The following is a 57,671-nucleotide window of genomic DNA, read 5'->3' on the forward strand; positions in this document are numbered from 1 at the left end:
TAGCGTGCGCTTTGTTCCTTATTAATAACCGTCCTCGAAAGTGTCTAGGATGGAAAACCGCACACGAAGCTTTTCAGGTTGAAGTGTCGCACTTGGCTTGACAATCTGTCTGATAATAAGATCCTATTAAATACTAAAGAAATTAATAACTTTAATGATGGTAGTGTTACAGAAAATTCAGATGTAACAACAATCGAAGTAATTAATGAGAATGAGGCAGAAATAAATGGTGAAAAGTACGATCTAAATGAGGTGATTTACAGTGATTCAAGCTATGAGAACACACCAATGAATCAAAGATTTTCATATACAGTTCTCGGGAGCGGAGGACGCTACTCTTACATTACTTGGGAGGATCGTTATACTCATATACTTCTCCCTACTCCATATACTACAACTATGACAACTGCTTCTGGAATTAAAAATAGGCTATCAATCGACGGCGCAATGTTTTTAGATACTGGTGGAGCAAAAGATGATGCAGTCACCAAGTCAGTACTTACAGATGGTCCGAATAAATTAGCAGTAATAAATTTCAAGCATTATGCTGGCGATGTTGTCGCAGCTAGAAATACCATTAATATAAATGCTCCCTTACTTATGGCCGCATTAGGGTTAACAGTTTTGACAGCAGCTAGTGTCGTTGGTGCTATTGGAGGAGCAATAGGTGTTGCTGGATTCGCTACTGCTATTTGGTCTGCGGGTAGCGATGCAAATAGTTCGATGGGTAGCGCTTATGCAATTCTACAAAGCATCTAATGAATAGAAAACGGTAATTTCAAGCACATAAGTAAAACTGATTAGCTAATCATTTTTACTTATGTGCAATTTTCATGTTAAACTACACATATTGGAATCAGGTAAATCAAGTGTTATGAAATGGAAAAATACTTAAATAAGTTGGAGGTGAATGGATATTACTTCGGAAATATTAATGATTATTTTGGTTAGTATATGGCCTTTGTTTATTTTATATACACTTATATATAAGAAATATAAAACAAAAAAAGAGAAGGTAGGAATAATAATAAGTGGTTTATTGTGGATAATATTCCTGATCGCTAATTTTATTATATAAGAGTTTTACAAGAGCCTCTGATTTCGTAACTAATCAGCCGACTAGATCCTCCTTTCCACCTTAATTCAATACGTACTGTAGTTTCTTAGTTATTTTACCTGCCAGTCAGTATTTTGCTTAACTCATTTGCAGCCTTATAGTCCACTCCATATGTATGGCTGTACCTATCCAAAGTGATGCCCACACTTGAATGGCTCAATCGCTCACTAACTAGCTTAGGGTGTACGTTCTGCTGGAGCAGAAGGCTCGCGTGCGTATGGCGAAGATCGTGGTATCGGATTCTAGGTAGTCTAGATTTTTGAAGCATATCACGCCAGCGGGATTCAAAATAGTACGGATTTACTGGACAGCCAAACTTGGTTTGTGTAATCAGCAGCGTCCATCTGGTGAGGTGTTGCATCACTCCGATCGAGGCAGTCAGTATACTTCTCATGACTACCAAGCCCGTCTAAAAATAAACAAAATGAAGGCTAGTATGAGTCGCAAAGGCAACTGCTATGACAATGCTTGCATCGAGGCGTTCCATAGCGTTCTTAAAAAGGAACTCATTTATTTGGAGCGGTTCAAGACACTCGAACAAGCATGCAGACGCATCATTGAATACATTCTCTGCTTCTACAATGCCAAACGTATTCATTCGACCATCGGGTATCTCACACCTAATGAATGCGAACGCAGGTACCGAATGGCTGCTTAACTCTCTCGGTTTCTTGTGTCTACTCTATTGACAGAGGTACATCCTGCTTGTTACGTTTTTGGTATTCGCTTTTTTAATAGGCTTAATGAGGGGTTATACGATACTGGGTATAACTTGGTCATAGTTAAATACAATTAGGTATTGTATTGTTGCATCACACGAATGATAATCAACAGTGCAGGAAGCCGGGTTTAAGAATGTGAAGCTTTATGCGGGGAGCTAGAGTGATTGGAGTAGCGACCCGCGGAACTCTGTCGCCACAGGCGACTATAGTATGCGGATTTTGAATACATCGCTATGTGGGCCGAGTGCCTGGGGCGATGTATTTTTATGCTTGAAATCAACAAAGAGACCGCGTGCAGTCTAGACGGCACGCGGTCCTTCTCATGTAAGCATGTTGATCGGACTTGCTTGCTCTAATAATAAGAGATGGAAAACCGCGCCGGACGCGGTTTGAAGGGCTGCAGCGGCCCAAATTTGCTAATTCGTTTAAAGCATCATTCCGATATCATGCTGGCCGACGATAAGCTTCACCGGCTCGAGGTAAACTCGCGTGAGCGGCGGTCGCGCGATGAGATCGATTTCGATATCCGTGATTTTATAACGAGCGATTTTACCATCCCTTTTATCGTAAACGACATTGAATTCCTTCAATCCTACTTGTTGAATCAGAACGGAGGACCCGATCGACAAGGCAGCCGTTTCGAACTTCCCATGATCGAACAACACTTCCGAAATAATTTCATCGTTCATATCCACAATCGTGACCTGTTGGCAAAACTGGTATTGCATGCGCAGACATCTCCTTTAGGTGGTATTGATGCAGAATGAGTGGATTGGATGCCCCATGCCGCTCTTCTTACTTTATCGGATAAATCGGGCTGTCAGTATAGCGTGATTTTTACCAATTCTTTTTATTCTCCTAAGCGTGTTAGTATACTTTCAAAGTAATATGCCACTTGGACCACCAAGGGATAGGATATAAACCGATTGAAGTTGGTTGTGAACAGTGTTACTCTAACAACGGTAAACTAAAGATCTATAGCTTGCCATACACCTAGTAATAGTCACTATTTTAGTTATAGAGAAAGGAAATACTATGATAAAAGTTGATAACTTATCCTTCTCATTTCCGCAAAAAGAACTATATAAAAACATATCATTTACGCTTGAGGAGGCACAACATTGCGCTTTTATAGGAACAAGCGGGAATGGTAAAAGTACATTAATAGATATTTTAATGGATCCAGAAAGATACTTGTTCGAAGGCAAGTTAGTAATAGACCCGACTTGCAAGATTGGACACGTAAGTCAATTTCCACAAATCGACACAACGAAAGAAACAACCGTTTATGAATATATAGGGGAAGAATTTATTAAGATACAAAATGAAATAACAGCTATTTGTACGGAGATGGAAACATCATCGGATATTGATTCCTTATTAGAAAAATATCAATTAGCTTTAGACGCATTGGATTTAATTGGCGGGGAGGATTTTGAAAGCAACCTTAATAAAAAACTTAATCTAGCCAACCTTATGAAGCTTAAAAATCTTAGCGTATCTGACCTGAGCGGTGGGGAATTCAAGCTCATTCAAGTGATGAAGGAAATGCTTAGTAGTCCAGACTTAATGATTATGGACGAACCAGATGTATTTCTAGACTTTGAAAACCTAAATGCGCTTAAGAATCTTATTAATTCTCACAAGGGAATGCTGCTAGTTGTTACGCACAACCGATATCTTTTGAATCATTGCTTCAACAAAGTTATACACCTTGAAAATACAGAAATCCAAGAGTTTGATGGGCGATATATGGATTATACCTTCTCATTACTTCAGACTAAAGTTGAGTTGCAAGAGCTCAAAGTTGCTGAGGATGAAGAAATAGAGAGAAACGAGCAAATCATTGATAATCTTAGAGCTATCGCAACTTATAATTCAGAAGCTTCTAGAGGCAAAGCATTAAAAGCTAGAGTCAAGTTTCAAGAAAGATTGGAAGCACGTAGAATTAAAGCGCCATTTGTTGATATTAAGCAACCGAATATTAGCTTTGGTATCGATAATGAAATTGAAGACGCCATTGTTGTAAATGTAAAAAATTATTGTGTTGCCTTTGATGAATTGCTTTTAGACAATGTTAACTTCGAGATAAAATCTACGGATAAAGTAGCCATTATTGGTTCGAACGGTACCGGGAAAACGACTTTACTCCGAGATATCTTTAAAAATAATCATGAATCAATTGAAATAAATGCTGATGTTAAAGAGGCTTATTTATCTCAAAATCAAGGCGAAGTGCTAAAGGTATCTAATACAATACTAGAAGAATTCATCGACGCTGGATTTAAGAGTTATGATGAAGTTAGAACGTATATTGCAAACTATGGTTTTGAAGGAGAAATCGTTAATCAAAAGATAAAATCTCTATCTGGTGGAGAAAAAAATATGCTTCAATTGGCTAAAGCTGCTGCCAGTAAAGCAAACGTATTGCTTCTTGATGAACCGACAAGCCACTTAGACATCTATTCCCAAATAGCACTGGAGAAAGCTATTGAAGGCTACAAAGGTGCGATTCTGATGATTTCTCATGATTTTTATTCTGTTGTAAATGGTATGGATTATGTTTTAATCATTGAGAATAAGACGATTAGGAAAATGACGATTAAAAAATTTAGACAGATGATTTATGCTAGTCATTTCGATAGGGACTATCTTGTAACGGAACAAAATAAAAGATTAGTTGAAATGAAAATAGAGTTGGCTTTAAAAGATACTGATTTTGAACTTGCAAAAGTATTGGTTGATGAGTTGGAAGAGCTGATTAAGTCGCTTTAAATTATAACCTTCTGATTACATTGAAGACCCTACAAGAATTAGAAGAACATATTAGGCATCTAGGACGATCACTATCAAGAACAAGAGCAGGTTATCGAAAAGATAGCCCGTTCTTTTTTTTGCGCGAAAAATGAGAAAAAGAATTTGACAAGTAGGTGGGAATGTAAAAAGGAAATTAAACTCGAAAGAAAAAGTTGCACTGTGGAACGGTTATGCAACTCCTGATATTAATGAGCGGCAACAGCATGATCAATAAGCTGAATAGGGACAATCAATAGCTGCCGATCCTAATGGCAATGTTCACTCTCTTTTTGAGATCAACCCAATTACGGAGCAATTCTAGCAAATGATAATATGCAATAAAGTTTCATAAATTTCAATGTAACTTGATAATGCTATCGGTTTACGGAAATAACGGGGAAAAAGATAAGAATATGGTACAATTTATTAAGATTAATTATAGCTTGTATATTTGAGAGGGGAAATTAACTTGCTGAAAAAGAAATGGTTAAGTACTGTAGGAATCGCATTATTAGCTTTAATGATGATCTCTGTGCAATATGTGCAGGCAGCTGGAATATCGTTGATCGTGAATGGAAGTTCAATAGAACAGAAGGTTCCTCCTGTCGTAAAGGATGGGAAGGTTCTTATTTCCGTTAAAAATGCTGCGGATATGTTTGAATCTAAGTATCGCTGGGACAATCAAACCAAGACATTGACGCTGTCTGATGACAAGTTTACCGTGTTATTCGTTCTTGAACGCGCATCGGCAATCGTTACTATCGGTACGGAGACTACGGAGGTAGCATTAGAGCAGTCGGCACAAATAGTGAATGGCAGCTTGATGGTTCCAGCTCGTTTCCTAGTGGAGTTATACGGAGGCAAGGTGGTGTGGGATCAGACGCTTCAAACATTACATATTACAATGGATGAAGCAATGGAGCCTGCTCTGCCTGGAGCTAAAGGCGACCAAGGCGATAAAGGTGACAAAGGCGAAACGGGGTCAACGGGAGCAACTGGGGCAGCAGGCGCCAAGGGTGATAAGGGAGACAAAGGCGATCCGGGAGCAACGGGTGCAACAGGAGCGGCAGGTGCCAAAGGTGATAAGGGAGATAAAGGCGATCCAGGTGCAGCAGGTCCAGTAGGCCCAGCGGGTCCGATAGGCGAGACGGGTTCTGCTGGTGCAACTGGACCAGCAGGGACTTCTTATACATCTGAAGGGTTTTCGGCTGCTGGTGCAACCACTGCAAATAGTAGTATGCAATTTATAAGTTGGAGTGTGGCTTCCCCACATTATTCGAGTCCTACGTTTAATGCTGCTACTGGGATATTTACGGCGCCGGAGACCGGCAAGTATGCCATAAATGCAACTGTTAACTATAATACAACTGCTTCACTCAGCGTAAGCCTAGGCAGCGGTGTCAACCCAATTTTCACCGTAAAGAAAAATGCCAACTCTGATTTAATAAAAGGTAACTTGCCTATTTTAAATGTTAATATGCCTTTAGTCTTAACTATGAGAGCCCTACTTGAGAGCGCAACGGTGACACTATCTGGTGATGTTCAGTTGCAAGCAGGCGATCAAGTTGGATTATATTATGAAGCTAACGGTCTTACCATTAATTTCAATATGGATGCGGTATGGTCGATTCATCGGTTGTCCTAAGACGAGGCTGTATGAGGAGAGGGCATACCTCTCAAAATAGAAATGCATATTACTAGAAATAAATCTGGGCCGTTCTCTTTGTGATATGCTCCCATCATAGTAGACAGAAGAAAAACAAAACCCCTACTTCTATCGTTATGGGAATTTTTTTAATTAAAAGAAATAAATAGATAAATACAGTGCCTCTTACCAGGTATATGCATGGATTCGTAAATATTAAGCAAGTGGCGCAGAGGCTGTACAGGACCTCCGGGGCCGAAAGAAGCCGCTAGAGGAGCTCAATGAACAGGACCGCTTAAAGCTTCAGATCAAGGAATTTGAAGCGCGCAATGAGTATCTGAATATGGAGAATGCACTCACAAAAAAGTTGGCAGAGATCCGGAGAAGAAATGAATCCCATAGCTGGAGTGTTTGGAGCTCGGATAGCGGGAATCTGGTGGCTCCGGGGGAACAATAAGAACTGAGAAGCATAAAATAGTATGTAAAAGTATAATACATCACCATGTGGACTTCGTGCCTTAGGCGATATATTCTTTATGTTTTGAGTTAACATGGAATCAACATGTAACCGTTGAAAATATTTTCATAGAGGCCGAAACTGAGCGTATGCTCTTATGTTCTCTGCTATAGTTCACTGTACAGATTCTGGTCAGTACTGATGGTACAAATTGGACTACAGTAGTGAACGTAACTAATAATACGAGCGGCATTACCGTAGACAAAATTACTGTAGTACCAGCTCGATATATTAAGTTGGTCGTTACGACGCCTACCCAAACCCAAAACGCTGCGGCAAGAATTTATGATTTTGAGGTATACGAAGCCATATCTTCAACATAGTGAAGGCAGCATGGATGCCCGAGGAAGAATCTTTAGCTGGAGCGATTGGAGTGCGGACTCATCTAACCCAATCGCTACCGGAGACGAGCAAACTCCGAAAAGCGTAAAATAGTATTTAAGATTTGAATACATCGTAATGTGGGCTGAATGCTCACGGCGATGTGTGTTTTTTTCTTAAAGTCAACAAAAAGTCAACGCTCGCTCTCTAAACACGCTTTCATGAATCTTTGGACCGGTCGCTTGTTTGTATGCTCTCTTATACATCGTACAGACTCTCGCATGTCGCTGCTCTCCCCCTTGTACGACAAGGCTTCGTGCTTGTGCGACAGCGTTTGACTTGAATGCCGATCATCTAATGCACGTGGATGCGATCTTCGCACAAGGCAGGGGCTGCTTTGATACAAGTTGTAAACTTGGCAAACCTCTGATCGAAAGGTTTCCTCAGTCATGATGTTGGGATGGAGCCAGTATCGGCTCAACTGCTGTTTTAAGTCCCTTTCTTTTTTGAAAGCGCCCTTCCATCATAATGGTGTTGCTTTCCTCGAAGGCATTGAGCAAGTGATGGAGGCTTTGCTTCCAGATTAGCCGAAAGGCTTGACCTTCATTAGGATTTATTAGGTTTGGCTCGTTAAGCACGAGGAGCTTGATGCGGTAATAACAAACCCGAAAAAAGCGCTATGTCGTTCTTCACAGACGACTTAGCGCTTTTTTCGCTTAAGTTTAGGACTACGGGTACGGGGAAGTTGCAAGCCGGAAGTGTTTGCTTAAGGTAAGCGGCGTTGTTCAAATGGCTTGCTTCCGATCCAAAAAGATTATGTGCTAATAGCAGACGGTGGTTGCTTGCCCAGCCCCGTTGGCTCCGCTTGGAGTAACGATTGGACAGAGGCTTGGGGCGGCTTAGCGGTCAGCAGATCAACCAAATAACGTATAGGCGAAGCCAAATGCTTGTTTTTGTGAAGGATGATTTGCGTGTAGAAGGAGGACAGTGCGTCCTCGCGTATCGTGAATCCTGCCAACTGCTCCTTTCGAAGCATGTCTGCCGCTGCGATTTTTGGAATCATGGCAATGCCCATCCCATATTGCACGCATTGCTTGATTCCCTCCAGGCTGCCCATCTCAGAGACGACCTTGTAGGATACCCCATTGTTGTCCATCGACCTCTCCAAGGCGCTGCGGTAGCAGCATCCCTTTTCCGTCAAAATGAAAGAGCTGTTCTCAAGCTCATGAATGCCTATGTTATTTCTGCCATGCAGCGGGTGATCCTTGGAGCAGATGAAGATAAGCTCCTCATTGCGCACGGTGATAGACTTAAGCTCCGGGTCTATTACAGGCATATCAAGTAAAATGCCGATATCCAACTCATTGTTCTTGATCTTGCGAATAACTTCATGATCGGATGTAGGGAAGAAGACGACGTTCGCTTGGGGATAGCGGCTGCGAAACGCCTGGAAATAAGGGGGCAAAAAGAAGGCGGCAAGAGTTTCGGTCGTACCGATTGCCAGACTAATATTAGCCCCGGAACTAAAGTGTTCCTGCGCTTGGTTATAGCCTTCCACGATCTGATCGGCGTAGACAAGCATTTGCATGCCGCTTGCTGTCAGTTTCAGCTTTCTGCTGCTGCGTTCAAATAGCTTTATGCCAAAATGATGCTCAAGCCGCTGTACCTGTACACTGACAGTCGGTTGCGCGTAACCGAGCCGCGCGGCAGCTTTCGTCAGATTCTGGCAGCGCGCGACCTCGCGAAAAGTAATGAAATATTGAATGTCCATAAGCTCCGCCTCAATCATTAAAATTGGCAATGAATAATATTGCAAACCATAGAGATTACATATGAATCTATTTACGTTATAGTATGACATGAACGCTCGGGAAGAGCAATCCATAGCGAACTATAGCGAACTAGAGAGGGATTTCATTATGCGTGATTCAGTTGCAACTACAGCTCTTTTTCGTGAAAAGGCCGCCGTCCCGCTTCTTGCGCTGGCCGTGCTGCTGGCTATTATGAACACCACTATGTTTAATGTGGCGCTGCCGGAAATTTCGCAAGCCTTTAACATGGGGGGATCATCCTTATCCTGGATTGTCAGCGGGTATTCCATCATGTACGCAATTGCTTCCATTACATATAGCAGGCTGGCCGATTTCCGCTCGCTGCGAGCGCTGCTTGTTGCTTGCCTGTTATGCTTCGGCATTGGCTCGATAATTGGTTATGGCAGCACGAATGCCGGTTTATTACTGGCAGGCAGGCTAATTCAGGCTATCGGCGCCGGAGGCGTCAAAGGACTTGCGCTTGTGCTAATCGGCCGGCATGTCCCGGCAGCCCGGCGAGGGCAGGCAGTAGCGTTAATTGTCTCCGCGACTTCGCTGGCTTTCGGTCTTGGTCCGCTCGCTGGCGGCATCCTGGCCCAGATCGGCGGATGGCGGAGTCTCTTTATCGTGACGGCAGTTGTGCTTCTACTCATCGTGCCCTTATACCGAAGTCTCCCAAGCGAAGCGGGTCGTCCCGGACAATTCGATTGGGGCGGCGCATGGCTTGTTGCCTGCTGCAGTTCAATGTTAATGCTGGCTATCTCGCATGGCTCGCTTGCTGCAACGTTGGCATTCATATTGGCTGTGGCATGGTTAGGCCGCCATATCAAGGGCAGTGCCCATCCCTTCATCGATCCTTCGCTTCTGGCAGACCGTCCCTTAATGCTATTGAATGGCATTGGCATGGCTGCCCATATGAATAATTTCACTCTGCTTTTTCTGCTGCCGCAAATGCTGGCGGATATCCATGGTCTGTCGCCGCTCCAGACCGGGCTAATGATATTTCCAGGAGCGTTACTCTCGGTCATTCTTGCCCGTTCTATAAGCTTGGCGCTCATACGCTATGGCGAGCGCAGGGTGATGATGCTTGCTCCATGGGGGATCATCTTGGGGGATGCCCTGCTGGCCCTGCTCAGTACCCGCTATGCATGGGTAGCGGGCGCGGCTTATTTGTTGACCATCGTCTGCTGTACGGCATTGAATGCTGGCGTAGCATCCGAGCTGCCCAAGCTCGTCTCCACGGCTCGCCTGGGCGGGGCGGTTGGCCTGCAGCAACTTTTCCAGTTCATAGGAGGAGCGGGGAGTGCCGCTGTGTGCGGCAGCTTGATGGCAGCAATGTTTGCCGGTTCGGCAGGGGCTGCTTTCGTATGGCTGTTCTGGGGACTGGCTATGCTCGGCGTACTGATCGCAATAGGCGGTATGGTTTATCGCAATCATTAAAATATTTAATGATAGATATTACATAACATAGACTATTATAATGAAAAAAATCTGATATACTATAAATATTCGCAGCGGATAACTTGGTATTAATTTTGGACGTACTCCTCGAAGGAGAGGTTCGCACCTTAACCTTACTCACACAAACCATCATCTTTTAAGGGGAGAACTATGTTGAAAAAACCAGTCTTTGCCGCTATTTTTCTTACTATCGTCATCCTTGCCCTGGCAGCATGCGGAACAAAAGCGCCAAACAATGGAAGTTCAGCCTCGCCTCCTGTCCAGACGGATGCTCCTGCAAGCGTGGCTGCAACGGAGGAGACCAACCCAGAGGATCGTATCATTAAACTGCTGGCCAATACGCCTAATCACAATGACGAGGTGGCGCCGATTTTGGCCAAGGAAGTGGAGAAGCTCGGCTTTAAGCTAGAATTCGAGGTGCCGACCGACAGTATTATTGCAAACAAGGAAGTGCTTGAAGGCTTCTACGATGTTGCAATAGGAAACCATACGGCTGCGCTTAATTCGTTTAATGAAGCTAATAATGGAAATCTTGTTCCGGCTTTTCTAACGACGTTTGCGCCAAACGGCATTTATTCCAAAAAATACGCTTCATTCGACGAACTGCCGGACGGAGCGACGATCAGCATTCCTGGCGACCAGGCCAACGGAGGTCGCCCGCTCCTTATTATGCAGGATGCCGGTCTGATCAAGATTAAGAAAGGCGTCGATGTAACGAAAATTACCCCTTCGGATATTATAGAAAACAATCACAAGTTCAAATTTAAAACGCTGGATACCGGGGTGCTATTGCGCGCTCTCGATGATGTGGAAGCGGGCTTCCTCTACCAAAGCCAGCGCGTCAGTGGCGGACTTAAGCTGGAGGATGCGCTGGGACTTGAAACGGATGAGGTTAAGGATTTCTATATTATTGCCGCTACTCGGCCCGAGCTTGTCGGCACGCCCAAGATTGAGGCTTTGAAGCAAGCTTACTACTCTGATGCCGTTAAGGAGTTTTATAAGACCAGATATGATGAAGGAAGCATCTACTATGCCTGGTAGAGAGGGAGGGATTGAGCATGAATCGCACTAGACGTTTGGCTCTAGCTTGCTCATTAAGCGTCGGAGGCAACCACTCCGGGCTGTGGCGGCATCCTAGCTACTGGTCTGATGCTTCCAGTAACATTGACTACTTTGTTTCCTCTGCACAGAAGGCGGAGCAGGGGAAGTTGGACTTTGTCTTTGTCGGAGATACCCTGTTTGTGAATGATCTCTCCGCGCCGCAGCTTATTAACCGGCTGGAGCCGCTCACATTGCTCTCGGTAATCGCTGGTGCGACCTCGCACATCGGGCTTGTCGGCACGCTGTCGACAACTTACCATGAACCATATCATACTGCCCGGATGTTTGGCTCATTGGACCACATTAGCAAGGGGAGGGCTGGCTGGAATGTCGTCACCTCCGCGCTTCCGGGGACGGCAGCCAACTTTAGCCGTGACAGTCATATGGAGCATGATCAACGCTATCAGCTTGCTGATGAATTCCTTGATGTGGTCAAGGGTCTGTGGGACTCATGGGAGGAAGGGGCCTTCGTTAGAGATAAGGATAGCGGCAGATATTATGATCCAAGCAAGCTGCACACTCTAAACTACAAGGGCAAATACTTTTCGGTTCGCGGTCCTCTGAGCCTGGAGCGTACCCCGCAAGGCAGACCGGTCATCGTTCAGGCGGGTTCATCGGAGGCAGGCAAGGATTTCGCGGCTAAGCATGCGGAAATCGTCTTCACACATCAGCATGGAATTGAAGATGCCAAGCGCTTCTATCAGGACATTAAGGAGAGGGTTGCGCGATTCGGGCGCAACCCGGAAGAGGTGCTTGTCCTCCCGGGCATAAGCGCCATCGTAGCGGACAATGAAGCAGACTTGCAACGCAAGCATGCGGAAATCGACGGCTTAGCTAATATTGAGGAGGCACTGAAGGACCTTGGAAAGTACTTCAAGGATACGGCGCTCAGCCGCATTCCGCTTGATGCACCGCTGCTGCCCCATCTGGATGCGTTAATTACGGATGGGTTTCAGTCTGAGGTGCTGCGTATTGAGAAGCTGATTCGCGCGGAGAATCTGACACTTCGCGAGCTGGCTCTGCGTCTTGCTGCACGGTCAGGACGCAATCCTTTTGCCGGGACGGCTGAGCATGTAGCAAATACGATTCAGCAATGGTACGAAGAAGAGGCGGCGGATGGCTTCATTGTCAGTTCAGGGCCGATAGTCCCTGAAGGCATCCATGAGTTCGTTGATCTGGTAGTCCCCCTATTGCAGAATCGTGGACTATTTCGCTCGGAGTACAGCGCAGGAACGCTGCGGGGGCATTTGGGGCTGACTGTTCCTCCGAATCGTTACTCGATGGTCCCCATTAAGTAGAAGCTGCGCTAGCCATACATGTATAGATTGGAGGATAGCGGCAGATGATTACACTTCGCAATATTAATAAGAGCTTTGACACGCCTTCCGGGTCTCTTGCTGCAGTGAAGGATGTATCTCTGAATATTGAGAAAGGGGATATATACGGAATCATAGGTTTTAGCGGGGCGGGCAAATCAACCCTCCTGCGCACGATTAACTTGCTTGAGCGTCCGGATAGCGGCACGGTCATCGTCGATGGCAAGCCGCTCGCAGAGCTTAGCAAGGGGCAATTGCGGCAGGAACGGCAGGGAATCGGCATGATCTTTCAACATTTTCACTTGTTGAACAACCTTACCGTATTTGATAATGTCGCCTTTCCGCTGAAGGTTGCCGGCATGCCTAAGGCAGAGCGCAGGAGGCGCGTCGAGGAGTGCTTAGGAATCCTGGATATAGCCGACAAAATCAATACCTATCCATCCAAGCTGAGCGGAGGGCAGAAGCAGCGTGTGGCAATCGCCCGTTCAATTGCTAATCGCCCTGGGGTATTGCTATGCGATGAGCCTACCTCTTCTGTGGATCCGCAGACAACGGGAGATATTCTAAAGTACCTTGCGCAAATTAATCGCCAGCTTGGCATTACGATTGTACTTGTGACGCATGAGATGGATGTGGTCAGGGCGATATGCAATAAGGTAGCCGTTATGGAGCAAGGCATCATAGTAGAGAATTTTTCCATGAATGATCAGAACTATCTGCCAAAGTCCAAAATTGCCAGCTTTCTGTTTAAACGGGATAATTTTTATGCGGACGAAGTGGGGGTAAGCTTGCATGGATGAGGCCATTAAAGAGATTTCAAAGGCAATGCCTGACTTTTGGGTTGCATTTGGCGAGTCATGGTACATGCTTTTAATTTCGATTCCAATTACGGTCGCAATAGGAGTGCCGCTGGGCACAATCCTCTATTTTATTCGTCCTGGCTCAAGGATTAAAGCGCCTAGAACTTACGTCATTCTGAACGGGATCGTCAACATAATTCGTTCCTTCCCGTTTATCGTGCTGCTGGTGGCCATTATTCCTTTAACGCGATTAATTGTCGGTACGGCGCTTGGGACTACGGCTGTCATTGTACCGCTCGTTATTGCCTCCACGCCTTATTTTGCCAGATTCGTTGAACAAAGCTTGCTGGACGTCAATCGCGGGCTCATCGAAGCGGCCGAGTCGATGGGCGCAAGCTGGCCGCGGATCATCTGGAGCGTGCTGTATGTCGAAGCGAGGGCAGGTATCGCCAACTCCATTATCATTATTTTGGTTAGCTTCCTTAACTACTCGTCTGTGGCGGGTCTTGTTGGAGGAGGAGGGCTAGGGGACTTTGCCTTGCGTTACGGCTACCAACGTTATGAGACGTATACGATGGCCTTCACAATCATCGTTATTGTTGTGTGCGTACAGCTATTCCAGTTTACGGGAAACTATCTCGTCAGCAGGCTGGACAAGCGCTTATAACACGGCGCATGCCTATATAGAAAGTTAATTACAAGAAGACAACTTCAAGGAGGGCTATTGTTATGGCTATAAAAACACAACTGCAACAATTAATTGCCAATTATCGTTCGGGAGGAGAAGCGCTGGCAGAGGCGGTACGGGGCCTGAACGAAGGGGAACTGCTTCACCATCGATTGCCGGAGAAATGGTCGATTAAGCAAATCGCGATTCATTTGGCGGATGCGGAGCTGGCAGTATCCTTCCGCGTACGCAACATTCTCTCGGAGAACTCTCCTCCTCTGCAAGTCTTTGAACAGGATAATTGGACCAATACGCTTGATTATGAGGCGCTTGACCTTGAGGCTGCACTGCAGCGCTTCCAGTTGCTGAGGGCGGCCAACAGCGAACTGCTGGAGCGATTAAGCGAAGAAGCATGGACTCGTACCGGAGAACATCCTGAGAATGGTTTGATAACGCTGGAAGGGTTGATTGCTGGCCAAATCGCTCACCTGCAGGGCCATATTGAACAAATAGACGTTAGTCTGCAAGACTACCGCAGCAGGTAATTGGAAATGTATCAGAGGATTGAGGTAGAGGATTTTGTTCAAAAGGAGAGGGAAGCGAAGCTGGTGGCCTTGGCTGACCGCCTCGCTGTACGATTCGCCGAGCGGGCGTCCAAGCATGACCGGGAAGGCTCCTTCCCAATCGAGAACTTCGAGGAATTGAGGCAAGAGGGCTGCATGAAGCTGACTGTCCCTCGTGAATTCGGCGGTGATGAATTATCGCTCTATGAGCTGGTGCTGTTCTTGGAGCGAATCGCCAAGGGCGATGGCTCTACGGCAATCGCTCTCGGCTGGCATTTGGGCTCCATTCTTCATTTTCGTACGACACGCCACTGGCCGGCGCATCTGTTTGAACGCTTGTGCAGAAGGGCAGTGACGGCTGGCGAGCTGTACAACGGATACGCTAGTGAGTCCGGGGTCGGCAGTCCTAGCCGTGGAATGAAGCCAAGAACAGTCGCCTCGCGCACAGAAGGGGGATGGCTGCTTAGCGGCAGGAAAACGTACAGCACGCTTCTCCCGATTATTAATCATTTTAGTGTCAGTGCCAGTCTGGAAGGCGAGGGGGCTACAGGGGATTTCTACGTGGACCGCTCGGAGGGAGTGGGCATGGAGGAGACGTGGGATACGCTTGGCATGCGTTCGACAGGCAGCCATGACCTGCTGCTGGATCGGGTGTTCGTCCCCGAGTCATCGCTCATTTCGCTAACCCCTGACGGGCAGAGTCGCCAGCGTCCGAATGACGGGTTGGGCTATCTATTGTTCATAGCTGCTTGTTACACAGGGCTAGCCACTGCCGCAAGGGATTATACAGTAACATTCGCTCGCACGTATAAGCCTGACAGTCTGGGCACTGCGATTGGAGAGCTGCCGCTCATCCAGCAGCAGATTGGCTTAATAGAGGCGGATTTGATCACCGTACGAACGATGTTGTACACGATGGCGAGAAGGTGGGATCAGGAACCGGAGCAACGCGCACAGTTGAAGGCCGATCTTGGGCTTGCCAAGTATATGGCGACGAATCGCGCCCTGCAGATTGCTGATCGTGCCATGCGGGTGGTTGGCGGCTCCAGCATGTTCCGCTCCAATCCACTGGAACGAATATACAGGGACATCCGGGCAGGTGTGCACAACCCGCCGCTCGATGACCTTGTGCTGAGGGAGCTCGCCCGAAGAGCGCTTGAAGAGCCTGGTGTCTAGCGTTACGATCCTGGTGAAGGAGGAGTCACAATGAATGACATAGTCAAGCACTTGCAATCCCATCGTTCCATTCGCAAATTCAAGCCGGATACAATCTCGGAGGAGCAGTTAGGGCAGATTATGGCTAGTGCTCAGGCTGCTTCAACTTCTTCAAATATACAAGCCTATAGTGTTATAGGCGTTCGCGATACCAGCAAGAAGCGCGATCTGGCGAAACTGGCCGGAGGGCAGCGGCATGTTGAGGAATGTCCACTGTTTCTGGTCTGGTGCGCTGACCTACATCGCGCACAAGTTGCTGTGCGAATGCATACATCTGATATCGAGCTTGAACTGCATCAGAACGTCGAGACATTTCTTGTCGCGACAGTGGATGCCGCTTTGGCTGCGCAAAATGCAGCCGTAGCGGCAGAAGCGCTAGGGCTTGGCACTGTTTTCATCGGAGGTATTCGCAACGATATGCAGCAGGTTGTCGATTTGCTTCACTTGCCGCGGCTTGTCTACCCGGTATTCGGCATGTGCATTGGCATCTCGGACCAGCTGCCAACGAAGCGCCCGCGCCTTCCTGTACAGTCAGTCTATCATGACGAGCGCTATAGCGACTCTGGATTTGCCGGCGATATTCATGCGTATGATGAGACACTGGGGCAGTATTATGCCAGTCGAACTGGTGAAGGCAAGCAGGCCAGTTGGTCAGGCGAGATGGAGGCGAGGCTTCGTCAGAACCGTCTGCGTCCCGAGCTTTACGCCGTTATTAAGAGCCAGGGATTCTGTTTTCAATAATCAGCCAGCAGCTACAATAATGGCATATAATGTGAACCTATTGGCATGGGATTGACTAATCGATGCTCTAGTAAGTGCTGCAAGCACACAAATAAGGCCGGTAGCCTCTATACTTGGGGGAGCTATACCGGCTTTATTTGGTTGCTTGAATTATCTCATATTCCTCGAAAAAGCTACGCTGCATCAAAATTTTGACCACCCGAATACCTGCCTCAAAATCTTGCGCATCCAGTAAGCAATTATTGTCTCCGGGGTCCATGTACCGGGATTCTGCAAGTATTGCTTGTATTGATCGGTGATGATATAAGTCCAAGTGGAAGCAGGGCTTTTCAGTCCGAATTTTTCCCACATCGCCGGATCATTCGAACCTCCGAGCTTTGCGAGCATATTCGCCGACTCTCTATTTATTTTAGCCGGAATTTGCTCGTAGGCTTGGATGATTTGCGCATGAAATTCGTCGAGCGGATTATGGTTAACAAGGCTCGTTAAATGGATGCCTTCGCGAATGTAAGAAACATATGCCAGATGGTCAGCCCAGAGCTTGTCGATAAAATAAAGCCGTACCCGCTGCTCCGAAGGGCTCATCGGTGTCTCGCCTTTCAAAATTCCGAGCCGCTCCTCGTATAGCATACGCCTCTGATCCTCCACCATATCCGAATAACCGTTCAGCTCCTGACGGATATGGAAGTTTTGACCCATAATAACACGCTGAATATGGTCAATTTTGCTATGGAGCACCGACTCTTCGAGAGTCTCATCCTGCCTAAGACCCCGTATCGCTTTATCGATGCCGAACCTAAGCAGCAACTCGTCTTCCAAGCTTACGAAAAATACAGAAGCTCCCGGATCCCCTTGGCGTCCGGATCGCCCGCGCAACTGGTTGTCGATCCGGACGCTTTGGTGCATATGCGTACCAATCACGTACAACCCGCCCAGCTTGGCGACAGCTTCTGCTTGCGTGGGGCTGCCGCCGCCGAGCCGAATGTCGACGCCGCGTCCCGCCATATTCGTGGACACCGTCACGGCGCCGATCTCTCCCGCTTTGGCGATGAGCTCGGCTTCTTTTGCGTCGTTTTTCGCATTCAGAACATGGCAAGGTACGCCGGCAACTGCTAGCGCTTCCGCCAGCATGTCAGACTCCTCGACGCTTGACGTACCAATGAGAATCGGACGTCCCGCCCTATGGACGGACGAGATTTCTTGTACAAGCGCCTTAAATTTAGCTTCTTTATGGGTATAAATCCGGTGTGGATGATCGATCCGTATGTTTGGCCGGTTCGGCGGAATATGCACGACCTGAAGCTCATAAATAACTTCGAATTCCACCGCGGAAGCTTGCGCGGTAGCCGTCATTCCGCAAATTTTTGGATATAGGCTAAGGAAATGTTGAAGGGTGATCGTACCGAGAATGATCCCGCCGGCTTTCGCCTGCAGCCCTTCTTTGGCCGAAAGCGCGGCTTGCAGCCCGTCCGGCAAATGCCTGTTCTCCGCCACGCGGCCGGTATATTCGTCGATCAGCTCGATTTTACCGTCCCGGACGATGTAATCGACGTCTTTTTTCAATAACAATTCCGCATGCAGCGCATTATTTAACGACATTAACAAATGACTATTATGGCTATCGTACAAATTGCCGCATCCGAGCAGCGACTCTGCTTTCGCAGAGCCTGCTTCATTCAAGTAAACGTTCCGCTGGAACTCGTCGAAATCGTAATCCTCATCTTGCGCGAGCTGCCTGGCTACTTCTGCAAAAAGAATGCCGTCGTTGTCGGAAGAGCCCGGCTCGCCAGCGATGACTAGCGGCACCCGCGCCTCGTCAAGAAGCAGTGAATCCGCTTCGTCGACGATGACGTAGTGGAAGGGACGATGCACGGTATCGGCTTCGTCTAAAGCAATCGTGTCGCGCAAATAATCGAATCCCGCCTCTTTGGCCGTAACATAGGTTATATCGGCGGCGTACGCTTCCCGTTTCTCGGGCAAGCTCATGCCCGCTTGAACCGCGCTTACCGTTAACCCGAGGAAACGATAGATCGGCCCCATCCAATCCGCATCCCGATTTGCCAAATAATTGTTGAAAGTCAGCACATGAACGCCTTCACCGGTTAGAGCATGTAGATAAGCAGGCATAACAGCAGAGAGCGTTTTTCCTTCGCCGGTATGCTGCTCGATCAAAAATCCCTCGTGCAGAGCGATGGCAGCCATGATCTGGACATCGTAGGGCTGCAATCCGAGCGTTCTCTTCGCTGCCTCGCAGACTAGCGCATAGGCATCGACAAGCAGCCCGTCCAAAGGCGTACCCGATGTAGCTTCCTTTTTCAGCCGGAGAGACTCCGCTTGCAGCCGCTGATCGTCCCAAGCTCCCAAATTCCGTTTCCTGATGAGCTCCGCTTTGTCCCGATAGCCTTTCAGCTTATGCCGGGTATCTCGGTCTTTGAATTCTCGCATCAACTTGACGGCTAAATTCATCGGAATTTGATCCCTCCTCGGTAGAAATACACGATTATAGTGGCTAACGGCATCGACGAATCCATAAGACCGTGTGGCCGTTCTTTTGTCATTTTTCCCTACTCATCCTTTAACCGTCGTTGATACAAAACAACCGATACAATCGTTAATACAACCGTCCATGCCAAAATAATAAGGAGGGGTTTTAATAACTCTCCCGTCGTAAAGTCTGTAGGGGGTAAACCTAGCAAATGAACAAGCTGGCTACTGGGCATGTAATCCAGCACTTTGAAGACTGGATACTCATCCACAATAAATGCTCCCCATGGTGCTCCAGAGAATACGATCGTCACAGGAATTATAGATAATGACGCATCAAGCAACGTCTTGGAGAATAGACCACATATCGTCCCGACTGCTGTGTATAAAATAATCGAAAGAAGGATTGCTGCCACAAACGCCCATATACTAGCTGGTTCATAGCCAAATAGGTACGTAGCAATAACCAGAACAACAACAGACATGACCAAGACTAAAGTGCTTTTACCGATTAAAACATCCATGGTCGTGGCCGGAGTCATCATTAATGATCGTAAAGTGTTACGCTCCTTTTCTTCCGCAATCAAGCATGCTTGTACGAAACATGTTAGGAACACAAACGAAAGATTAAGAACTGTAGCGAAAGATCCAGGCAAAGACGAGGCGGCGCCAGCAGCTCGAAGAAGAAGTGCGAGGATAATTGGGAAAATCAACATAATGGAGAGGGCATAATTGCGTGAAAACTCTTTGTAATCCTTCACAAATATCGCTTGCGCACGTTTCAATGAGATACTCATAGCAGCTCACTTCCTGTCATTTTAATAAAAATGTCCCCTAGACTAGGCTCTTTCGTTTCTAATCGATCAACTAACCCTCGTTTCATCCAGTCGGATATTTGATCAGCCGTTCCATTATTAATCGGGAGCTCATAGGCTTGCCTATTGATTAACTCCACACAAACGACGTTTTCACGATGCTGTTTTTTAAGCTCCTTGGGCGAGCCGATGGTTTGGATTTGTCCTTTATACAAAATCGCTACACGGTTGCATAGCAATTCTGCCTCGGCCATATTATGCGTCGTTAAAAAAATCGTTGTCCCATTCTCATTTAAGCGGCGCAACCCTTTATAAATATGCGCGGAGTTTACCGGATCTAAAGCCGAAGTAGGTTCATCCAAAAATAATAATTCCGGCTCATGGATAATCGCGATTGCCAACAGGACACGCTGACGCATCCCTTTCGATAAGAGATTGACTTTCTTTTTGCGCTCTCCGCTTAAGTTTACAAATTGCAGCACCTTATCGATCGAAGATCTAGGAAGATCATATAACTTACGATACAGCTCCAGATTTTCCTCAATTGATAATCTCTCATATAGACCGCTATTATCCGTCAAAATGCCAAAGCGCATCTTCTGTGCAGACTGATTCATCATCTCTGCTGGCTTGTTAAATACACTTGCCTGTCCACTTGTCGAATTTAATTGCGCAGTTAAAATTTTTATTAATGTCGTTTTTCCTGAACCACTCGGACCTAGAAACCCAAAAATTTCTCCTGACGCAATTGAAAAAGACACATCTGCTAATGCATCCTTATTTCCAAAGCTCTTTCGAATATGTTCGACTTGGATAACATCCATTAATACCACTTCCTTAGAGTTGATGGCTTAAATATATAAAGATTGCACGCTTCCAGCCATCAAAACCCGCCGAAATGTAGCTTTTATCGCCTGAATGGTACCAGCAAATGCTTGATTGGTTCCACATGTCCCTCGGAATTAAAGGTTAAGAAGTGCTTTTAATTCCTGCAATTTTGAACGGGATAATGGAACTACGGCATCTTTACCTGTATTTAATCGCAAGCTGTAGCTATTCTTCGTCCATGTAATAATCTCTCTTACTTTTTGCAGATTAACGATATAGGATCGATGACACCTAAAAAATCCGAAATTTAATAATCTCTGCTCAAGCTCGGTTAGCGTCAAAGCACAGTCATAGTTTTCTCCATCCACATGAACAAGAATCGAACCATCTACACTTTCTATAAAATCGATTTCAGGCGGATTAAATAAAATCACTTTGTCCTTTCTTTTCGTATAAATCTTCTGCAACGTTATATTGGCCCGATCTTGTTCCTGCCCTTCCTGCTTATCCTCGTCTGAGTCCCGAATATCCAATGGATGAAAACCGAGCTCGTTCAATCGATAAATGACATCACAGGAAATGAGGGCATCCTCTAAATTCGAAGTTAAAATTAAAATTTGCTTTTCCTTCGAAAGGTCATCCAAAATCCGTTTAAACTGACGACGATCTTGTTCTTCCAAGTAAAAATAGGGCTCTTCCAGTACAAGTGTAGGCTGATGCGCAAAATAGACACGCAGCAATGTCACATACATCCTTTTCGATGAGCTTAGATCCTTGATTTTTACCTTCCGTTCTTCTTTTAAAGCAAAATAATCCATTAACGAAGCGACACGCTCATTCTTCTCGGTTATTTTGATTAGAAAAGTGATTAGCTCTTCCACCGTTAAACGCATATACTCGTTTTGCTGAGCTCGAAATAAATAATAGTGGGAATGATTCACTAATTGATTCATTAAAAGCTGCTTTCGCTTCAAGTCCGTTATAATGCCAATCGATTGGTTCGATGTCACATTTAATTCAATCTTTGGTAGAAATAGTTCCCCATCATCATACACTGGTTCAAATTGCATGCCGTCCTCCTGGTCAGTTCCGCTATAGGATATATTGAACAATTATAAGGTGGGGATCCTTTTTTGTCAGTTTCTATTCATACCTAGCATAGGTCGGAAAAATACGATGAAAGGAGATTTTTCGCTGAAGCGATGGGAGTTCAGATAAGGGGAATCCGGTGGCTGCGGAATGGGGGATGAGGAGAAAACTTGAAAAAAAGCATAGTACGGTGCAAGGAGTACATTGATTATGAGGAGATCGGCAGGAAGGCCCAGCCACACCGCGTTCTCATACACGAGCTTCGGATCGGCTGTATCGCCGGACCAGGGTGAAGTGAAGATGATATCGCCGGAATTGCGGGAGCGTCTCCAGCGAAATGGATGCCCAGCCCGTGCCGCTGTCGATGACTTCCTTCTGACCTTCCTCCGGCGCTTTCAGGCCGAATTCGCGGTAAATGATCTCGCCGCCGCGCCCATAGTTATGGCCAAAGACGTACAGGCCTTTCTCGTATGGGTTAAGTATGGATACCGTTTTGTCGCCGACGGCTTCCTGTACCTTAGGCTTCAACTCGTTAATTTGGGCTTCCCACTGCTCGATCCAAGCTTGGGCTTCGGCTTCCTTGTTCGTCAACTGGCCGAATTCGATCAGCTGATCCTTATACGTCTTGGCGCCGTAGTCGATGGCAACGACCGGAGCGATTTTTTGCAGCTCGTCGATGCCTTCCGTACCGCCGAACACGACGATCAGGTCGGGATGCAGAGCAAGCACGTTCTCGGGCATCGGCGTGTCGCCCAGGCTTTGCGCGCCAGCAAGCTTATCTTTCAAATAAGGGCTGGCTAGAACTTCTTACTGAACGCCGACCGGCGTGACACCGAGAGCGAGGAAGTAGCCTGTATAAAACGCAGTTCCGTCCACGATGCGTTACGGATTGCGCGAGACTTCGATATCCCCGTTGGCAGCTTTGAACGTAACGGTCTCGCCATCGCCTGCTGCTGCATCTGCTGTTTCCGTGGGAGCAACGGTCGCCGCTGGCTCGGAGGCTGTTGCGCTGCTGCCGTCGTTGACGCATGGGGGTTAAACGTTGACAACTGATTTTTTGGCGGCTCCGAGCAATTTGTCTGCATAGCTGCTTAATCATGCTTCCCGGGCTTCTAGCATTCTATCCTTTGTCAAATATGCATTCGGGTCGCACCAAAACTAGGTTGAAAAATGAGGGGGAATTTCAATATTCGTTCGAGCCATGCCGACCTTGTGCTTCGTGCTTTTCATAGTGAAAGACTCCTTGCCAAGGATGTAGACAAAAATTGCTTTCACGAGTTAATGTGAGATCAGAATGTTATCAGATAACTTGGTTGAACACGGCGTGGAAGGTTATCTCAATACAATAGCCCGAGAAAGGGGAAAAGATATGATTCATTGGTTTCGACATTTGCCGTATAAGTATATGGATGAAGCAGAATGGCCGCCATTCATACACAGTACTTGGTTTCGAGAGCATTATATGAAATTTGTTTATTTGTTGGATAAATTTTATTATATCTTCCTCGGATGTAATAAACTCAGTATTAATTTTAATCAAGCCTAATAGAACTGTGTTTTGTAAGGGGTATTACCGAGTAACTGAAATTTCATGCAAAGAATATGAAGGTTAAAATTATATAGAAGAGAACCGTGCCACAAGCAGCGGCATGTTACTACTATCTTATCAATAGAACCAAGTAACCTTTTGCAACGATACTGGCACTTTGTATATAGAAACTGAACACAGCGGAGGTGCAAGAGGTGCGGGAGTGGATCGAGGGAGCCCGGCTTGGCGACCAAATCGCCTGGGAGCGGATCGTGCAGCATTTTAGTGGCATGGCATTTTCTGTGGCATATGGAAAGCTAGGTGACTGGGGGCATGCGGAGGATGCGGTACAAGAAGCGTTCACGGAGGCTTTCGCCAATCTCACTAAGTTGCAAGAGGCGGATGCATTCCCGGGATGGTTCAAGACTATAGTCGAACGGCAATGCCAGCGTATTCTCCGCCGAAAAATACATTCCACAATGCCAATGGATGAAACAATTATAATGGATGCAGAGGAATTGAATGTGGAGTCCATTATTGAAAGAAAGGAATGGCAGGAGAGGATTCACCATTCCATCGAGGGTTTGTCGGGCAATTTAAAACTGGTAGTCCAATTATTTTATTTTCATGGATATTCGATAAAAGAAATATCAGGTTACCTTAAAGTATCTCCCTCTGCATTAAAAAAACGGTTGTTCGACGCCCGTAATAAGCTAAGAACGTCGCTGCTTGTTACCGACTTTGTATCCATGTTCAATGATCTTTACGAAGGAGGAGTATCCATGCTCCATATAGTAAATGGAGATATCGTCAGCGATAAGTTAAGGAAGGGAAACGTTCGCGGAGATATCTTGGTTTGGAGAGAAGTATACCCGGTAGGTCCGGTATTCGTAGAAACGGGGGAGCTCCATCAGAGGTCGCCCAGAGTGGAATATTTAGAGAGAACTCTAGGCATTCCAGCAGATGACTATGTGACAAATTGTAAGTCGCAAGAACAGATTCTGCGGAACTTTCACAAATACGATGAGATCGTACTATGGTTCGAGCATGATTTGTTTGACCAACTCATGCTGAGCTATTTATTGCACTGGTTTTCAAATCAGGCCCTAGGTCATACCAAGCTGAATTTGCTGTGCATCGGCGACTACCCAGGTATTAATTTGTTTAGGGGATTGGGGCAACTTACATCAAAGCAGTTGGAAACATTGTCAGGTACTTGGCAAAGGGTGGGAGAGAAGGAGCTTGAGACGGGCAGCATAATCTGGGAGGCGTACACATCGCCAAATATTGAATCACATGTTGAAATTTTGAATAAAGACACATCGGTGCTGCCCTTTGCTCACGCGGCGCTTGAACTGCACTTATCACGCCTGCCTTCCCCAATAAATGGGCTGGGAATCGTAGAGCAAACCATTTTGGAGCTTATTCGGCAAGGTGTGGATACCCCATGCAAGTTATTGCAAGAGATCGGGAACCGCTTAAGTGTACTAGGCATGGGTGATTTGGAATTATGGTATCGGTTAAGGAGTATGTCAGAACAACCGCATGCACTGATAAAAATACTAGGATCATCCCATACGTTTCCTGATTATCGGAAGAAAACTACCCCCTCCTTTGAAAATGGCAAAATTGCATTAACTGAGATTGGGGTGGAGGTAGTCGCGGGATTGAAGGACTGGATAAAGGTGAAGGGAATAAATGAGTGGTATGGCGGTTTGCGACTAAATGGTGATTTAGTATGGCGCTGGGACTCTCAAAGAAAGCAATTAATTTATATGCAATAAAGCAATAACTTGCCGTTGCAAACAGCGGACTGAACCGTACCGCAAGCCGGGAGAAATTTTCAGCATCCCCCGCTTGTTTGGCGCGGAAAGCTGCCCTCAAAATACAGGGGCGGGCGCTTGATGTTAATACTGCCCGCGCCAAGGTGCAGGAGGAAATGTTTGCAAGTGCATCGGGGAAGCTGGCGGTGCTTAATGAAACGATTAATCAGATGATTGGAGCTACCGAAAAAAATGTGGATTTTTTGGCTGATCAGCTGCCAGCCGGCAATATCGGTCCTGTTCAGGGAAATGAGGACCCATTCGTACGGGCGGTACTGGACGCCTACAAACAAAAACACGACGACGTGGAACTGGCTTCGGTGGGCACCGATCAAGGCGTATACGCCAACGTTCCGAAAAGTGCGGTAAATCCGGCAGATTATGATCCGCGCAAGCGGCCCTGGTACATAAGCGCTTCAGAAAATAAAGGGATGCCTACGATTATCTCGCCGTACATTTCCAGCAATACGGGCAATGTGGTTGTGTCGGTCGCCCAGACTACCAAGGACGGGCATGGTGTTGTTTCGGTCAGCCTCTCGCTCAAGGCGTTGAGCGATTTAGTGAATTCCACCAAGATCGGGACGAAGGGCAATGTATATGTGCTGGATAAATCTAATAAATTTATTGTGCATCCCAATGAAAAAGCAGGCAGTGAAGCGACAGCTTCGCCGTATCCTGATATTTTCGAGCAAGAGCAAGGAAGTCTCGCCTATGCGTCTACGGATGGAAGCAAGCAGCATGCATTTATTACGACAAATGAAAAAACAAGCTGGGTACTGGTGGGGGTTATCGACGATAGCGAAGTGAGCGCGGCTGCCCAGCAAGCGACCGGGCTAGTACGTACGGGTACTGCTAAAATTCAGAGCGCTGTAACACAGCAGATGAAGCTTTCTTGAGCATCAACGCGGCTATTGATGACCTGACTTCCCAGGTAGAAGGGATTGCTGCCGCTTCGGAACAAATGTCCGCCAGCACCGTCGAGGTTGTTCAGGCCATTCAGTTCTTTAGTGAGGTGTCCGAGCGGAACGCTGCAGGAACAGAAAGTATTTCAGCTTCAACAGAGGAGCAGGTCGCTTCCATTGAAGAAATCGCTTCGTCGGCGGAAGAGCTGGCTCATTTGGCCCAAAATCTGCAAACATTGGTTGTTCGCTTTAAAATTTGAGTGTGATTCTGACAGCGATTTCGTTTGGCAGTGAGAGAGAGGCCCTAGATCACGATCGTAAGGTACGAGGGCGTTGGCGTCACTCCATACTTGCCTCTGGCTGCAGGCCGAATGACCCGCGATTGGAATGAGCAGACCCCGCGCTCAGAGAATGACCAGATAGCTAATGCGTTATTTGCTAAAACGGAAGAGGCTGATCGCAAAGTCGTGGAAAGAGTTGCGGAGGTAGCCGCTAATCGAGGAATTCACGCGCACAGGTGGGTCTTGCATGGCTGTTGCAAAAAGAAGATGCAGCCCCGATTATCGGGTCGACTAAAATCAGTCATTTCGAGGATGCGGTTTCGGCCTTATTGGTTAAATGGAACCCTGAAGAAATCACAAGTTTAGAAGAACGGTATGTTCCACATCCATTGGTATAAATTACGGAAATAAAGCATGAATCAAAAAGGGACTAAGTGGCTCCTATTGCTCCCTCTCCCTTTGCATAAACACAAGCAGGGCCGGAAGTCCAACTCTAACGAGTGGCTGCCGGCCCTGTTTTATTTCATCTGCTCGTCCGCTCAGCGCTAACGCTGCTCGCTGTCGAAGCTTCCCCCTAGCCGTAGCTATTGCTGAACTTTTGCTTGCTGCTCCGATGCGTGCGTCGGTGGTACAATGGCAGATAAGGAAGCAAATGGGTAACCTGAAAAATCAACTCGGCAGGAGGCGCTATATATATGAATAAATTAGCTGCGAATACAGCCTTAAGCAATGGAGTTGGCTCAGATGTCATTGAGCTGGAGGCGGGGCAATGCGTAGTTATACAATGCCATCACGATATTGGTCGTACGTTCATTCGGTCGGTTAGAGGAGAGGGCGTATCCTCTGGCTGCAAAATCTCCTATCGCGGGAAGCTGCTTTCTTTGGGCAGCAACGAAGCAGCTGGACAGGTCGGATTCAGCTGTTTGGACGAAGGACTTTATGAGCGCTTGAAGGTTAGGGAGTATTTGTTATTTTGGGTGGAGCTGCATGGAATACGAACGGGGATAGAAGAGCTGTTAAGCAAGATCGGATTGGCGGGAAAGGCCAGCGAACGGATTTCTAAACTAAGCTATTCCGAGAAGCGGCTGCTCGGTTTTGCAAGAAGCATTGTGCATAATCCGGAGCTTTTGATTTGGGAGGACCCTGAGCAAAATCTCGATCTGGAGAGCTGTATGATTGTAAGAAGGATGATAGCAGAGCTGCTTCGTCAAAATAAGGCGATTTTAGTTACGTGCTCGACATTGGAGCAAGCGCTCTCGATATCTAATCGTATTTACGGACTGACGGGAAGCTCGCTTGCCCCGATTACGATTCAGGACGCCTCGGAATTCAATGAGTCTGAGCCTGTTCCCGGCGGCGACGAGCCTGAGGCTGCAAGGCGCGAGCAACAGCATACCCCAAGGCTAGCAAAGTTTATGGTAAAAACCGAAGACAAATACGTGTTCCTAGATCCCGGCGAAGTCCACTTTATTGAAAGCATTGAGGGCGTTACGCATCTGTATACGCAGGCCGGCAGCTTTGCTTGCTCATGGACGCTTGCGGAATTGGAGGCGAAGCTCAAGGCGTTCCGGTTTTATCGCTGCCACCGTTCCTATATTGTCAATTTGGACCAAATTGCCGAATTGATCGTATGGAGCCGCAACAGCTACAGTCTCGTCCTAAATGACGATAAAAAATCCAGAATTCCATTATCCAAGGGGAAGTTTGAAGAGCTGAAGACGATTGTAGGGCTGTAATTCTGCTCCGTTCACCGCCAGAATGGCTGCTTTCAGCGCGCAAATGGATCTTTTCATGGGAAATTTGCTGTTTACAGCTCTGTTCACCGCTAAGCTGGGATGGAGCTTTCGGCTACTCATGTTAAGGGAAGGTGTAATCACCATGGAATCGATTATTGAGGTCCATGACCTCGAAAAACGGTACAAAAAGAAACAAGCGCTGAACAAGATTAGCTTTCAGGTCCGGCAGGGGGAAATATTCGGCTTCCTCGGTCCCAGCGGCTCGGGCAAAACGACAACGGTGAAAATTCTTACCTCGCAGCTGCTCTATAGTTCCGGGCGAGTGAAGGTGCTGGGGAGCGATCCTGCACGAAGCCGACCCTCCGAGTTTCTGGGCAGAATAGGTGTGCTTACGGATAATAGCGGCACTTATGAGCGTCTTAGCGTGTATGACAATCTGGCTTTGTTTTGCTGCTTGTATGGTGTGCCGGAACGAAGAATTGAAACGGTTCTTGATGCGGTTAATTTAATCGGCGACAAGCATACGCTGGTCGGACGGCTCTCGAAAGGGATGAAGCAGCGGGTGACGCTGGCAAGAACGATTTTGCATGAGCCGGACATTCTTTTTCTTGATGAGCCCACATCCGCCTTGGACCCTGTGAATAGCGAGCGTATTCAGAAAACGCTGCGTGAAATGAACCGCCGGGGAACGACGATTTTTTTGACAACGCACAATATGCAGGAAGCGGAAACGCTTTGCGATCGCGTAGCCTTTCTGAATAATGGTGAAATCTCGGCTCTCGACACGCCGCAGGCTCTGCGCCTTCGCTATGGTGACCGTTCCATTACCGTGACTACGCCGCTCGGGAAGCAGATTGTTCAGCAGGATGAGGTCGGAGCGGGCTTCATACGGGACTTAATAAGAAGAGAAGAACTGTTAGCCATTCATTCCAATGAGCCTACGCTGGGGGATATTTTTGTGAAATTGACGGGGAGGGGACTGGAATGACGTTTTCCATACGCCGCTTCAGGGCCATGGTCAAAAAAGAATGGAAGGATGCGATTCGCAATCCGCAAATTTTATTAAATGCGGGAATGCCCGTACTGCTAGCCCTTTTATTTAAACAAAAAGAAAATGATCCGAGCGACCTGACGTTTCTTTCCATTCCTATACTAGTTGCCATCTCCATAACAGGAGCCTTTGTTCAGGCGAATATGATTGCCGAAGAGAAGGAGAAGAACACCTTGCGCTCCCTCATGCTGTCGCCTGCTACAAAGCTGGAGGTGCTTGCGGGGAAAAGCGCGACAACGACGCTGTTTGCTCTAATTGTCATCGCGGCCTGCTTGGCGATTTCCGGTGTGCCCGATGTGAATCTGTTCTTTTTGACAGTATTGGCGGTATTGCTGCTGCTTATTTTTATGGCCTTGGGTACGATTATAGGCCTCATCGCACGAACGGCATCGGAATCTTCGATTGTAGGCCTTCCACTGCTGCTGCTGTTTATTTTTGGACCGATATTTGTTCCGACTTTGGATATGCCTGCCCTAATGAATATCATTAATGTGCTTCCCTCGCAGCAATTTGTCGTGGCCATATTAGAGCTTCATCAAAATGGGGGACTTTCGGAAATAGGCGGAAATCTTCTTAGCCTGATGATGTGGACGGTTCTGTCAGGGGCGCTGTGCTTGCTGGTGTACGGAAAAAAACGGTTCGATAAATAAAAAGGAGGAACGGCCATGAATAAAGTAACCAAAAATATTATTTTAGGCGCTGCCGTGCTCATCGTATGCCTGATTGTGAGGAAGCTGTGGCTGCCTGATGGAATTTGGGGGCTTTTGGAGTAAGCGAGGCCTAAAGCAGTAGGATTTTGAGTTAGCACTAAGAGAGCTTGATCGTTCTTCACGGGACGAACAAGCTCTTTTAGTGCTGTTTCAAATAGACGGCTTGCAAAAATATTTGCGAATGGCACCCAAAATAATTCCATTCATCAAAAGGGCGCTCTTCGCTATAATCTAGTCTGACCGTTAATACCAGTTAGGCTAATAGGCAAGTTTGTAATAAGAAACCTTATGAGCTGTTCGATGAAAGCCGCAGTATTCTGTACATGCAAAGGTGGGCTTAATTTGCTCGATAACGAAATTATAATAGGGCTCGATATGGGTACAACAAGTACGAAGGCTGTCGCCTTCGGTCCCCAAGGACGCATACGCGGTATTCATTCAGTGGATTACCCGCTCATTTATCCCCGTTCTTTATGGGTAGAGCAAGATCCTGAAAGCTTGTTTCAAGCGACTATCACAGCGATTAGAGAAGTAATGCGCCGATCGGGAGCAGCAGCGAATGAGCTGATTGGCATTGGCATTAGCTCAGCTATGCATTCATTGATTGTTCTGGATCGCTCTAATAAACCGATAACTCGAAGCATGATATGGGCAGATAATCGCAGCACCGGGCAAGTCAAGCGATTGAAGGAAGAGCTGGAAGGGGAACAGATTTACCTGCGAACCGGAACCCCTATGCATCCCATGTCTCCCCTATCCAAGATTCTTTGGCTGAAAGAGGAGGACCCGAGCTGCTACGAACAAGCAGGAAAGTTTATCGGCATTAAGGAGTACATTTTGTTTCGATTATTTGATCGCTTCGTCATGGACTGCTCTCTTGCATCAGCTACCGGCTTGTTCAATTTGCAAATGTTTGGTTGGGACGAAGATGTGCTGGAGCTTCTGGGTATTCGAGAGGAGCAGTTGCCCGTTCTTGTGCCAACGACAGAAATATTGAACGGCTTGAACCCCATCTGGGCCGAGCGTATGGGCATAAGCATGGATACTCCTTTTGTTATCGGAGCCAGCGATGGTGTTTTGGCCAATCTTGGTGTAGGAGCTATTGGAGCCGGGGAGCTAGCCGTAACGATCGGAACGAGCGGCGCCATTCGCATGATGTCCGACACGGCGATAACAGATTCGCTCGGACGCACCTTCTGCTATGCATTGAACGAGCAGCGCTGGGTAATCGGCGGTGCAACCAGCAACGGCGGTATTGTTCTCAACTGGCTGCGGGAGAAGCTGGCATCAGCGGAATGGGAGGAGGCAGCCCGTCTTGGCGCAGATATACATGAGCTGATGATTCAGAGCGCTGATCGTGTCTCTCCAGGTGCTGACGGTCTGCTTCTCTTACCCTTTCTCTCGGGCGAGCGAGCTCCTTACTGGAATGCTTCGGCGCGCGGTGTTTTCTTCGGCCTTAACCTGCAGCATAAGCGGGAGCATCTGATTCGAGCCGGATTAGAGGGTGTAATCTACAGCATTTTATCCGTTGGGGAGGCGCTGCAGGAGATTGCGGGGCCAGCTCGGGAAATCCGCGCTTCTGGAGGCTTCGCCAAATCACCGATTTGGAGACAAATGCTGTCGGACATGCTGGGGCGAGAACTGCTTTTTCCAGAAAGTCACGAGGCTTCCGCATTGGGGGCGGCTATTGTGGCTATGCAAGCACTAGGACACATCTCATCCATGGATGAGGCTAGAGACTGGATTCATATTGCGGGTCGCCATGAACCATGCCTTGATCGCCACGCTATCTATAGTGAATTGTTCGCAATCTACACGCGGCTGTACGAGCGACTTGAACCAGAATTTAACCATATCTCACGTTTTCAAGAGAGGAACAGAAATTAATGACTAAGCTTACTAAGCAGTTTCAATTGGGAGTATGTTACTATCCGGAGCATTGGGCGGAGGAGTTGTGGGAGGACGACTACAGACGTATGCGGGAATGCGGCTTTACGATTATTCGCGTTGCCGAATTCGCGTGGTCGATCTTTGAGCCGTCGGAAGGAGAGTTTCACTTTGACCTGTTCGACCGGGCTCTTGCGGCTGCGTATAAGCACGGGCTTAAGGTCATTTTGGGCACGCCTACCGCAACGCCTCCTGCTTGGCTGACTACCAAGTATCCTGAAACACTTAACGCTGCTCAAAATGGCATGGTATACCAGCATGGCCAACGAAGGCATTTCACATATAACTCTCCTGTTTATAGAAAGCTGGCAGCTCGTATTGCTCGGCAAATGGCTGAGCATTACAAGGATCACCCTGCTGTAATCGGCTGGCAGATTGATAATGAGCTGAATTGTGAAATGAACGTATTCTATTCGCAAGCTGATCATATTGCATTCCGAAGCTGGCTGCAGGAAAAGTACGGCACTTTGGAACAATTGAATCATGCTTGGGGAGCGGTGTTCTGGAATCAGACCTACAGCGATTGGGAGCAGGTGCACCTGACTCGTCCAACGGTGTCTAATGCCCCTAACCCGCATCAATCACTAGATGAAAAGCGTTTTTTCTCAGATAGCGCCATCTCCTATTGCCGTATGCAGGCGGATATCATTAGGGCCATCGTGCCAAGCTGCCAGTGGGTCACGCATAACGGTATATTTGGACATCTGGACAACCATAAGCTGACACGGACATCGCTTGATTTTATGTCCTATGATTCATATCCCAATATTAGCACCATTATGCCCGATTCCGGGGATCGTCCGCTGCTGGATCAAAAGTGGAGCTGGAACCTCAGTGTAGTGCGCAGCATTTCGCCTCACTTCTGCGTAATGGAACAGCAATCGGGCGCATGCGGCTGGTTTACCCGGCTGGAAACGCCAGCCCCTCTGCCAGGGCAGATGCGGCTTTGGACGTATCAGTCCATAGCTCACGGAGCAGATATGGTATTGTATTTCCGCTGGCGTACGGCGTCCATCGGCACCGAGATGTACTGGCATGGCATCAACGACTATTCTAATCACGACAACCGTAAAGTGCGGGAAGCCGCTCGCGTTGGCAAGGAATTGCAGCTGGTTGGCAGCCAAATCGTAGGACAGCGTTATCTGGCAGAAGTCGCCATAATCAAAAACTACGACAATGAATGGGATGGCGAGTTGGACAGCTGGCATGGGCCGCTGGAGAGGTACAGCTTGCTCGAATGGTACAAAGCCTGCGTTCGCGCTCATATTCCAACCGATGCGCTCTACCTTGATGAGGAAACGACGCTGGAGGATCTGTGCTCTTACAAGCTGCTGGTGTATCCGCATGCGACGCTCATCACCACAGACCACGCCAAGCTTCTGGAAGATTATGCAAAACAAGGCGGTACGGTTATATTCGGCTGCCGCAGCGGCTATAAAGATGAGAACGGCCACTGCCGCATGGAGCCATTGCCGGGCCCGCTTGTCGATCTGTGCGGTATTGAAGTCGAGGATTTCACCCGTATAGGCCCGTATCAAGCAACACCAGATATTATCTTCATGGAAGAGAAAGGCACCCGGCTATCCGTACAAGCGCCGGAATTTAATGATATACTCCGCATCACATCAGATTCGGCGCAAAGCGTAGGCCATTATAGTGGTGGAAGCTATTATGAGGGAAGTGTCGCAGTTTCCCGAAATACGCAGGGCAAGGGAACCGTTTATTATTTTGGCGCGGCATTTACTGAGATTGCGGCGACGAAGCTGCTGACTTTATCAGGGCTGTCCTCTCCCGCGGCAGAGTTAATGGAGCTGCCGGAGCAGGTTGAGCTGCACCGCAGACAGCGGATTGACAGTGAGCAAGATACTTGGTTTCTACTCAACTATGCGCATACCAGCCAAACTGTCGTAATCCGTCAGACGATGCGCGATCTGCTGTCGGGCAAGGTGATGCAGGGCGCTGTGACCATGCGGCCGTTCGATGTACTTCTATTAGTATCAGGTGGAGAAATAAACGAATAGTAAGATACAAGAAATAACTTTGGGAATTTTACCGTGATTGCCAAATGGCTAATATATTTACGGGTGTGCCTAAAGGAATTCCATTAAGCAAACGACCATTTATCTCTATAATAAAATCTGTAAGCGACAACAAGAAGACATAAAGAGGGGGATTTAAAATGAATCGTAGAAAGCGCTTTATCACATCCTTGCTATCCATTGGCATAGGGGCTTCGCTTGTATTGTCCGGATGCGGTAGTACAAATGACAATTCAGTAGCGCCAGGTGCGAATGGCAATTCGGCGAAGGACGGCGGCTCGTTAACGCTGTGGATGTTTAATACGGATGACTATCTAAAGCCCGTAGCTGAAGAAATCGCTGAAGAAATGAAGATTAAGCTGAATTATGAATTCATAAATCCGGAAACATACAAAACGAAAATAAAGGTTACTATATCAGCTAACGAGCTGCCGGATGTTTTTGCTCAATATGCAGGCAAATCAGAGAGAGAAAGCATCCTTAATTCAAAGATGGCTGCTCCGCTCAACGATACATTGCAGAGTACAGGACTGGAAGGAAGCTTTAACGATGGCATGTTGATTAAGGAAGCGGATGGAAACATCTATTCCCTGCCTTATCGCCCTGATCAATCCTATCTGCTGGCTTACAACAAGAAGCTGATGAATGAACTAGGCTTAAAGGCCCCGACTACGTGGGATGAGCTGATGAATGTCATCAAAATAGCGAATGACAAGGGGATTACCCCGATCACGCTGGGAGGCAAAGATCGCTGGCCGGGTGAAATCATCTACAATCTGCTCGTGCTGCGTGAGGATAAGGATGCCTATACGAAGGCTCAGAATGGTGAAATGAGCTTTTCAGACAAGCCGTTTGTAGACGCGGCGGACAAAATTATCGAGTTGGTCAATGCCAATGCATTCCAATCCGGGTTTCTCGGCAACAGTGACCTGGAGGCGCGTGAGTTGTTCTATGGCGGCAAAGCTTTGATGATTGTTAATGGTTCTTGGATCTTTACGAAGGCGATCCCGGCTCTTGGCGATGACCTCGGCTACGTGAAATTCCCTAAAACGGGCGCAGAAGCTGATCCATTCTCGTCCAATATGGGTGAGAAAAGCACCGCTCCATATGGTCTGTACGTTAATGCTAATTCCAAGCAGCTTGAGCTGTCCAAGGAATTTGCCGTCCGTTATTCGCTTAAGGTGAATGAATCGCTTGCCAAGCTGGGACAAGCAACCTATGCGGAAACCGCAGTGAAGCCGGAGGGCGAGGTTAATGAGGCTTACGCGCAATATTTGAAAGATTACAGCGAATATTCTTTTATCCAAACGTTCTGGGGCAATACGGTACCGGCAGCCGTCAATGAGGAGAACCGGGATCTGAATCAGAAGCTCTTTACTGGCTCCCTGCCATCAAGTGAATTTGTGCAGATGATGGACAAAATCATGAAACAACAATAATGAAGGGACGGGGCACTGTAATGAATAGGTGCCTCTTCTTTTTATCGTAAATCGCAGCTAGCGTTAGGAGGAATCCCGCATGGAGAAGGCTTTATCAAACCGCTGGGTATTGGCATTGTTTCTGCTGCCCGGCTTGACCTTATTTTCTGTTTTCTTTTTATATCCTATCTGCCGAACGGTCTTCTTTAGTTTGCATGAATGGGATGGCATACAACCGATGAAATTTATCGGGTTCGACAACTATGTCAAAATGTTTACCAGTGACCCCAATTTCTATCCAGCTGTGCAAAACGGCTTTGTCTTCGTGCTGTTCTCTCTGATCTTTCAGTTGCCTGCTGCTTTTATTCTGGCCATGCTCGTATCTCGTAAAATCAAGGGCAGCAAATGGTTTCGTAATGTGTACTTTTTCCCGGTCATTATGTCCACTACAATGGTTAGCTTGCTCTGGAGCAAAATATACGATCCTGCCATCGGGCTGCTTAATGCTTTCTTGCGCTCCATTGGGCTAGAATCAATGACCCAGCTATGGCTGGGAGATACGAAGACCTCCTTGCTGTCAGTGGTTTTCGTTCTTGTTTGGCAATTTATCGGTTATCACATGCTTATTATGTTCGCGGGTATTCAGAGCATACCTGATCATATTTATGAGGCTGCCCGGTTGGATGGAGCAACAGGCTGGAAGTCCGTTCGACACATTACGCTCCCCCTTCTGTCCGATGTGCTGAAGGTGGATGTCGTATTGGCGGTTGTCGGCTCATTGAAGGTATTCGAGCAAGTCTATGTCATGACCGGAGGCGGGCCGGACAACAGTTCGACTGTTGTTGCTGTACGGATGTTTCAGGAGGCCTTCCTGAAAATGAACTTTGGTTATGGCAGTACGCTGGCTGTTTATCTGGTCGTACAATGTCTGCTGATCTCCTGGGTGATTAACAAGTTGATGTCGAGAAATACAGTGTATTCGTAGAGGAGTGGCACCAATGCAAAAACAATTAGCAAGCAATCATCCCTTACACCTTCCTGAGCAGCCGTCAAAAATGATTCGTCCAAAAAGTTTGAAAAAAATAGGGCTATACGCTTTTATGTCTGTCATCGGCCTGCTGCAGCTCATTCCTCTGGTATGGCTGGTGCTTATCTCATTCAAGAACAATAAAGAAATTCAGAGCAATTCCGCCTTCAGTCTACCCGAGACCTGGCAATTTCAAAATTATGTGGACGCCTGGGTCCAAGGAGAGATTGGCGATTATTTCTTTAACAGCGTAATTGTCACAACTATCACTGTAATCGTTGTACTTATGCTCGGCTCCATGATGGCCTATGCCTTGACTCGAATGAGATTCAGGTGGAGCGGACTATTGTCCATCATCATTTTGTCAGGGGTTATGGTTCCAGTCCATGCGACACTAGTACCGTTATTTACGCTGCTTAGAGACCTTGGTTTGTTGAAATCTCAGCTTGCGATAATATTGCCGTATATAACGGTTAATATACCCATTGCGATTTTCATATTGTCGAGTTTTCTGCGTGGACTTCCCAAGGAGCTTGAGGAGGCGGCGTTCATCGATGGATATGGCGTTATCCGCGCCTTCTTCCATGTCGTTCTGCCATTGCTGAGACCGGCTTTAGCATCCGTAGGAATCTTTGTTTTTCTCAACGTATGGAATGAACTGCTGATGGCCGTAACGTTTATTCAGAAATCCTCACTTCGTACTCTGCCTCTAGGACTCATGAACTTCAGCGGCGAATACAGCGTAGAGTGGGGGCCGTTATGTGCGGCAATGTTTATTTCAACGATTCCGCTAGTCATTATCTATTTATTTTTCAGTGAACAATTAGAAAAGAGCTTCACCGCCGGGTCTATCCTGAAATAAGTTTTTCTCCTCTCTCTGATGCTGGCTGGTATAATGGGGACATTCTCTAGCATCTAAGGAGTCGACTGACGGAGGGATATTCATGAATGGGATCAGAAAACTACACAATATGGGAATTCGCAGCAAGATGCTGATCATCAATCTATTGGTTATTTTTCCTAGTGTCCTGCTGTTGACTATTACGCTGTATCATATGACCAAGCAGCAGGCGGTAGAAAGAGCGGCAAGCAGCTCTCAATACAAGGTTTCGCTTATATCGAATACGATTAGCACCTTATTTAACGATATTGAGAACTATTCCAAGCTCGCCATTGTGAACAAGACCTATCAGTCGGTTCTGAAAAGCAACAGAATGGCCCAGTGGCATGAGATTGAAAATATCCAGCTGCTGTACGCCAGTCTCAATTCGCTTGTGGAGTCCAATCCCTATATTAATTCCGTTATAATTCAATCCATTAAGAGTGATAAGCTCTACTATTCAGAGAACTTGACCAATGTAGGGGCTAATGCAGCCGACCTGTATCCGAAGGAGCAGATGATAGCGGCTGCGGGTTCGCCTGTCTGGATTGAAACCTTTGAAAGCCCCTTCCTCGTTAACGCTGAAAAAGTAAATGTAATGGCGGTAGGCAGACGCATCATTGATATAGACGACGGCATGACCACCGGGTTTATTTTCATCAATATCGACGAGCGAAAGCTGTCCCAATTGTATGGTCGGGACGAGGAGCATCTCGACAGTAAAATGATGATAACCAATGCTGCCGGAACGATTATTTCCGCTAATGATCCAGAGCTGCTTCACAAATCAGTATACGATGAGGTATACGCGAACGAAGGGCGATTGATCATCTCATCGATGGAGATGGAGCAGAATGACTGGAAGATTGTATACGCTGTTCCTACTCAAACCCTTATGAAGGATCAATGGAAAATCACCCTGTTCATTGTTGGTTTTGGCGTCGCGGGGCTGCTGATTGCGTTCGCTCTTTCGGCTGTATTTTCCCGTTGGATTACCAGACCCATTATCCAACTGAGCCGAACGATAAAAGCGGTAAGCGAAGGCAATCTGGATGCGCGGGCTGTCGTATCGAATAATGATGAGATTGGCAGGGTGGCACACAAATTTAATGAAATGATTGGGCAAATTCAAGATCTGCTGCAGACGATCAATCAAGAGGGGCGCCAAAAAAGGCTGCTTGGACTGCGTCTGTTATATTCACAGATCAAGCCCCACTTTATGTACAATACACTCGAAATGGTCAGATCCATGGCACTCATGGTAAATGCGCGAGATGTCAGTCGGGTAGTGAAGGCGATGGGAGATTTCTATCGCACCTCGCTTAATAATGGGCAAGAGCTAATTCCTGTCTCTCAGGAGCGCAAGCATCTAGAAAGTTATCTTTATATTCAAAAGGTTCGTTACAGCTACATTGATTATCGCATTGAAATGGATGAAGCGATTGAGAGCTGCTGGATTGCCAATATGCTTCTGCAGCCGCTAGTTGAGAATGCGATTCAGCACGGTCTGAGGGATAAGCATGAAGGAGCTTTATGCTCGATTACGGGGAGGAAAACGGAGGAACACGGCAGGCAGCTGCTTATTTTCACCGTTAGAGATAACGGGAGCGGCATGAGCGCAGAGCAGCTGAACCGGATTTGGCTAGGCAAGGAAAAGGATGGGGAACATCATGACTTGGACAGCTTTGGCATCGGCAGCGTACAAGAGCGGATTCTCCTGCTTTATGGAGAGAATTATGGGCTCTCCATTACCTCGACCCTCGGAGAGGGTGTTCAAGCAGAATTGCGAGTTCCTCTTGCGGCCAGCAGGGGGGAGCTTGAGGAAAGGGGGGCGTCTCCGTTATGAAGAAGCAATTATATCAAGTTCTAATTGTAGATGATGAGTATTATTTCCGTCAGCTGCTTATACAATTAATCGATTGGGAAGCACTGGGCTTCCGCATTAAGCATGAGGCCGAGAACGGGACCCAAGCACTCAAGCTGGCGCGGCAGGAGAACTATGATCTCATTATCGCTGACATTAATATGCCCGGCATGTCTGGTCTGGACTTTGTCGAATCGCTGCGATCCGAGTATATAAATACCAAGATCATCTTTATTACAAGCTATGATGTTTTTGAGTACGCCCGTGCGGCTATCAGTTTTGGCGCTTCCTATTATCTGCTTAAACCTATTGACGAGGACGAGCTCACCAAGGCGCTGGCCGCTGTACATGATGAGCTGTGTGAGGAAAATGAGTTTTCACGATCGATGGGCGAATTAAAGCAGCAGCTTGATCAGACCAAGCCCATATTGAAGGACCACTTTATTAGGCAATTCCTGCTGCATGAGCCGACGGTTAGTTCAGAAACGCTAAGCGAGCAAGCTCGTTATTATGGACTTAATCTGGCGTTCTCTTCTTATGCGGTCATTATCGTGGAGCTCGACGAGCTCAATACCCGATTTGCCAAGGAACAGGAGCGGCAGCTTTGGCGGTTTGCCGTACAAAATATTGTGCAGGAAACGTTGGGATCTGCGGGCGTTGATTGCACATTTATTAATATAGAAAAAAATCAGATTGCCGTATTGGCAAGCCTGTCTGAACATAGTGATGCTGCGCTTTTCGACTTATGCGAGCAGTCACGTATTTTTATCGATCAGAAAATGCATCTATTCGTCACATTTGGGCTGGGACAAAGCTACGAGAGCATTAGCCAAGTTTACTTGTCCTATTCGGAAGCGCTGTACCTGCTCAAATATAAGTTCACACAAGGCGGCAATCAGGTCATTGCTTATGCTCAGGAGCATGCGGGGGCAGAGGACGCTGTTTTTTCGCTGCCGATCGCTCGCTCTGAGTGGTTGACCGCGCTCCGTCAGAAACAGCAGGATACCGTTACTGAGCTCATTCGGCGTGCTTGCGATCATCTAATGGAAAGCAGGGCGAGCAAGGAGATAGCCCAGTTTGTGCTGATGGAGTGTGTATCGCTAGGCAGCGCAGCTATTCTTGAACGGGGAGGTTCTCTCCCTCCGGACTGGCTAACGGAAAGGCATCCACTCTTCCGCCAAATGCATATTTTGGAGACGGTAGCTGCCTTGCAGCAATGGCTGGAGACATTTTTCCGAGAAATGGTGTTTGTGGAAATAGAGAAACAGCTTCCTCGCAGTAAAAATTCAGATATTGTGACCAAGGCGGTAGACTACGTAATTGCCAACTATTCCAACGAGAATGTTAATTTGCAGGAGGCTGCACGCAGCCTGGCGGTCAATCCGAGCTATTTGAGTCATATTTTCAAAAAAGAGAAGGGTCAATCCTTTACCGAATATTTGACCAATATTCGTCTGGATAAAGCCATTGAGCTGCTGAAGGGTGTATCCTCCGACGGATTGATGTCATTGAAGGTTGTTGATGTGTCCATGCAGGTTGGATATACCGACCCCTACTATTTCAGCAAATGCTTCAAGAAGAAGTTCGGTATTGTGCCTAGCAAAACGATAAGGGGTTAGAGTTTTATGTATAGGTGTATATAGTTTGTAACTATAATGTATATAGATTTAATATATTTAACTTATAAATGGCTCTATGCCATACTATCCCTAACCTAAAAGTTGGGAGATGATTTCATGAGTTCCAATCAAGTTTGGCAATCTGATCATTATGACCGCAATCTTGGATTTGTATCTGAATTGGGCAAGGATGTTGTTCGGCTTTTGAATCCGATGAAGGATGAAAAAATCTTTGATTTGGGCTGCGGAACCGGAGATTTGGCACATGAAATTAGTCAAGCTGGCGCACATGTTACAGGGATGGATTTATCAGAGGCAATGATCGAGCAGGCGCAGCACAAATATCCCAAAATCCAATTTTTTGTTGGTGATGGCGAACATTTCACCGTAAATTCTACGTTCGATGCCGTCTTTTCCAACGCAGCGCTGCATTGGATGAAGAACCCGGGGGCGGTACTGACAGGTGTATGGAATAGTTTAAGCCCTGGTGGCAGGTTTGTTGCAGAGTTTGGCGGGAAAGGAAATGTGGAAACGATCGTTCAGGCCATTGGCGAGGTGCTGCATGAGGAATTCGGCATGGATGCTGGCAAGCTGAATCCCTGGTATTTCCCAAGCATCGCCGAATACAGCGCATTGTTGGAACAGCAGGGCTTCCGCGTCACCTATGCGCTTCACTTTGATCGGCCAACAAAGATCAACGACAATGAGCAAGGCTTGGATCATTGGCTGAGGGGCTTCGCCGACAATTTCTTCAAGGCACTTTCTGAAGCGGAGCGGACTGCCGTTTGTTCGAAAATAGCTGCTAAAGCCCGCAACGAATTGTTTCATGATGGTTCATGGTACGCGGATTATAAACGATTAAGAGTGATGGCGATTAAACCGGAGTAGAGTGATTTTTCCCCGATGCATCAGTCTCGCCGATAAAGCTTGAGCTTGACGCAACGTCTGGTGATGCAATTAAAGTATCATGAGAAAACGATGCCGTAACTATGGCAGTAATGATTTCCAGTGCTATTGAATTTGCCAATTGTCCAAATTCAAAGGTGATACGAAGGATAAATTCAACCATTTGCAAAATGCGACTCGCGCCAAATCGGAAGTCGTCATCAAAGCGCTGCTGCTTCATTTGAAATTCATTAAATGAATAATTGCTAGGTTGTAAGCTGTATAGGGTGAACCCGGGTATCCGGGTTCACCCCTATTCGTTGTTTTTAGGCTGTGAACTTATGATTCGATCTGTGCTTGTAATGAATCACTTTCATGATGTTCAGGCAGCTTTTTTATAAACCAGCTTATTACCAAAACAAGGACGACGAGAATAAATTCGATCCAAAAAACCGTTTGCACACCGGCGACCATGCTCTGTGTCTTCTCCAGCATTGCAGTAGGATCGAGCGAATGGTGGAGATAACGATTGGCTCCAGACGACATGATGCCGACGAACAATGCGATGCCAATTCCCCCTGCAATCTGTTGGAGCGTGTTGTATATGGTTGTGCCATGGGGGACCAGGTGCCGCGGAAGTTGATTCAATCCTGCCGTCTGAGCCGGCATGACGACAAACGATATGCCTAAGAATAAGAGGACATGATTGAACAGAACGGAACCTCGCGTTGTATCACTGTCGATGCTGGCAAACAGCCACAACGCTATGGCGATCAAGAACAGTCCGGGCAAAATGACAAATCGCGGTCCGAATTTATCGAATAATTTCCCTGACACTGGCATCATCATGCCGTTCAAGATGCAACCTGGCATCAGAAGTAAACCTGTTGCGAAGGCTGTCAACTGCATCACATCCTGCAAATAGATTGGCAGCAATGTCGTTGTGGCAAATAGAACCATCATCAGGATTACAACCAATATTGCAACTAGAGAAAAAGTGGGATGCCGGAATACGGAAAGATCGAGCAACGGCTCTTTAATCCTGAGCTGCCGCCATACAAGCAAGAGCAAGAAGAGGCTTCCTATGGCAAGCAACCCGTAACCCTCAGGCTCGGCCCAGACACTGGTTTGGCTGAAGCCGTAGGTGACGCAACCGAAACCGACGGTTGACATCACAATGGATAAAAGATCGACCCTTGGCTTGGTCAGTTCTGTTACATTTTTCAAGTAAAAGCTTGCATAAATAATTGAAAACAGGGCGACAGGAATGACCATGTAGAACAGCCATCGCCAGTGAAAGGTATCGATGATCAACCCCGACAAAGCCGGCCCGATGACAGGGGCGACCATAATGACCAGCCCCATGAGACCCATGGCGGAACCCCGGCGTTCTGGAGGATAGAGGGCGAGAATCGTATTCATCATGAGTGGAACCAATAATCCTGTCCCGCAAGCCTGAACAACCCTGCCCATCAGCAACAATCCGAATCCCGGGGATACTGCACACAAGCAGGTGCCGGCTAAAAATAATGCCATCGCAGACATAAACATCTGACGTGTGGTGAACCATTGCTGCAATAATGCGGTCACTGGCACCAGTACGCCGATAACGAGCATATAGCCCGTCGATAACCACTGTATGGTCGCGGCAGCAACGTTGAATTCCCGCATCAATCCAGGAAGCGCGTTGGCAAGCAAATTTTCGTTAAGAAACGCAACAAATGCACCGATGAGCAGCGCGGTTAACATCGGTCCTCTCTTTATTCCACTTGCCTCTTGAACGCGTTTGTTCATCTTCTACCTCCCGAATATTCATTGTGTTATGTCCTTTCGTAATGCATGGACACCGATTCGCCAGTCTGGCGTGCAGATTATCCTACACCATCACTTTCTAACAAGGAATAGAAATTATCGCGGTCTTCATCATCGAATTTGCCCAGTGTCCCTACCCTGACAAATTCATGTCCACCATTCATGTCGATTTCCTCGCCATACTTATTGTAGAGCGCAATCATAGTGCCATCCCGATTCAACTCCATGTACCCGTAACAATCTGCTTCAGGCGCTTCATTGTAAAGGAGTGTAAATCTGATTTTTTCTACCCTGTTCATGTAACTCTTCCTTTCCTGTTCTTTGTGTGTAGATCCCTTATCTCCCTAATGACCTGAAGAAAATTTTACGTGAAAAAGGATGAAATGAAAAAAGCGATATCGCTCTTCATACTCGGAAATTCATTCCTATTTCAAAAGAATAAAGGGGGATTCCACGTTATGTCGCTCATTTGCAAATTATCTCTTGACGGGATGAGGTTTGGCGATTATGATAACGTGCCGATTAACTCAACAAAGTAAATCAATAAAAAGGCCGACTTTTCGAAGTGCCTCGGCACCGAATTGTCAGCCTGGATTAGCCCCAGCTATTGGATATTACTTGGTAACCATCTTCATCTGTAATAGAGACAACTTCTTTAGGCGGAACATTATCGGTAATACCTGAACAGTATATTGGGATCTTTTCGCCTGCGGAAAGCTCGTCCAACTTTGAAAATAACTTCATAAAATGTTTGAAGTTTATTCCATAATAGTTATCAACTGTACGATTGACCTTGCTGTCTGTAACTACAAGTAATAACGCAACCTCCCCGGAAGTCTTAGTATTGTCAACGGCTCCTACGGAAGCCGTTAAATTCTTAGCGAATGCTACAGATGGATTTCTTAATAAAGGTTTGTTGCTCTTGGCAAAACTATATTTTTGGAGCTGATGTAAAGGCTTTATCAATAAGAATTAGCATGGTAGAATAAACGTTTCTAACCATGTTGTCACAAGATGATTGAACAGCTTTAATCAGCAGCATGTCATTGTTTTCATAAAAGTAATCCCGTAGAAATCACATGAAGTGAGCCTCTTCGAACGAAACTTATATCTAAGTTAAGTATAGTCTACAAATATAATTCCTAAGGAGTCATGTCCATTGGCTGTACCCTTGAGTAAATTGACAAAAATACCCCGGATTCTAATCAAAACACCAACCCATCAACAAAGAATATTGAGAATGAATGGACTGTCTGCCATTGAATCTTGCACACGTACAGAAGGCGCCACTGGCACGTTGTTTCTAGAAGACCATATGCTCTTATTCGTAATGGAAGGGATGTATACCGTACGGTTTGGAACCGAGGTGCATACGGTGAACAAGCATGAAATGGTGCTGATCCATAAATCCATTGCGTTCCAATATGAAAAAAGCGGGGAACCGAACTTCGATTATGTACTCAACTATATGATGTTCTTCTTAAAAGACGAATTAATTAACGAGTTTATGAAACTAGCGGATTATACTCCTACTTCAGCATCTAGGACACCGGCTCCGGTATCTGTACATACGATTGATGATAGACTCTTCAGCTATCTGGAATCATTGAAACCGTATTTCAATGAACCGGAACGGATTAGAGATGGGTTGGTTAAGGTGAAGTTATTAGAATTATTATTTGGCATAGCCGATAGAAATGATATTTTCCTGTCTGAGCTTGCTCAGATTAAGCGCCAAGAACGAAAAAGCATCAAGGACGTCGTTGATGCGAATATCACAAATCCCGTAACCTTGCATGATCTCGCCTACTTATCTGGCCGAAGCCTATCCTCCTTCAAACGTGATTTTAAAGCGATCTATAATACTTCTCCGCTCCAGTGGATACGAAATCGCCGATTGGATAAAGCACAAGAAATGCTAATCCATTCGTCCTTATCCGTAACTGAAATTTGCTTCTCAACGGGTTTTGAGAACGTCTCACACTTCTCCAAAGTGTTTAAGATGAGATTTGGAATCCCACCTTCCGCACTCAAACAACCGCCAAAGTTCTGATGATCTTAACCTTGGGCTGAATGAACAACGGATTTGGACCTCCGAACAAAGTATAGTGTGTATTCATCTGGTACATTTATACATGTCAACCAGACGAAGTCTAGTCCTATAAAATCCAAGGAGGAAAAAACATGCCTGACTCTAACCTTCGGCAGGATTCTGCTGCCAACCCTATCGCGTCACTGAAAGGTCATCATATCGCCATCCGTGTGCCAGACTACGAGGCTGCAAAGAGCTGGTACGTGGAGAAGCTGGGCTTCCGTGTCATTCAAGAATGGCCGTTTGGAGACTTGCACCTTGCTTATGTCGCTCCGCCCCATGACGACTCCTTTTACTTTGAGATTATTGGAGACGGAGAGGTAAATGACGCTCCCATTTACCATGATATTAACAGCAGTATGTATAAAGCCGGTCACCATCACCTCTGCATGACCGTGAACGACGTGGATGAAGCGATTGCGTATTTGGATTCAAAAGGGGTCACCATCATCGGGGTGCCCTTTAACTTGGAGGCCATCCATCGCCGCCTCGCATTTTTCACCGATCCGTGGGGGAATTTTTTCGAATTGGCTCAGGTGATAGATTAATAAATCCAGATGATTCATCTCTTTTCAAGTATTATCCTCATACGAAAAGAAACGATTGTGCATGCTCGCAGAAAACCCACCCTGGCTATTTAGTCTAAAGGTGGGTTTTCTGCGAGCATAGAGGTGCTTTCACTGCTAGCGAATGGGTCTGCCTGCTGCGGCAGCCTCAGCAGTATCATGTCTAACCCCATCAATCAGCCCGCTGACCTGTTCAGCCGCATGCTGAGTCTGTTCGGCGAGCTTGCGCACCTCTGAGGCAACGACAGTGAAGCCTTTTCCTTGTTCACCGACCATAATGAATTTCCATAGGTGGACAAAAAAACTGCAAAAAGCGCAGGTTTCGGGCTAATTCCGCCTTAAAACCTGCGCTTTTTTCGTAAAATGAATTCTGCCGAGCTCAATGGGGATGTTCACCGCAGATTAAAACCCTTTCGGGACAACCCCTTCACAATGAGCCTCTATTTTACTGGAGACTATTTAACTACTGCTTCAGCTGGAGCTATAGAAGGAACAGGAATGGGTTCCGCAACGGCTGGTTGATTATCACTAGCTGCCGCAGATGGAGCAGTGAAAGGAACAAGAGCGGGCTCTGTTACGGCTGCTTGACTTTCACTAGCCTCGTCAACTGGAGCGACAGAAGGAACAGGAATGGGTTCCGTAACGGCTGGTTGATTATCACTAGCTGTCTCAGATGGAGCGATAGAAGGCACCGGTTCCGCTGATGAGTTGGCCGTGTGGTTTTCGGCGTTGGCCATTTTATCCTCAGCTACCTTGGGCGTATTGCCTGATGCCCATACCGCAGCGGATGTGCTGATTACAGCTACCGCAAATACCGCTGTAATGGATAGAAAAATGGTTTTTTTGCTCAGGTTCTTAACATTTAGCATCAGAATTAATCTCCTTTTTAATTGTTTTCCGTCACCGGATAAAGAGGCGCCGAGCTGTACGGGAATATTTATTGATTCTGCTATTACGTTTAAAAGGGTTTGCCCGTAACGTATGCGCTCGGCATGGGACATGCCTTTGACCACCTCTTCATCGCAGGACAGCTCGCTCCATGTATGAATGTCCTTACGAAGGATATGAACCAAAGGATTAAACCAATGTAAAGCGCTGGCTCCTAGCGTAAAAGCTTTAACCCATATATCCTTGCGTTTCAGATGAATCAGCTCATGACGGATAATCATGCTCATGTCTACGTTTGTGGTACTACCCATAGGGAGATAAATGACAGGCTTCCAAAGCCCAACAAGAATGGGACTCTGAATGGAGGAGCTATAAGCAAGCCGGACCTTGCTTTTAAGTTCAAGAGCCTGCTTAATCAGGTAAAGCTGGTTAACCGCCTCGCTGTTTAATGGGACGGCAGTACTCGTATTTGCCAGTTGCTTTAAAAATCTGCGGTAACAATACGTTTGCCAAGCTGCAAAAGCTACAACTCCGATTGCCCATATGGCTATTACAAAAAAGGCTGCATTTGTTGAAATCGTCCATTCCGGAAAGAGCGGCTCAGGCTTGAAGCTCAATAATGCTCCGGGCTGGGCATGCTGTACGATCGAAGCAGATTCATTCATGCTGGAATCGTTTGGCGTACGGAATGGGATCATTCGCGAAATCCACTGAATAATAAGAACGACGGGGAATAAATACAATCCTACCGCCATTTTGTTAATCACGTACCGCCACTTCGTAGGCCAAATCTCGGTGGATAGGCGCTGTGACAACCAAATACAAGCGACAACGACATTTCCAGCTACGGTCAGAGTAAACATCAATGTGAAAATGGTATCCATGCAGCACCTACTTTTCCGACAGCCATTTTTTCAGCTCTGCAATATCCTCGTCTGACAGCTTGTCACCATCGTACAAAGCAGAAACCATGTTCTTGACGGAGCCTTGATATAAGCCGTCCAGAACTTGCTGCGTCCCTATTAGCTTGTAATCCTCGGCCGAAATAAGCGGCTCGTATTTATTGATCCGTCCATGCCTTGCAGTGATTAGCGCCCCTTTATCGACTAGACGTGAGAGGAAGGTGGAAATGGTCTGTGCCTTCCATTCCTTCCCCTTTAGGGCGAACATACTCAGAAGCTCAGTAGATGTGACAGGGGGCGTGCACGCCCAAATGACCTCCATTAGCTCTAATTCAGTATCCGATAACTTTTGAATCTGGTTCACGGTGAACACCTCTTTACTTCGTTATGCGTCCATAACGAGCTTTGTTACTACATGATGTAGTAAATAAAACCTACTACATTTCGTAGTAGGTTGTCAAGTTGAATGAATTGACGGCCTTGGCTGTAGTGATAATTAAATTCAACATCGTATCCCATTTGAATCTGAAGCATTTTTCAAGTTAGCTTTAGGGAAATAGTAAATGTCGGGGTATGGTGCGCTGATATAATAAAAAACGATTTGGGAGTTAAGCAGCATAGGGCTGGGTTAGGTGAAAGGAGATTTAATGCGGGTTTTACAGAAAGATCCATCCGCCGAGTAATGATTGGTGCGGAAACCTTCCCCGTCCCACCAAGTCCGCTACAGAAATTCCTTCCGGAACAATAGGGGATTGCGGCAGCAGTCCTACCACTCGAGCCAATTGTTTAGGCGGGATTTTGCCGAGTGGCTTGCCATCAAGGGTGATTTTGCCCGATGCAGGTTTTATAAGCCTGGCCAGTGTTTTAAGAAGCGTAGACTTACCGCAGCCATTGGAGCCAATAATAACGCTTATTTTATTGCTAGGTATAACAAGATCTACTCCGTGAATAACCGTTTTATTCTCATAGCCCGCTACCATTTGTTCGGCTTGAAAAATATGTGTCGGTTTCATTATAATTCTCCCTTTCGATTCATTCGGATTAACAAGAAGATTAGATAAGGCGCTCCGAGCAATCCGGTAATGATGCCTACGGGGAATCTGTACTCAAAAGCAAATTGTCCGATTAGATCTGCCGCCAGGACCAAATTAACGCCAACCAGTCCCGCCGGGATGATGTTCGAGAAGCCGGCTCCGACCATTCTTTTTGCGATCGGTCCCGCAAGGAAGGAGACAAAGGCTATTGGACCCGTGGTAGCCGTAGCAATAGCAATCATGATGACGGAGCTCACAATTAGCGCAATTCTTGTCCTGTCCGTGTCCACGCCGAGAGAAGAAGCCGATTGTTCGCCAAGCTCCAATATGTTTAGATGTTTTCCTAGAACAATAATGATAGGAGTAAAGATAATAACCGTTATTATAAGAGGCGGAAGCTCACGCATTTGAGAGCCATTGAGGCTGCCTCCGAGCCATCTGAGCGCTGAAGGGATATCTTGTTGGCGCTAACGAGCAGAAGATAGGATATGACGGCGTCAAGCATAGCCTGTATGCCTATTCCGACAAGAATCAATCGCCCGATTGAAAATGTTTTGCCCCTGGATAATGCATAAATCAGAATGACAATAGCTAGACCGGCGATGACAGAAGCAATGGAAATCACTGCTCTGCTTGAATGAAGGATAGTGATGCAAAAAACAGCCGCCGCGCTGGAGCCGGAGGTAATACCGATGACATTCGGGTTCGCAAGAGGATTGCGCAGCATCGTTTGGAAGACATAACCAGCAATGCCGAAAGCAAATCCAGCGAAGAGACCAGCCAGCATTCTCGGTAAACGTATTGTACTAACCGCAAAAGATACGCCTTTAAGCTGCTCTCCCGAGAGCGCAGTAGCAGCTCCACACAAAATAACACCTGCAAAAGCTGCAATAAACCTTAGCAGCCCTGTCCGAACGCCTAGTCCAGTCGCAACATCGTCTCCCAGTGCCAGCGCATTTAGTGCCGGGGCAGCCATAAAAGCGATTAGTAAGCCAACGATTAGAAAAGGGATGAAGGTAGTAATAGCGCTCCAGGTTGCCGAACCGACGCTTCCTACTTGCCAAAATCTGAACTGATCCATAACATAGGAGCGCGGAATCATGATGGCGGTAACCAGAGAAGCAAGGGCGGCGCTGGTGGCCGCCCCCGCCAAAACAAGCTTAATGGGCGTGGCGCCGCCACGTCCCATAGAGCCGATTCCAAATACGAACACTGCCGTAATTCCAGCTCCGGCTAAAGCAAGCCATATATATTGATTGGCGCTGCTAATATTCAAGAACGCAATCCCGCAGACGACAAACAAAGATGCGCCTGTGTTGACTCCCAGTATGCTTGGATCTGCAAGCGGGTTGCGAGTGACCGACTGCATAATCGCCCCGGAAACGCCCAGAGCGACACCGCACAATAAACAAAATACGGTTCGAGAAATTCACTTGCGAACGACGTTAGCCCCTAAGGAATCAATGTCCTGGTGAAATAAACCGTCTATCAGTTCATTAAGCTTTACAATTCGAGCGCCTAAAACTAGAGATGCGACCACGCATACGCCGAGCAGGACAATGCAAATAATCAGGACCATCTTAAAGTTCCCCGGAATAGGCGAGGTGAGCTGTTTGTTTTTTGAAACGGAAGAACTATTCATTTATTTTGTCAATGGCTCCTCCAATTAATGCAAGGTATTCATCAATGGTATAAGCAATGGAAAGTGGGTTTGGAGTTCCAGCAGCTACTAAAGGCGTATCGCTATCAATAAAAGCAACAGAGCCTCTCGCGATCGCAGGAATTTTGCCAAGCAGCGTATCGGCTTTAAGCGTTTGATACAATTCGTCATTGCCATATCCAACGAGGAGATCCGCATCGTTCAGAGCTTCGACGTTCTCAGAGCTTAAAGTTAAAGAGTAGCTGGTAGGGTCAGTAATTTGCTTCGAAATACTTTCAGGATAAACCATTCCTAGCTCATGCAAGAAAGAAACACGAGATGCCCATACCAGTTGCATTTAATAGAACTTGCTCCCGCCATGCGGTTGCCCAAGGTGCAGTCGGATAGGCTACAACAGGAGCGATTTGGCTAAGCAGATCGTAGTCTTCCTGAGTAATACCAGAGTAATACCAGAGTAAGCAGCAAGAATCACATCCGGGTTTGAATCCGAAATGGCCTCAAAATCTAGGCCGTCCGTATCTTGGTAAACATTAGGATCGCTTACGCCAAGCTCATTAAGCTTTTCTGCTGTCCAAGGCAATAGTCCGCTGCCATCTTGGACGCCGAAGTTCGCCGCCGAGAAGCCTACAGGAACAACGCCAAGAGCTAGTACGACGTCGTGATTCGCCAATTGAACCGTAGCGACGCGTTCAGGCTTGCTTTCAATAACGGTCTCGCCAAAAGCATGCTTGATCACGATCGGATATTGGACCGTTTCGGTTGGGGAAGCGGAAGCTTCTGTCTGAGGAGCTTCGGTACTTGCCGATTCACTTGCAGCCGGAGATGGTGAAGCCGTCGAATTGGAATTTTGACTGCCGCAACCTGCTAGCGCGATTGCAAGCACTGCAAAAATAATTAGCGTGGATAAAGAGAACTTTCTTTTTGTATTCATGTGTGTACCCTTCCTTATCTTGAAATATATTTTTGTTGGCGATGACTATCTTTGCAGAGTAAACTCGCATCAATCGTGATGTTGTAAAAATTATGAAAAAAAATAGCTTCTCTGAATTTCGATAATGATTCTCATCATCGCTGAAGAAGGGATGCAATAGCATAAAACAAGCAATGCAAACGTTAGAGTAAGTATTGGACGTATACATTTTATGCTAATTTTCGACAATCTAATTGATTCGTTCGACCTGTTTCTTGCAAGTTCTAAAAAAGGTAAAATTTATATATATTTACTATTGTGTACTTATTCCTTTTTAAAAGGAGTGTGAATTGTAAGAAACAATAGGTTGAGGAATTCAGATTACGGCAGTTTGTATAACAGCATACAATAGAGGTGGGGGGAGAAATGTTGAATAAAACAATTAAAATAACACTTTTCATTGTAGCTATATTTTTATTGTTAGATTCATTCGGAAATATTTTTGGCGAAATGATATTGATGAAGAAAATATTTGCAATATTAATTGCTGTCATTTCTTTGATAATAGGGTACTTTGCTTTGCGAGATAAAAATAAAAAGAAGGAGTGATTTTGTTGGGATTAAATGGAAAATGAAATTTGTAACAGTAATCTCTGCTTTTGCTCTGCTTTTTTCGACATCTGGTGTATCAGCAACCTATGCATCATCCTTACTCGGTGAAGATCAAATAAACAATCAATTAGTAATTGAGCTTCCAGAAATAACGGATGAAAATTTGGAAATTGCATTAGAAATTGCAAATTCGGATTTAGAAGAAACAGCTGTATTTATTAACGGTGGATTTAAAAATTTTTATGAAAATTATGAATCGGCAAACGTTTCTAAAGTAGCTTTTGACAAATTTAATGAAACCTTAATTGCAATTAATAAACAAGTTGAAGATGGAATCTTTATAACAAATGGAAGCCTTCTAGATTTACAAATCAATAATGAAGCCGATGAGACTATTATCGATATGGTTCAACCTTCTTTCACAGTTGAAACAGAATGGTATGGACATGTTCTTTTTATAAACGCTAGTGAGGCTAGTAAGGTACAGAAAGTATTAGCTGCGGGCGGAGGAGCAGCAGGTATAGCATCGGCTTTAGGTGGAATTAGTGCGGTATGGGCTGCTGCTTTATTCTTTTTATACGGCATAGGTGAGATATGCAATTGGAATAATAACGGGTATTATGTACACCAACCATGGGCGGGGCCAATTTGGTGTACTCCTAATTAATAAGGTAAAAGCAAATGGCTTTTACTTTGATTTTTTTGAATTTAAAGATGAGTCAATATAAGCGCTTAATCGTCCTTAAATGGAGGATTAAGCGCTGTTTGTGCGAGTTCAAACCAAGATATCTGGGTAGAGAGTCGCCACGTAGATAGTGTCTGAAAGTCGGCCCGGAGCGATCGCATCGTTCACGAGTTTGAGTGCTATGACAGTTTGTGAACAAGTGACCTGTCATAGCCTTTTGTACGTGTCTTAGGAGGTTGTAGATTATCGTGATTTTAGAAAGTTATACAGGTTTAATCGGCACGCATATTTCGCAAAAATCATTGATAAGCATTTCACCAATGTATCTTTCTAAAATTGGTTTATTGTCCATTTGGTATCCGTTGTTCTGCAAGTATGGAAAAATCTCATTCCATGCTCTTTCTATAGCTTTCGCTGTATGTTTGATTTTGCAAATAATATACGTTCCACCATCAAGCTGGCCTTCGCTAATGGAATCATCATCTGGATAATCCTTTGCAATGACAATACATGCATCATATCGACAGTTTTCCGGCTTTGTTGTTTCAGGGTTATCTTGTGGCACTCCGAGCAGGATAGTCGATTCGGTAAGCAGCTCTTTCCCCTTAGCCCATTGTTTCAGCTTCTCCATTGCTTGACTATTGGCAGGACCATATGGACCTACTTGTCGCACATAGGCAATACGGTATTTCGGCAAAGTTTCGATTTTAATATTCATTATTTTATTTCCTTTCTTCATTAGAATTGACTACATTTGGAATGCTATCATGCTATAAAATAATATTCATTATTTTTTTGGGAAAAGTAAGGGAGAGTGAGAGGGGAATCTAGCTTGTATCCGGCGCGAGCAAAGGATCAAGAGATGGATTCGTTAGAGGAGTTGCTGAACAAGGAGATAAAGTTTGGGTCGTTTCTCAAAGCAAGCCTGAAAGTTTGGACTTAAATAATGGTGTAGAGCGGATAACGCTGTTTAGTAATACACAAGGATTGTTCACAGTCGCACAATTCGTCGATAATGCAGCTGATCGAGCCATTCCACCCATTCCTGTTCATCTTCATGTTTGTCACGGTAATATACGGCTGTTGGCAAATAACTGAAAAAGACGCCCAAACCTCCATTGTGATTGGCCCCGCCTTCGCCACCTTTGCCGGTCGACTCTCCGTCTTCTGTCTTGGTCAGCTCCTTCTGGTATGGATCTCCCAGAAAACGCAGTCCGAAGACATTCGGTAGCTCAAGGTCATAGGAATGGCTGATTGCTCCTGTTGGGGTACTCGTCTCTCTGTCATCCTTAAGACCCTCAAAATATTTTAGATTCATCGAGTAATCCATTCCGTCTCCCCATGGAAACAAGGTTCTACAGCCGGCACCATACATATACTCCCACTCGTCCTCGGTTGGAATGTCGAATTCCTGATTCAAGGTCGAATCGGCCCAATCCTCAAAATTCTCGCTATCATTAAACAGATAGATGCGAATATGTTCACCATCCCGATCTAGACGATAGGAAGGATAATATTCGCGGTTACCGTTAGTACTCTGCTTGAACGCTTCTAACCGCCCTAACAGTTCGGCATCATTTTCTACGTCTAGTTCTTCAGCAGCCACTTCGGTCCAGCCGATTGGCTGGGTATTCCGCTCTACCAGCATCGGCCCAATAGCGGCTTTTCTGACCGGAGTCATCATTCGACGCAGTCTATCCTCCGGCTTCTTAAACGATTTCCCAATTTTCATCAGGTTTTCTTCCGAATCCATGCGTGCCGTGCTATCCGGCTCCTCGAACCAGTTGTCCCAGCCCAAGGTTACCTCGTCGCCGGGAACAAAGACAAATTCTATCCCTTTATAGGCGGATATATTGTGAAATAAAAACAAGCCCCATTCGTTTTACATAACGAACGGAGCTTGTCTTTATTCTTATATTACTGATCCTTCATATTTTCTTGTACTTCATCCAATTGGTGCTCCAGAAGCTCTAACTGCTCTTTATTTTGCTGGACGGTGTCCATGTGACCGTAATGTTGCTCTGCATTATCTAGCGCATTTTCTGCATGTGATATTGAATCGCATGCTTGCTCAACGGTTTGTTCTTCTGGATGAGACATCGCTTGCTTAACCGCATGATTTGCCTTTTGGACAGAGTTACTGAGCAAAGTGCTCGGATGATCCTCTTTCCAACTTGTGTCTGTGTGCTTAGCCAAGTGTGCTTTTTCCCCTCTCGATTAGATCATGTTGTCCACACTATAGTTTTGTGAAATATCCAGTAAAATATGCATGGATTGCTGCTAACGAATAGACATATGAGCTATAAGCATGATGAAGCAGGAAGCTAAATCATCAGTTTTAGGAGGAAGAGTACTCTGAAAGTTCAGCAACCGTCCGCCGTTTTCATGCAAGTTGTTGCTTTTATTGCTGTGGGGCATGATAACAAGGCATTCTTGGGAACTATAATGGTTTAATCGGCACACAGATTTCACATAAATCATCGGTAATCATTTCTGCGATGTATCTTTCTAAAATCGGTTTATTGTCTAATGATGCAGGCTTGCTGCACTTGGACTTTTGTTCGACATCATCGCCAACTCCTTTATTGGAAAACGCTCTGGAAATAGCCGAAAATGGTATAGGTGAGGATTAGAACGAAAAAGCATCCAATCGGGTGCTTTTTTATTTTGTCCTATAGATGCAGTACTCTACATGATTGAATAGCAAGGTTAAGGTAGGAGGGCAGCCATGTCATGCCAATGTCCTTATTCTATCTCTTTTAATGGAACGGATATTTTAGTGGAAATCATTAAATGCTAAAAAAATTAGACGCAATGAAAAATATTAGAACTCTCAGTTGTATTAAAAGTGAAAGGGGGTGCTGAGGTGTACAATTCATATGAGCTCAATGAATCTGTACGGCGGGCCTTGGATCTATATTCACAAAGCATGATCAAAATTGCCTTTGCGTATTTGAAAAATATAGCTGATGCGGAAGAAGTGACCCAAGAGGTATTTCTCACCTATTTGCAAAAGCGCCCTGTATTTGAAAACAATGAACACGAAAAAGCATGGTTGATTCGAACAACCATAAATAAAAGTAAAAATATGCTGAAAACAGGATGGTTCAAAAGCAGAAATCCTGTTCCCGAAGATCTTAGCTATCTCCCACCGGAAGAAAATGGGGTCTTGCAGGCTGTACTAGCCTTGGACAAGAAGTATCGGATTCCGATTCATCTGCACTATTATGAGGGATATTCCATTAAGGAAATTGCCGATATTTTGCAGACCAAGTCGGCAACGGTAGGAACATGGCTCGCAAGAGGACGCCTTATCTTAAAAGAGAAGATTGGAGGCCTTGAGGATGAAGAAATCTGTTTATAAATCCGCGATGTCCCGTGTGAAAACAAGTGAGAATTTTCAAGAGGCAACCTATCAGAAGCTGATGTCGGAAATGGAAAAGACAGCACAACCAAATTTGATCAATCAAAAGGAGTCGTTTAAAATGGAAAAAGCTAAAAAAAGAACGTTAACAGGTTGGACAGTTGGTATTGCAGCATGTGCAGTATTATCGGTAGGCATCTTCGCGATGAATCAGGATACACCAAATACAACAAATGTGCCAAATACAACACCCGAGTCGGCTGCTGTTGCAACAAAACCTCCTACGAGCGGCAAAGCGGTCGTCAATATTGAGGGCGTGATTACGGAAGTAAGCGAAGATGGAGCAAGCTTCAAGGTTGGCGACTTATGGGTAACCGTAACTCCAGAAACCGAATTGGGTATCAGTGGGCCAACGGCTGCCGAGCCGTCTGAAGATCTGCTGCAAAAGGAATTTAAAGTTGGCAATATCGTATCCGGATTTACGACAGAGGATGTCAGCACAGGAAAAGTGAATGCAACGCGCATTTACAATAATATGGCTCCACAGAAATAAGATAACTATGCCGATGAAAGCTGAAAGAGAGAGTGAAAAACTGCAAGACCGCAGAGAGTTATCCCACTGCGTTCTTTGCAGTTTTTTTAGTGTATGGAGGAATTTCCTCAGTTACTTTCCATCGTGTTGCAGCCTACAGCGGTATGCTTTTATTTCCTTTAAATATTTTTGTTACCTCAAGGTTAATTCACGAATATCGCTACTGTGCTTAATCAAAGCTTCCTGCAGCAAGTCCAGTACCTGCACTACGGTATAGCCTTTTCCCTCGCCCAAGGGCTTAAGCCATACCATCCCTAGATGAATGAAGTCATCGTATTCTTTAAGCTGATTGTTAAATGTGAAGTGATGAGCAACAAATACTTGATTGAATCCTTGCTTAGGGACTATTTCTAACAATTGAGGCAAATGATTCTTCTGGATAAGCCGCGGCTCAATTAGAATATTTTTCTCGCTGAAAGCTAATTCCGCCGTTTGTCTCGCACGGTTGATCGGACTGGCGCTAACCGGCAGTTGTATGGGGATCTTTCTTTCAGAAAGCAGCTCGCCCAATTTCCTAGCTTGCTCTTGACCTGATTGACTCAACATAACCTCATCATTATCAGTACTTTCAGGCTGCGCATGTCTAAAATAGAGGTTGAATCCACCTTCGAGAAGCAGCGAAAAGGGATTGCTTACTGTTTGCAGCCATTTTTTTAGCGCCCATCCGGTTTTGGATAAACCAGGTTGCAGGACCAGCAGATTTTGCTGCTGAAGCAGATTTTCCATCAATTGGTGACTACTTTGCGCCGCCTCCATTCCTAGCGCCTCCGTTGTTATTTCCACAATTGAGCTTCCAGCAACCGTCCAGATTTCAATACTTTCTTTCACCCCATTC

The 57,671-nt window shown here is 46.1% G+C and carries 52 protein-coding genes and 5 pseudogenes (1 of these 57 running past the window's edge); 35 read left to right on the top strand and 22 right to left on the bottom strand.

Annotation, left to right across the window (positions count from 1 at the left end; genetic code table 11):
• Window positions 1-101 (top strand): annotated as a pseudogene (locus AC50Y5_RS30315) (IS30 family transposase); the annotation flags it as partial.
• Complete coding sequence (locus tag AC50Y5_RS30320) at window positions 79-759, top strand: hypothetical protein (RefSeq protein WP_494865235.1); 681 nt, start codon at window positions 79-81, stop codon at window positions 757-759. The pseudogene AC50Y5_RS30315 and the gene AC50Y5_RS30320, both read left to right, overlap by 23 nt.
• A 413-nt stretch (window positions 760-1,172) precedes the next feature.
• Here AC50Y5_RS30320 and AC50Y5_RS30325 read toward each other — a convergent pair whose 3' ends face one another.
• Window positions 1,173-1,511, bottom strand: coding sequence for a tyrosine-type recombinase/integrase (locus AC50Y5_RS30325; protein WP_081418712.1), 339 nt, complete (start codon window positions 1,509-1,511; stop codon window positions 1,173-1,175).
• Here AC50Y5_RS30325 and AC50Y5_RS30330 point away from each other — a divergent pair.
• Window positions 1,452-1,775, top strand: a pseudogene (locus AC50Y5_RS30330) (integrase core domain-containing protein); the annotation flags it as partial. The gene AC50Y5_RS30325 and the pseudogene AC50Y5_RS30330 overlap by 60 nt on opposite strands.
• A 489-nt stretch (window positions 1,776-2,264) precedes the next feature.
• On the opposite strand, the gene AC50Y5_RS30335 reads toward AC50Y5_RS30330, so the two are convergent.
• Entirely contained in the window at window positions 2,265-2,567 is a 303-nt protein-coding gene (locus tag AC50Y5_RS30335) for a hypothetical protein (protein WP_056031694.1), read from the bottom strand.
• 307 nt (window positions 2,568-2,874) lie between these two features.
• Between AC50Y5_RS30335 and AC50Y5_RS30340 the strand changes: the two genes are divergently transcribed.
• From AC50Y5_RS30340 to AC50Y5_RS30350, 3 genes are all read left to right on the top strand, one after another.
• On the top strand, window positions 2,875-4,614 hold the full coding sequence (locus tag AC50Y5_RS30340; protein WP_494865238.1) for an ABC-F family ATP-binding cassette domain-containing protein: 1,740 nt from the start codon (window positions 2,875-2,877) through the stop codon (window positions 4,612-4,614).
• A 490-nt stretch (window positions 4,615-5,104) separates the two neighbouring features.
• Entirely contained in the window at window positions 5,105-6,280 is a 1,176-nt protein-coding gene (locus tag AC50Y5_RS30345; protein ID WP_494865240.1) for a copper amine oxidase N-terminal domain-containing protein, read from the top strand.
• 645 nt (window positions 6,281-6,925) lie between these two features.
• A complete protein-coding gene (locus tag AC50Y5_RS30350; RefSeq protein WP_494865432.1) occupies window positions 6,926-7,120 on the top strand; it encodes a discoidin domain-containing protein in 195 nt (64 codons plus the stop codon).
• 812 nt (window positions 7,121-7,932) lie between these two features.
• Here AC50Y5_RS30350 and AC50Y5_RS30355 read toward each other — a convergent pair.
• On the bottom strand, window positions 7,933-8,889 hold the full coding sequence (locus tag AC50Y5_RS30355; protein WP_063892474.1) for a LysR family transcriptional regulator: 957 nt from the start codon (window positions 8,887-8,889) through the stop codon (window positions 7,933-7,935).
• A gap of 148 nt (window positions 8,890-9,037) precedes the next feature.
• On the opposite strand from AC50Y5_RS30355, the gene AC50Y5_RS30360 reads away from it, so the two are divergent.
• From AC50Y5_RS30360 to nfsA, 8 genes are all read left to right on the top strand, one after another.
• Complete coding sequence (locus AC50Y5_RS30360; RefSeq protein WP_494865242.1) at window positions 9,038-10,369, top strand: MFS transporter; 1,332 nt, start codon at window positions 9,038-9,040, stop codon at window positions 10,367-10,369.
• 171 nt (window positions 10,370-10,540) lie between these two features.
• Window positions 10,541-11,431 (top strand): MetQ/NlpA family ABC transporter substrate-binding protein, encoded by an 891-nt coding sequence (locus tag AC50Y5_RS30365; RefSeq protein WP_494865244.1) that lies wholly within the window; start codon window positions 10,541-10,543, stop codon window positions 11,429-11,431.
• 17 nt (window positions 11,432-11,448) lie between these two features.
• Window positions 11,449-12,789 (top strand): LLM class flavin-dependent oxidoreductase, encoded by a 1,341-nt coding sequence (locus tag AC50Y5_RS30370; RefSeq protein WP_056031678.1) that lies wholly within the window; start codon window positions 11,449-11,451, stop codon window positions 12,787-12,789.
• 44 nt (window positions 12,790-12,833) lie between these two features.
• The gene (locus AC50Y5_RS30375) at window positions 12,834-13,607 is read left to right on the top strand and encodes a methionine ABC transporter ATP-binding protein (protein WP_056031675.1); all 774 of its coding nucleotides are present in this window, start codon (window positions 12,834-12,836) and stop codon (window positions 13,605-13,607) included.
• Entirely contained in the window at window positions 13,600-14,274 is a 675-nt protein-coding gene (locus AC50Y5_RS30380) for a methionine ABC transporter permease (RefSeq protein ID WP_056031672.1), read from the top strand. Before AC50Y5_RS30375 ends, AC50Y5_RS30380 begins: the two co-directional genes overlap by 8 nt.
• Before the next feature lie 62 nt (window positions 14,275-14,336).
• Window positions 14,337-14,819 (top strand): DinB family protein, encoded by a 483-nt coding sequence (locus AC50Y5_RS30385; RefSeq protein ID WP_494865248.1) that lies wholly within the window; start codon window positions 14,337-14,339, stop codon window positions 14,817-14,819.
• Between the two features lie 6 nt (window positions 14,820-14,825).
• Entirely contained in the window at window positions 14,826-16,013 is a 1,188-nt protein-coding gene (locus tag AC50Y5_RS30390; RefSeq protein WP_494865250.1) for an acyl-CoA dehydrogenase family protein, read from the top strand.
• A 30-nt stretch (window positions 16,014-16,043) separates the two neighbouring features.
• Window positions 16,044-16,793, top strand: coding sequence for an oxygen-insensitive NADPH nitroreductase (nfsA, locus tag AC50Y5_RS30395; RefSeq protein ID WP_494865251.1), 750 nt, complete (start codon window positions 16,044-16,046; stop codon window positions 16,791-16,793).
• Window positions 16,794-16,976: 183 nt separating this feature from the next.
• On the opposite strand, the gene AC50Y5_RS30400 is transcribed toward nfsA, so the two are convergent.
• From AC50Y5_RS30400 to AC50Y5_RS30420, 5 genes are all read right to left on the bottom strand, one after another.
• The gene (locus AC50Y5_RS30400; RefSeq protein WP_494865253.1) at window positions 16,977-19,259 is read right to left on the bottom strand and encodes a preprotein translocase subunit SecA; all 2,283 of its coding nucleotides are present in this window, start codon (window positions 19,257-19,259) and stop codon (window positions 16,977-16,979) included.
• 98 nt (window positions 19,260-19,357) lie between these two features.
• Window positions 19,358-20,074 carry an ABC transporter permease gene (locus AC50Y5_RS30405; RefSeq protein ID WP_494865255.1) on the bottom strand — a complete coding sequence of 239 codons (717 nt, stop codon included), beginning with the start codon at window positions 20,072-20,074 and terminating at the stop codon, window positions 19,358-19,360.
• Window positions 20,071-20,916 carry an ABC transporter ATP-binding protein gene (locus AC50Y5_RS30410; RefSeq protein ID WP_494865257.1) on the bottom strand — a complete coding sequence of 282 codons (846 nt, stop codon included), beginning with the start codon at window positions 20,914-20,916 and terminating at the stop codon, window positions 20,071-20,073. The genes AC50Y5_RS30405 and AC50Y5_RS30410 overlap by 4 nt, the downstream gene beginning before the upstream one ends.
• A 138-nt stretch (window positions 20,917-21,054) precedes the next feature.
• The gene (locus AC50Y5_RS30415; RefSeq protein WP_494865259.1) at window positions 21,055-21,990 is read right to left on the bottom strand and encodes a LytTR family DNA-binding domain-containing protein; all 936 of its coding nucleotides are present in this window, start codon (window positions 21,988-21,990) and stop codon (window positions 21,055-21,057) included.
• A gap of 268 nt (window positions 21,991-22,258) precedes the next feature.
• Complete coding sequence (locus AC50Y5_RS30420) at window positions 22,259-22,750, bottom strand: ABC transporter substrate-binding protein (RefSeq protein WP_494865261.1); 492 nt, start codon at window positions 22,748-22,750, stop codon at window positions 22,259-22,261.
• Between the two features lie 136 nt (window positions 22,751-22,886).
• On the opposite strand from AC50Y5_RS30420, the gene AC50Y5_RS30425 reads away from it, so the two are divergent.
• The 15 genes from AC50Y5_RS30425 to AC50Y5_RS30495 all read left to right on the top strand — a co-directional run bounded on the left by AC50Y5_RS30425 (window position 22,887) and on the right by AC50Y5_RS30495 (window position 41,722).
• Window positions 22,887-23,048 carry a hypothetical protein gene (locus AC50Y5_RS30425; RefSeq protein WP_155972869.1) on the top strand — a complete coding sequence of 54 codons (162 nt, stop codon included), beginning with the start codon at window positions 22,887-22,889 and terminating at the stop codon, window positions 23,046-23,048.
• A gap of 704 nt (window positions 23,049-23,752) precedes the next feature.
• The gene (locus AC50Y5_RS30430; protein ID WP_056031645.1) at window positions 23,753-25,321 is read left to right on the top strand and encodes a sigma-70 family RNA polymerase sigma factor; all 1,569 of its coding nucleotides are present in this window, start codon (window positions 23,753-23,755) and stop codon (window positions 25,319-25,321) included.
• Between the two features lie 77 nt (window positions 25,322-25,398).
• The gene (locus AC50Y5_RS30435) at window positions 25,399-26,256 is read left to right on the top strand and encodes a cache domain-containing protein (protein WP_494865265.1); all 858 of its coding nucleotides are present in this window, start codon (window positions 25,399-25,401) and stop codon (window positions 26,254-26,256) included.
• Window positions 26,253-26,522, top strand: a complete 270-nt coding sequence (locus AC50Y5_RS30440) for a hypothetical protein (protein WP_494865269.1) — start codon at window positions 26,253-26,255, stop codon at window positions 26,520-26,522. The genes AC50Y5_RS30435 and AC50Y5_RS30440 overlap by 4 nt, the downstream gene beginning before the upstream one ends.
• A gap of 716 nt (window positions 26,523-27,238) precedes the next feature.
• Window positions 27,239-28,279: a LytTR family transcriptional regulator DNA-binding domain-containing protein gene (locus tag AC50Y5_RS30445; protein WP_494865271.1), complete on the top strand. Its 1,041-nt coding sequence runs from the start codon at window positions 27,239-27,241 to the stop codon at window positions 28,277-28,279.
• Window positions 28,280-28,421: 142 nt separating this feature from the next.
• Window positions 28,422-29,267: an ABC transporter ATP-binding protein gene (locus AC50Y5_RS30450; RefSeq protein ID WP_494865273.1), complete on the top strand. Its 846-nt coding sequence runs from the start codon at window positions 28,422-28,424 to the stop codon at window positions 29,265-29,267.
• On the top strand, window positions 29,264-29,980 hold the full coding sequence (locus AC50Y5_RS30455) for an ABC transporter permease (protein WP_494865275.1): 717 nt from the start codon (window positions 29,264-29,266) through the stop codon (window positions 29,978-29,980). The genes AC50Y5_RS30450 and AC50Y5_RS30455 overlap by 4 nt, the downstream gene beginning before the upstream one ends.
• Window positions 29,981-30,382: 402 nt before the next feature.
• A complete protein-coding gene (locus tag AC50Y5_RS30460; protein ID WP_494865277.1) occupies window positions 30,383-31,927 on the top strand; it encodes a gluconokinase in 1,545 nt (514 codons plus the stop codon).
• A complete protein-coding gene (locus tag AC50Y5_RS30465; protein WP_494865279.1) occupies window positions 31,927-34,008 on the top strand; it encodes a beta-galactosidase in 2,082 nt (693 codons plus the stop codon). The genes AC50Y5_RS30460 and AC50Y5_RS30465 overlap by 1 nt, the downstream gene beginning before the upstream one ends.
• A gap of 158 nt (window positions 34,009-34,166) precedes the next feature.
• Window positions 34,167-35,465, top strand: a complete 1,299-nt coding sequence (locus AC50Y5_RS30470) for an extracellular solute-binding protein (RefSeq protein ID WP_494865281.1) — start codon at window positions 34,167-34,169, stop codon at window positions 35,463-35,465.
• Between the two features lie 79 nt (window positions 35,466-35,544).
• Window positions 35,545-36,429 carry a carbohydrate ABC transporter permease gene (locus AC50Y5_RS30475; protein WP_056031606.1) on the top strand — a complete coding sequence of 295 codons (885 nt, stop codon included), beginning with the start codon at window positions 35,545-35,547 and terminating at the stop codon, window positions 36,427-36,429.
• 13 nt (window positions 36,430-36,442) lie between these two features.
• A complete protein-coding gene (locus AC50Y5_RS30480; protein ID WP_235533073.1) occupies window positions 36,443-37,333 on the top strand; it encodes a carbohydrate ABC transporter permease in 891 nt (296 codons plus the stop codon).
• Between the two features lie 82 nt (window positions 37,334-37,415).
• Window positions 37,416-39,197 (top strand): cache domain-containing sensor histidine kinase, encoded by a 1,782-nt coding sequence (locus AC50Y5_RS30485; RefSeq protein ID WP_494865284.1) that lies wholly within the window; start codon window positions 37,416-37,418, stop codon window positions 39,195-39,197.
• A complete protein-coding gene (locus tag AC50Y5_RS30490; protein WP_494865286.1) occupies window positions 39,194-40,834 on the top strand; it encodes a response regulator in 1,641 nt (546 codons plus the stop codon). Before AC50Y5_RS30485 ends, AC50Y5_RS30490 begins: the two co-directional genes overlap by 4 nt.
• A 117-nt stretch (window positions 40,835-40,951) precedes the next feature.
• On the top strand, window positions 40,952-41,722 hold the full coding sequence (locus tag AC50Y5_RS30495) for a class I SAM-dependent methyltransferase (protein WP_494865288.1): 771 nt from the start codon (window positions 40,952-40,954) through the stop codon (window positions 41,720-41,722).
• Here the strand turns inward: AC50Y5_RS30495 and AC50Y5_RS30500 are convergent.
• From AC50Y5_RS30500 to AC50Y5_RS30515, 4 genes are all read right to left on the bottom strand, one after another.
• On the bottom strand, window positions 41,709-41,960 hold the full coding sequence (locus tag AC50Y5_RS30500) for a hypothetical protein (protein WP_494865293.1): 252 nt from the start codon (window positions 41,958-41,960) through the stop codon (window positions 41,709-41,711). The genes AC50Y5_RS30495 and AC50Y5_RS30500 overlap by 14 nt on opposite strands.
• Window positions 41,961-42,058: 98 nt before the next feature.
• Window positions 42,059-43,513: an MDR family MFS transporter gene (locus AC50Y5_RS30505; RefSeq protein WP_494865299.1), complete on the bottom strand. Its 1,455-nt coding sequence runs from the start codon at window positions 43,511-43,513 to the stop codon at window positions 42,059-42,061.
• Between the two features lie 77 nt (window positions 43,514-43,590).
• Window positions 43,591-43,830 (bottom strand): hypothetical protein, encoded by a 240-nt coding sequence (locus AC50Y5_RS30510; protein WP_056031589.1) that lies wholly within the window; start codon window positions 43,828-43,830, stop codon window positions 43,591-43,593.
• A 295-nt stretch (window positions 43,831-44,125) separates the two neighbouring features.
• On the bottom strand, window positions 44,126-44,497 hold the full coding sequence (locus AC50Y5_RS30515) for a hypothetical protein (protein ID WP_494865302.1): 372 nt from the start codon (window positions 44,495-44,497) through the stop codon (window positions 44,126-44,128).
• A gap of 193 nt (window positions 44,498-44,690) precedes the next feature.
• Between AC50Y5_RS30515 and AC50Y5_RS30520 the strand changes: the two genes are divergently transcribed.
• Window positions 44,691-45,584, top strand: coding sequence for a helix-turn-helix domain-containing protein (locus AC50Y5_RS30520; protein WP_494865303.1), 894 nt, complete (start codon window positions 44,691-44,693; stop codon window positions 45,582-45,584).
• Between the two features lie 131 nt (window positions 45,585-45,715).
• A complete protein-coding gene (locus tag AC50Y5_RS30525) occupies window positions 45,716-46,171 on the top strand; it encodes a VOC family protein (protein WP_494865305.1) in 456 nt (151 codons plus the stop codon).
• A gap of 135 nt (window positions 46,172-46,306) precedes the next feature.
• Here AC50Y5_RS30525 and AC50Y5_RS30530 read toward each other — a convergent pair whose 3' ends face one another.
• The 6 genes and pseudogenes from AC50Y5_RS30530 to AC50Y5_RS30555 all read right to left on the bottom strand — a co-directional run bounded on the left by AC50Y5_RS30530 (window position 46,307) and on the right by AC50Y5_RS30555 (window position 51,604).
• Window positions 46,307-46,465, bottom strand: a complete 159-nt coding sequence (locus AC50Y5_RS30530; protein WP_494865307.1) for a methyl-accepting chemotaxis protein — start codon at window positions 46,463-46,465, stop codon at window positions 46,307-46,309.
• A gap of 179 nt (window positions 46,466-46,644) precedes the next feature.
• A complete protein-coding gene (locus tag AC50Y5_RS30535) occupies window positions 46,645-47,961 on the bottom strand; it encodes a M56 family metallopeptidase (protein WP_494865309.1) in 1,317 nt (438 codons plus the stop codon).
• A gap of 7 nt (window positions 47,962-47,968) precedes the next feature.
• On the bottom strand, window positions 47,969-48,343 hold the full coding sequence (locus AC50Y5_RS30540) for a BlaI/MecI/CopY family transcriptional regulator (RefSeq protein WP_494865311.1): 375 nt from the start codon (window positions 48,341-48,343) through the stop codon (window positions 47,969-47,971).
• Between the two features lie 304 nt (window positions 48,344-48,647).
• Window positions 48,648-48,992, bottom strand: a pseudogene (locus tag AC50Y5_RS30545) (ABC transporter ATP-binding protein); the annotation flags it as partial.
• A pseudogene (locus AC50Y5_RS30550) lies at window positions 48,992-50,382 on the bottom strand (iron chelate uptake ABC transporter family permease subunit). The pseudogenes AC50Y5_RS30550 and AC50Y5_RS30545, both read right to left, overlap by 1 nt.
• A gap of 265 nt (window positions 50,383-50,647) precedes the next feature.
• Window positions 50,648-51,604 (bottom strand): annotated as a pseudogene (locus AC50Y5_RS30555) (ABC transporter substrate-binding protein).
• Window positions 51,605-52,009: 405 nt separating this feature from the next.
• On the opposite strand from AC50Y5_RS30555, the gene AC50Y5_RS30560 reads away from it, so the two are divergent.
• Both AC50Y5_RS30560 and AC50Y5_RS30565 read left to right on the top strand, forming a co-directional pair.
• On the top strand, window positions 52,010-52,192 hold the full coding sequence (locus AC50Y5_RS30560; RefSeq protein ID WP_099517408.1) for a hypothetical protein: 183 nt from the start codon (window positions 52,010-52,012) through the stop codon (window positions 52,190-52,192).
• 22 nt (window positions 52,193-52,214) lie between these two features.
• On the top strand, window positions 52,215-52,862 hold the full coding sequence (locus AC50Y5_RS30565; RefSeq protein WP_494865313.1) for a hypothetical protein: 648 nt from the start codon (window positions 52,215-52,217) through the stop codon (window positions 52,860-52,862).
• 280 nt (window positions 52,863-53,142) lie between these two features.
• Here the strand turns inward: AC50Y5_RS30565 and AC50Y5_RS30570 are convergent, their stop codons facing one another.
• The 3 genes from AC50Y5_RS30570 to AC50Y5_RS30580 all read right to left on the bottom strand — a co-directional run bounded on the left by AC50Y5_RS30570 (window position 53,143) and on the right by AC50Y5_RS30580 (window position 55,076).
• Window positions 53,143-53,598 carry an AraC family transcriptional regulator gene (locus AC50Y5_RS30570; protein ID WP_494865315.1) on the bottom strand — a complete coding sequence of 152 codons (456 nt, stop codon included), beginning with the start codon at window positions 53,596-53,598 and terminating at the stop codon, window positions 53,143-53,145.
• A gap of 273 nt (window positions 53,599-53,871) precedes the next feature.
• A complete protein-coding gene (locus AC50Y5_RS30575; protein ID WP_494865317.1) occupies window positions 53,872-54,750 on the bottom strand; it encodes a hypothetical protein in 879 nt (292 codons plus the stop codon).
• A gap of 47 nt (window positions 54,751-54,797) precedes the next feature.
• Complete coding sequence (locus tag AC50Y5_RS30580; RefSeq protein ID WP_056031566.1) at window positions 54,798-55,076, bottom strand: DUF2564 family protein; 279 nt, start codon at window positions 55,074-55,076, stop codon at window positions 54,798-54,800.
• A 670-nt stretch (window positions 55,077-55,746) separates the two neighbouring features.
• Between AC50Y5_RS30580 and AC50Y5_RS30585 the strand changes: the two genes are divergently transcribed.
• Together AC50Y5_RS30585 and AC50Y5_RS30590 are read left to right on the top strand one after the other, a co-directional pair.
• Window positions 55,747-56,244, top strand: a complete 498-nt coding sequence (locus AC50Y5_RS30585) for an RNA polymerase sigma factor (protein ID WP_056031562.1) — start codon at window positions 55,747-55,749, stop codon at window positions 56,242-56,244.
• Window positions 56,225-56,797, top strand: coding sequence for a hypothetical protein (locus AC50Y5_RS30590; protein ID WP_056031559.1), 573 nt, complete (start codon window positions 56,225-56,227; stop codon window positions 56,795-56,797). Before AC50Y5_RS30585 ends, AC50Y5_RS30590 begins: the two co-directional genes overlap by 20 nt.
• A gap of 171 nt (window positions 56,798-56,968) precedes the next feature.
• Here AC50Y5_RS30590 and AC50Y5_RS30595 read toward each other — a convergent pair whose 3' ends face one another.
• On the bottom strand, window positions 56,969-57,671 hold the 3' portion of the coding sequence (locus AC50Y5_RS30595) for a histidine phosphatase family protein (RefSeq protein WP_494865320.1). It continues 545 nt past the right edge of the window; the window shows 703 of its 1,248 coding nt (coding positions 546-1,248); its start codon lies beyond the right edge, outside the window; it ends in the stop codon at window positions 56,969-56,971.

It is taken from the genome of Paenibacillus sp. JT22N7, assembly GCF_059383875.1.

Coding starts and splice junctions, on each gene's coding strand:
- AC50Y5_RS30325 (WP_081418712.1), bottom strand. CDS start 1,511: ATGAGAAGTATACTGACTGCCTCGATCGGAGTGATGCAACACCTCACC.
- AC50Y5_RS30335 (WP_056031694.1), bottom strand. CDS start 2,567: ATGCAATACCAGTTTTGCCAACAGGTCACGATTGTGGATATGAACGAT.
- AC50Y5_RS30340 (WP_494865238.1), top strand. CDS start 2,875: ATGATAAAAGTTGATAACTTATCCTTCTCATTTCCGCAAAAAGAACTA.
- AC50Y5_RS30355 (WP_063892474.1), bottom strand. CDS start 8,889: ATGGACATTCAATATTTCATTACTTTTCGCGAGGTCGCGCGCTGCCAG.
- AC50Y5_RS30360 (WP_494865242.1), top strand. CDS start 9,038: ATGCGTGATTCAGTTGCAACTACAGCTCTTTTTCGTGAAAAGGCCGCC.
- AC50Y5_RS30365 (WP_494865244.1), top strand. CDS start 10,541: ATGTTGAAAAAACCAGTCTTTGCCGCTATTTTTCTTACTATCGTCATC.
- AC50Y5_RS30370 (WP_056031678.1), top strand. CDS start 11,449: ATGAATCGCACTAGACGTTTGGCTCTAGCTTGCTCATTAAGCGTCGGA.
- AC50Y5_RS30375 (WP_056031675.1), top strand. CDS start 12,834: ATGATTACACTTCGCAATATTAATAAGAGCTTTGACACGCCTTCCGGG.
- AC50Y5_RS30380 (WP_056031672.1), top strand. CDS start 13,600: ATGGATGAGGCCATTAAAGAGATTTCAAAGGCAATGCCTGACTTTTGG.
- AC50Y5_RS30385 (WP_494865248.1), top strand. CDS start 14,337: ATGGCTATAAAAACACAACTGCAACAATTAATTGCCAATTATCGTTCG.
- AC50Y5_RS30390 (WP_494865250.1), top strand. CDS start 14,826: ATGTATCAGAGGATTGAGGTAGAGGATTTTGTTCAAAAGGAGAGGGAA.
- nfsA (WP_494865251.1), top strand. CDS start 16,044: ATGAATGACATAGTCAAGCACTTGCAATCCCATCGTTCCATTCGCAAA.
- AC50Y5_RS30400 (WP_494865253.1), bottom strand. CDS start 19,259: ATGAATTTAGCCGTCAAGTTGATGCGAGAATTCAAAGACCGAGATACC.
- AC50Y5_RS30405 (WP_494865255.1), bottom strand. CDS start 20,074: ATGAGTATCTCATTGAAACGTGCGCAAGCGATATTTGTGAAGGATTAC.
- AC50Y5_RS30410 (WP_494865257.1), bottom strand. CDS start 20,916: ATGGATGTTATCCAAGTCGAACATATTCGAAAGAGCTTTGGAAATAAG.
- AC50Y5_RS30415 (WP_494865259.1), bottom strand. CDS start 21,990: ATGCAATTTGAACCAGTGTATGATGATGGGGAACTATTTCTACCAAAG.
- AC50Y5_RS30420 (WP_494865261.1), bottom strand. CDS start 22,750: ATGCCCGAGAACGTGCTTGCTCTGCATCCCGACCTGATCGTCGTGTTC.
- AC50Y5_RS30425 (WP_155972869.1), top strand. CDS start 22,887: ATGCGTTACGGATTGCGCGAGACTTCGATATCCCCGTTGGCAGCTTTG.
- AC50Y5_RS30445 (WP_494865271.1), top strand. CDS start 27,239: ATGAATAAATTAGCTGCGAATACAGCCTTAAGCAATGGAGTTGGCTCA.
- AC50Y5_RS30450 (WP_494865273.1), top strand. CDS start 28,422: ATGGAATCGATTATTGAGGTCCATGACCTCGAAAAACGGTACAAAAAG.
- AC50Y5_RS30455 (WP_494865275.1), top strand. CDS start 29,264: ATGACGTTTTCCATACGCCGCTTCAGGGCCATGGTCAAAAAAGAATGG.
- AC50Y5_RS30465 (WP_494865279.1), top strand. CDS start 31,927: ATGACTAAGCTTACTAAGCAGTTTCAATTGGGAGTATGTTACTATCCG.
- AC50Y5_RS30470 (WP_494865281.1), top strand. CDS start 34,167: ATGAATCGTAGAAAGCGCTTTATCACATCCTTGCTATCCATTGGCATA.
- AC50Y5_RS30475 (WP_056031606.1), top strand. CDS start 35,545: ATGGAGAAGGCTTTATCAAACCGCTGGGTATTGGCATTGTTTCTGCTG.
- AC50Y5_RS30480 (WP_235533073.1), top strand. CDS start 36,443: ATGCAAAAACAATTAGCAAGCAATCATCCCTTACACCTTCCTGAGCAG.
- AC50Y5_RS30485 (WP_494865284.1), top strand. CDS start 37,416: ATGAATGGGATCAGAAAACTACACAATATGGGAATTCGCAGCAAGATG.
- AC50Y5_RS30490 (WP_494865286.1), top strand. CDS start 39,194: ATGAAGAAGCAATTATATCAAGTTCTAATTGTAGATGATGAGTATTAT.
- AC50Y5_RS30495 (WP_494865288.1), top strand. CDS start 40,952: ATGAGTTCCAATCAAGTTTGGCAATCTGATCATTATGACCGCAATCTT.
- AC50Y5_RS30500 (WP_494865293.1), bottom strand. CDS start 41,960: ATGAAGCAGCAGCGCTTTGATGACGACTTCCGATTTGGCGCGAGTCGC.
- AC50Y5_RS30505 (WP_494865299.1), bottom strand. CDS start 43,513: ATGAACAAACGCGTTCAAGAGGCAAGTGGAATAAAGAGAGGACCGATG.
- AC50Y5_RS30510 (WP_056031589.1), bottom strand. CDS start 43,830: ATGAACAGGGTAGAAAAAATCAGATTTACACTCCTTTACAATGAAGCG.
- AC50Y5_RS30525 (WP_494865305.1), top strand. CDS start 45,716: ATGCCTGACTCTAACCTTCGGCAGGATTCTGCTGCCAACCCTATCGCG.
- AC50Y5_RS30530 (WP_494865307.1), bottom strand. CDS start 46,465: ATGGTCGGTGAACAAGGAAAAGGCTTCACTGTCGTTGCCTCAGAGGTG.
- AC50Y5_RS30535 (WP_494865309.1), bottom strand. CDS start 47,961: ATGGATACCATTTTCACATTGATGTTTACTCTGACCGTAGCTGGAAAT.
- AC50Y5_RS30560 (WP_099517408.1), top strand. CDS start 52,010: ATGTTGAATAAAACAATTAAAATAACACTTTTCATTGTAGCTATATTT.
- AC50Y5_RS30565 (WP_494865313.1), top strand. CDS start 52,215: ATGAAATTTGTAACAGTAATCTCTGCTTTTGCTCTGCTTTTTTCGACA.
- AC50Y5_RS30570 (WP_494865315.1), bottom strand. CDS start 53,598: ATGAATATTAAAATCGAAACTTTGCCGAAATACCGTATTGCCTATGTG.
- AC50Y5_RS30590 (WP_056031559.1), top strand. CDS start 56,225: ATGAAGAAATCTGTTTATAAATCCGCGATGTCCCGTGTGAAAACAAGT.